The following is a 57671-nucleotide window of genomic DNA, read 5'->3' as shown; positions in this document are numbered from 1 at the left end:
CGCCTTTGGCGATTTCCGTCAGACCTTCAGGCAGGCCGACAATCGCGGCAACCTTGATGTGGTCGAGCTTGCGCTCGCGCAAGACGGTAAGAACGCCGAAGGCCATGTCGTCGGCTGCAGCAAAGACCCCTTTGATGTCCGGATGCGCAGCAAGAATGGAAATCGTCGCATTGCGAGCAAGCTGGCGATCCCAGTTGGCTCTGATGCCGGAAACGATCTCGATTCCAGGATGCTCCGCTGCAGCCTTCATCAGACCAACATGCCGATAGGTGTCAGTCGCGGCAACGACGCCGGCGATGTGGGCGATCTTGCCTTCACCGCCGATGCTGTTGATCAGGATCTTCGCGACTTCGTAGGATTCTTGGATCGAATTGGGTGTCAGGAACGAAACATAGTGATCGCCAATATCCGGCGGCGTGAACCATGAGGGCGAATCCCAGCAAGCCGTGTAGAAGATCTCATTCTGTTCACACATCTTCGTCAGCGTCGGAAGCGCGCCGTCCGGGCAGATCAAGCCGATCAGCATCTTGGTCGAACTGGCGTTCAGGCTTCGAACCTGGGAAAGACCCCGCGCCGTGTCGCACTCATGGGAGAAATCTACGGCTTCCAGCCCGAGATCGGCAGTAACCTTGGCAAAGGCCCGCGCCCAAATAGACCAGAAATCAATCGCCGGGCTGATGCCGATACTGGCCATTTTGCCGCGAATGACCTCTGCGGCACCTGCGACCCTCGAGACCGCCGGGGTCATTGCCAGCGAAATGCCGGCAGCTCCAGCAAGCTTCATCAAGGTTCGTCGGCTCATCCCTTCATCCATGGAATGAATAGCCGTAATAATCCTGAGTTCCTTGTCGTCCACCATGTTCTCCTCCCAGAAAATCTTTGACGATCGCTTGTTGTTATCCCTGCTTGCAGGAGCGAGCAAGGATCGAGGGCCAGAGGGTATAACTAAATCAATACCCCCGTGCGTCTCAGTCGGCGACCGTCAACATTTCGCTTGAATTTCATCGGAGGTGCGGTCTGCTTGTTTCAGGATCGAGGGTCCGAATGGTAAGGGAGGCAGCTTCAGTGGGACGCGATGGCGAGGCTGGCTTGGGAGGAGAGCGAGCACCTGCTTGCTGGAAACGTTTGTTTGTCGAGTGCGTGTCCGATTTTGTCGCAAGCTTTCTGGTTGGCGCAAGCAGCAACGGAACGATCGCCACGCCTTGGCGGCAGTTCGCACCCTGCCCAACGCTTCAAAAAGCGAGCTGACACCTCCATCCGCACAGGGCTGAGCGGTCAAAGCCGCGTCCTTCAGCACCATTGGCAGGCGCACGGAGGCGAAAATTTGCTCGGCGGGCATTTGGCAACCTCGCGCATTGTCACAAGCAGTGCCCGAAACCGGACGGAAGTTGAGCGCCATCCCTAAATACCATGTGCATTCGGTGAACCGGCGCGGTAAGCATAAAACTGGAGGAGATTATCTGACATGTTTGACAGAGATGAAGCGGGCCATTCGGGTCGCTCGGTGTACCGAAGAACGATGAAACAAGCGTCTTTCAGGCGGTCTGACGGATCTGCGAGTGCGTCGTGCCCGGCCAGGTCCATTTGCATGCACGGCCTGGCCCCGAATTACGCAGAAGCGAAGTCCAAACGGTCAGATGCGTTACGGATGATTGAAGCAGGCGGTTAGGGAGGAGCCCATGCACTCGAACCATTTGAACATCGATCCTAAAAAGCTTCTCTACCTTGCTTCCATCATCGAGAACGGCAGCTTTAAAAGCGCCGCCAAAGTGCTGGAGGTGTCTCAGCCGGCACTATCCACGTCGATGAGCAGGCTGGAGGCGGAATTGGGCATGCGGGTCTTGGAGCGAAGTCCCACCGGTGTGGTACCGACGACAATCGGCGAGGTCCTCTACTGTCACGCGCGCTTGATCCGCGATGAAATCGGATTGGCAGAACGCGCCTTGTTGAATTTGCACGGGGGCCACCCGCCATCCATTCGCGTTGGTAGCCTGCCGAGCCTGGCCAGCACTATTATGCCAATGGCCCTTAGTCGGTGGCGTGAGTCTCATGTTGACCGTGACCTTCAGGTTGTCGAAAGTCCTCAAATCGATCTTTTGATCGGCCTGCTGCGACGCGAGTTTGATTTTGTGATCGGCTTCACTGAATGCTATGATCTGGAAGAAGGCTTGCGGCAACGCGTGCTGTTCCGCGACCAACTTCTCGTTATTGCCAGGGCGGAGCATCCGCTGAGTACCGCCCGGGATCTGAATTGGGAAACTCTCGTTAGTTATCCTTGGGTATGCCCGACTGCTCGACGCTCCCATTCAATTCTGGATGCGGCCCTAAGGGTAGCGAAGTTGGCCCCGCCAGATCAAATGACCGTGTGCGGTTCGGTCACCCTGCTGAAATCGCTTGTCATTGACAGCGACCATCTTGCCGTCCTTCCGGCACATGCCGTCCGCCAGGAATTGGCCGACGGACGAATATGCAGCCTGGACATCAGTGACCCGGTGCTGCACCGGAATATCGCGGTCTTCTTCCGTGATGGCTATCACCTGGACGAGCCGAGCCGTGACCTGATAGGCCTGGTTGAAGCCGTAGGACAGGAGCTCTGCCGACGTCCAGACACCCGTACCCGCGGTCATGCCGTTCTTGATGAAGCAATAGAGACCGACACGAACCTCACTCCAAATGCGGCGTGATGCTCGTCGGCAACAAAAGGCTCAGGCAGACAGCCTCCAGCCCGAACGCATCGAATGAAAATGTGTTCGGCTCTGAAGCTTAGACATGCCCCGAAGTTAAAAATCCGGCCTCGCTCGCCGAGGGGCTTCGGCTCTATTGATCGGCGTCGGGACAGACACAGGCTGGCTGGCAAAAAATGGGGCCCGATGAGCGGCCCCATTGGTTATCTCAGCCAAACGAGTTGGCGAGGGTGCCGATACCCCCAATAGAAATCTCAACCCGATCCCCCGCCTTCAAGAAACGCGGCGGATTGAATCCGATCCCGACGCCTGCAGGTGTACCGGTTGCGATGACGTCACCGGCCTGCAAAGTCAGTCCAGCGGAAATCGCAGCGACGAGCTGCGGAATTTTGAAGATCAGGTCACCGGTGTTGGCCTTCTGGCGAAGCTCGCCGTTGACGTGGCATTCGATGTCCAGGTTGGTTGCATCGACTTCGTCGGCGGTCACAATCCACGGCCCCATTGGGCAGAAGGTATCAAGCCCCTTTCCAGCCAGCCATTGCTTATGATTGCGCTGACGATCCCGGGCCGTAACGTCGTTTATGATCGTATATCCCCAGATGTGCTTCAGCGCATCTTCTTCTGAGATATTACGACCGGGGGTTCCGATCACCAAGGCAAGCTCAGCCTCGTAATCGACGGCTGACGTGGCTTGCGGATGCATCTCGACCATATCGTCCGGGCCTACGACCGTGCTCGGCGGCTTGCTGAAGATCGCTGGGAATTCATCAATCTCCTGGCCCTTGACGGCACCAGCTTCGAAACCGCTTCCGGAGAATTCCTTGGCATGCGCGTAGTAATTCTTGCCGACGCAAAAGATGTTGCGTTCTGGAATTATCGGCGCAAGCAGCCGAACAGTGTCCAAGGGAATGCCTGCATTGTCAGGTCTGCCATACGAAAACCCGGCGGCCGTAACCCTGATCAAATCGATGACGCTGCTCAGTTTCTCATCCAGGGGATAGATGCGGGCGGCTTCGGCATCCACGATACCGACCCTCGATTGGCCGGCGCCTACAAATCTAGCTACTTTCATGATGTCACATACACAAAGAGGAAGGGGTGCGGAATTGGCGCGCTGCCGCGCCAGGTCCGAAGTTTAGAATTTGGGTAGTGTCACATCGAAGAAAATCGCTTCTTCTTCAGCGACGATATCAACCGGCTCATCGGTGGGGAGCAGCTCGATTGCTGTTCGTTCGTTGTAGGTTTTGCCGTTTACGGCAACCCGACCAGAGCTCAGGAAGAGCACTTCGATCGCAGAGCGTGAACCGGTGTTGAATGTGGATCCGGCATTGATTTTGATGAATCCGATTCGGGTTCCACGCTCGGTAAACGTGCCGAGCAGTTTCGTGGCGACGCCGGGGCTGCCAGCTTCAACCCAAGCATAGGCGCTCGGCTCCATCATCACGACGTCGTCATAGCGCGGCTCGGCAAACACAAGTTTTTGTCCGGTTGCTTCTTCGAAGCACGCGGCAGAGCCGTCCTTGTTATGGCGCTGTCCCTTCTCATCAACATAGGTGAAGACGCCGTTCTTGAACTCACCTTTCTGCTTCAGAGCTTCGTTGGCGGCTTCCCGGCGCGCTACGCTGAGAAAGCCGGCACCGCTTGCTCCACCGAACTGCATCACCATCATCTCCAAGCCTTCCGGGCGATCCTGAGGGCCGTAGTGGACGCTCTCCGGAAAATAGGCAACGGACCCTTCTTTCATGATCTTGTGAGGGGCGACCGGATAACTTCCCTTCAGCACAAACCGGATCTGATCGAAGTTATGACGGTGGCGGGGCGTGCCCCAGCCACCCGATCCGGTTCGCCCGACGTTCAGCAGATAGTTGTTCGGAGAATCGTCGTCCTCTCCGTTCAGCAGAAACTTCTGCTCGAGAACACCTTCTCTCATGCTTCCGACCCGGCCACCTTCTGCCGCAGCTGCCTCTGAAATACGCATCGTAACCTCCTTCTCAGCGAATGCTTCCAATCTGGGGTTAGTTTTAGGAGAAGTTTTAAAGTTCGGATATCCGCAATTTTCTCCCGGTATAATGCGTTGTTATCCCCCTGATCGCGGGCGTTGTGCTTGCAGTTGATTCCGCAAGGGGCTCGCCGCATGTTCAATTCAGATCAGATCCAGGGCGATCGTGCCCTGGAATATTGTCCAACTCGAATTGAGATTTCGGCCGCAAAGCTGGCGGAGCCGCCCGCTGTTGGCCCCCGGAGGAGAAGCCCTTGCCCGTTCCCAACACTACGCCACGCAACGTCCTGAAAGAGAAAATGACGGAGGGAAAGTTGACGGTCGGCATGATCGCGCGGCTTGTGCGGGGCGCCGAAATCGCCGCCATCGCTCATACCGCAGGCTTCGACTGCCTTTTCATCGATCTGGAACACAATAGCTTTTCCTTGGAGAGCGTCAGTCAGATCTGTTTGGCCTGCAATGCCTTGGAGGTAACCCCTCTGGTGCGGGTACTCGACCGCAACCCCGCCGATATAGGCCGGGCACTCGAATGCGGAGCGATGGGCGTGATCGTGCCCGACGTCGAAACAGCGCAAGATGCCGCGGCTGTTGTGGCCGCCGCGAAGTTTCCACCGCTCGGCAATCGCTCGATTGCACCGCATCTGCCACATCTGTTTTTCCGGGCCGCGCCCGCAAAAGAAGTCATGCCGGCGTTGAACGAGGCGACACTGGTCATCACGATGATGGAGTCGCTTGCCGCGCTCGAGGCCGTCGAAGAGATTGCCGCCGTCGAAGGCTTGGACATGGTGTTGGTGGGTGCGAACGACCTATGCAACGCGCTCGGCTTGCCGGGCCAACACGATCATCCAAAGGTTCGCGCCGCCTTCGAGCGCGTCGCAGCAGCGTGTCACAAGACGGGCACTTTTTTCGGGGTTGGCGGATTGGGCTCGCGCCCAGAACTTGCCAAAGAGATGATCGCGCTCGGCGCGCGGTACGCAACGGCGGGTGCTGACGTGACGTTCCTTGTCAATGCTGCGACGGCGAATGCGAAATCTTTTCAGTGATGTGCGGCGCGGAATTGAAGTGCCCGCCTGCGATTCCGTCGCGATCAGCAAACCGATTTTTCGCGGCCTGCCATTCGCCGCTCGTCTATTTTTGTTACCTTGAGAGGACATCAAGTGACCGAACATATTAACGTTCAAGCCCCTCAGGATTCTGGGGTTCCCAGCTGGGCTCGCGATTTCAGCGTCACGGACCGCGTGGTCCTGATAACGGGTGGCGGCCAAGGGATCGGGCGGGAACTCGCCCGCCAATTCGCAGCAGCAGGGGCGCTGCCAATCATCGCCGATCTCAATCTGGACAATGCAGAACGCGTCGAGGCCGAGATCGTTGCGAAGGGCGGTCGCGCAACTGCGGCCCGTGTCGATATCGCTGACGTGACTTCGGTCAACGCGCTTGTGAAGTCGATCGTCGATGAACACGGTCGCCTCGATGTTCTGATTAACAACGCCGCGATATTCGCGACGCTCGAAAAGCGTAAGTTCGAGCATATTCCGCTCGAAGAATGGGACCGTGTCATGCGGGTGAATGTCACGGGACCATTCCTGTGCGCCCGCGCAGTTGCGCCAGTGATGCGAGCGGCCAAGTGGGGACGGATCATCAACATATCCTCAGACGCCGTGACAAAGGGCGTGATGAACTACATGCATTACGTCGCCTCGAAGTCGGCGATGATTGGCATGACAAACGCGATGGCCCGCGAACTGGGTGAAGACGGGATCAACGTCAATTGCATCCGTCCCGGTGCTGTCTCGACCGAAGTCGAGCGGACGGCCAACCCGACATTGGAATTAAGGCAAACACAGCTATCGCAGCAATGCATTAAGCGAAGCATGCTGCCCACTGATCTCGTGGGCCTTATGATGTTTCTGGCGACGCCCGCTTCGAACTTCATCACCGGCCAGACCATCGCATGCGATGGCGGCTACACCCACAGCAGCTGAACCGGCTGAAGCGCGAAGCGGAGACTGCGATGAAACATTACGGCAACCTCTACATTGACGGCGCCTGGTTGGAGCCCAGTGCGCCCGGCCAACGTGACCTTATCGACCCGACCAGCGAAAAGGCCTTCGCAAGCGTTGTCACCGGGGGCGGCATCGAAGACGTAAATAAGGCAGTCGCTGCCGCTCGCCGCGCCTTTGCTACCTTTTCCCGCACCTCGACAGAACAGCGGATCGCATTGATCGAGCGGATCATCTCCGCCTATAAAGAACGCGTCGACGAATTGGCCGAGGTTCTTGCCATGGAAGTTGGCATTCCCAAGAACACGCGCGCCCAGGTGACCGGTCCGATCGGCCATTTTGAGGTCGCACGTGATCTGCTTCGGACCTTCCACTTCGAATCGCGGATCGATGATACGATCGTCCGACACGAGCCAATCGGCGTCTGCGGTCTCATTTCGCCGTGGAATTGGCCGGTCCAGACGCCTGCCATCAAGGTGATTTACGGGCTGGCCGCCGGATGCACACTTGTTCTCAAACCTAGCGACGCCTCTCCCATTAGCGCCATCATACTGACAGAGGTCCTAGAGAAGGCGGGCGTGCCCAAGGGAGTATTCAATCTGGTGATTGGTAAAGGCCGGATCGTCGGAGAAGCGATGTCAGGCCACCCGGACATCGACATGATCTCGTTTACAGGATCGACCCAAGCCGGCATCAAGGTGGGCGAGGCGGGCGCACGCACGGTCAAGCGCTTATCCCTAGAGCTCGGAGGCAAGTCGGCGAACGTGGTTCTGAAGGATGCGGATATTGAAGCCGCTGCGCGCTGGAACATTCAGCGTTGCTTCTTCAACACTGGCCAGTCGTGCCATGCGCCTGCTCGTATGCTTGTTCATGAGAGTCAGATGGAGTCTGCGATCCCCTATTTGATCGATGAGGTTGCAAAATTCCGTTTGGGTGATCCACGCAATTGCGAAACAACGATGGGTCCGGTGGTCAACCATGCTCAATTTGAGAGCATCCAGCGATACATTCAGATCGGCATCGAGGAAGGCGCACGCGTCATTTGCGGCGGTGTCGGCCGTCCGGAAGGGCTCGAGCAGGGGCTCTTCGTCAAGCCGACGGTGTTCGTAGACGTCAAGCCAGAGATGACGATCGCACAGGAAGAGATCTTCGGGCCTGTGCTGGCTGTAATCCCCTACAGCAGCGAAGAAGAGGCGTTGGAAATCGCCAATGATTCACCCTATGGGCTAGGGGGCTACGTATTTAGTGGCAACCGCCAGAAGGGCTATGAATTTGCTAGCGGGTTGCGAGCAGGGCGGGTTTGCTTCAACGGAGCACCAACCAATTCGGTGTCGCCTATGGGCGGATATCGCCTTTCGGGCAACGGACGTTCGATGGGCGTCTTCGGGCTCGAGGAGTATCTGGAAGTCAAATCCGTTTACGGCTTCAAGGACGAAGCTCAGCAGCTGCCGGAAATAGCTTTCTGATCTCTGGTGAACGATCGGCGGCGAACCGTGGCCAGGTGCACTTTTGAATGGGCAGGTCCTGGGCATTCTCTGCTTGGAGAATGGAGCCTGGGGCTATCGGCGATCTCAAAAACTGTCTCTGCTCCAAGCGACAAGAACCATTTGCCGAATGCGGGCTGCTTTGACTATCCTTCATTGGAGCCACGTTGCGGCAGATGACAGCAACTGCCCGCAACAAAGGTAAATTCCCCGTCTGACGTCTGGGTAACCTTGCCTATCGACGGCACCGAAAAGTGCGTTCCCGCCAGGAATGCGCCGGGCTCCGATGCTCTGCCAAGCAACTCCTTTCGGCTCCTCGCTGCCTGAAGCGGATCGAAATCTACGTTTGCGGACCAGTCTGTTCGGGCGATCTGACAGGGGTGATGAATTGCATCGCCAGATATATAGAGGTGCCCAGAACGAAGCTTGATCCGCACGCTCACATGGCCGACTGTATGGCCGGGCGTAGGGACGAGTGAAATACCGTCGCCAAGTTCGGCGTCGTGATCGACAAAGACAGCCAGACCAGCCTCGACCACGGGCTTGACGGAGTCGGCGAATGCCGCCAGTCGATCGCTCCTTGGGCCCGATGGCCTGCTCTGCATATAGTTATATTCCGACCGCCCGAAATAATATCTGGCGTTTTTGAAGGTGGGGTGCCAGACGCCATTCCTCAGTGTGGTATTCCAGCCGATGTGATCGGCATGCAAATGCGTGCAGATAACATCGGTGACATCATCCGGCGAAAGTCCAATTTCGGTGAAACCAGACATGAAATTGGTCTGTAACTTCCCCCATTGAGGCAGATCGAACCGCTCTTTATCATTACCGATGCATGTGTCTATGACAACGACCCGTTTGCTTGTCAGAAGGACAAAGCTTTGTGAAATGGCGTTCATTGTCCCGTCAGAAGTCACATAGGTTGGAAAGAGCCACGGGGTCTTCGACAACTCCTCCAAGGTTGGATTGTCAAAGATGGCCTGAACCTCAGGCCCTATCTCAAGCTCGATGAGCTGGAAAACATCCACGCCGTCTATATGGGTCTTGACGATTTTCATTCTACCGCACCGACGGCTCTTGCGCATTCACTGTGACCTGACGACGTCACGATCGGGTCTTCCATGTCACTCCTCCCAGAGCTCCGTTCGCCTACATCCCTGAAATAACGAACGCAATATTCTATCGAGCATCTACCGTCGGGGCATCGCCCGGCCCACTTGCGCGCGGCGATGTCAAGCCGTGTCTCTTTCCGGCCGGTCGCCGGCGACGTCGGTCGGGATCATGACACTGCGATGGTCTGAAATCTGGTGTTTTAGATGGACTCGGCGAACCGTGATCCAGACCAGAATAACGGCAAAAGGGACAAAAAATCCCGTAAGCACGCCTGCGTCGACAGGCAAGATATCATGACCGATGGATTTCGCGAGATAGCCGAACAGGCCGACGATGTAGTAGGAAATCGCCGCAACCGACAAACCTTCAACCGTCTGCTGCAGACGGAGTTGCAATTCAGCGCGGCGGTTCATGGCCGCAAGCAACGCGCCGTTCTGGCGCTGCAGGTCCACGTCGATCCAGCTACGGACGAGGCTGTTGGCCCGCGTGAGCTTGCGGGAAAGGTTCGCCTGCCGTTCCTCGATCGACTGGCATGTGCGCATCGCGGGCGCAAGTCTCCGCTCCAGGAATGTGCCGACTGTTTCAAAGCCGGGAATCGGCGTTTCGGCAAGCGTTTTGATGCGCTCTTGGACAATGCCGTAGTAGGCCCGCGAGGCGCCAAAGCGATAAAGGGAGAGCACGGCGTTTGCTTCGAGGTCGGCAGACAAGCGTGTCACATCGGCAAGCAAGTCGTCGGCATCTTCGAGAGGGTTGGTTTTCATGCGCTGTGTGATTGCGGTAAGCCCGTCTTCGATGCGTCGAATTTCCGGGGACAGCACTTGCGCCAGCGGCAGCCCGAGCATTGCAAGGGTCCGGTAGGTCTCAACATCGAGCAGGCGCTGCACCAGTGGACCGATTGCGGAAGGCGCCAGACCGCGATCAACGATCAAAAAAGGCGTCAGGCCGTCACCATCTTGCCGGAAGTCCGTAAAGATCAACGCCTGCCGGCCGTTGACCTCACTGTGGCAGAGGCTCGCAGCGTCAAAGTTAGAAATGGCCGCGTCGATTTCGGGTCCCTCAGGACGTATCTCGAGCCTGGCACCGGAAATGAGCGAGCCCGGAGGACTAAATCCATCCCCAAACGGCGTCGCCGCGACCTCACCGCCGAACTGGGCAGGCAGTGGTCCATCCCAGAACCAGGTCGAAAACTCGGTATGCTGCTCCCATCTCAGCGTGCCGGATCCCCAGGCCATCGCGTGGTGCCTGGCGTCACCGCCAGGCGGGGAGAGCCCACGTCTGCGCGACAAATCCGCCATGATGGCATGATCCACGCCTGGGCCGCCGTCGAGTATGAACGCGAACTGGACGATGACACGGGGAGAACTGACGAGCGCGTATGGGCGAGAATGAATCTCGCCCAGTGCACGTGCGCGGTCTTGCGCTTCCGGGAATGAAAACAGCCCACCGCCCATGGCATCTCCCAGCACGTTGTCGCTCTCGCAGGGAGTAGCACGTTTCGGACCAATCAACCAACCGTGTCACGACGCCCGCTATTCCTGCAGGGCCTCATCCTTCTTGCGGCGGATAGACGGCAGCAGCATCATGGCCAGCGCAGCAAACCCAATCGCAAGCAGTACGGCACTGACGGGCCGCTCGATGAAGACGGCGGGATTGCCGCGGGAAAGCACCATGGTGCGTCTTAGATATTCTTCGAGCATGGGGCCCAAGACAAAGCCGATCAACAACGGTGCCGGTTCGCAGCGGAGTTTTACGAGCGCATAGCCCACCAGCCCAAATAAGGCGGTCAGATAGACGTCGAAAACAGAGTTGTTGACGGAATACACGCCGATTCCACAGAAGACCAGGATTGTTGGGTAAAGGTAACGGTAAGGCACCTTGAGAAGAGCAACCCATACGCCGATCAAGGGCAGATTGATCACGAGGAGCATGAGGTTTCCGATCCACATGCTGGCGATGAGACCCCAGAACAGTTGTGGCTGCGTCTCGACCATGCGTGGCCCAGGCTGGATCCCTTGAATCATCAGCGCTCCGACCATCAGCGCCATGACCGCGTTGGCTGGAATGCCGAGCGTCAGCATGGGAATGAACGAGGTCTGAGACGCCGCGTTATTGGCGCTTTCGGGTCCTGCCACGCCCTCGATAGCCCCAGAACCGAATTCAGATCTATACTTTGAAACCTTCCGTTCCAGCATGTAGGAGGCAAATGTCGAAAGAGCCAGGCCGCCGCCGGGTAGGATCCCCAGGACGGAGCCCAGGACCGTTCCGCGCAGCACGGAGGGCACTGCCCGGCGCACTTCATCTTTCGTCAGCCAAAGGCTGCCGATTTGCGCAACTGTACCCCCTCGACTTTCGGGATTTTCGAGGTTGCGGATGATTTCGGCGATGCCGAAAAGGCCCATCGCGACAGGCACGAAGCCGACGCCTTCGAAAAGCTCGGGAAAGCCCATGGCAAACCGCACTTGGCCGCTTTGAATATCCGTCCCGACTAGTCCAAGCGCCACGCCGAGAACGATCATCGCGATTGATTTAAAGATATTTCCTTCGGCCAACACCGTTGCGACAATCAATCCGAGCAGGATCAACGAAAAATATTCCGCCGGTCCAAAAGAGAGCGCAACAGAGGTCAGCAACGGCCCGGAGGCGGCGACGACCAGAGTGGCGACAGTACCAGCGAAAAACGAACCGATTGCAGCAACGGCAAGGGCAGCGCCGGCGCGCCCGGCTCGTGCCATCTTGTGCCCTTCCAGCGTCGTCACGACTGCCGTGACCTCGCCTGGCAGATTCAAAAGAATGGCCGATGTCGATCCTCCGTACTGCGCCCCGTAGTATATGCCCGCGAGCATGATCATTGACGTTACGGGATCGAGGCCAAAGGTCATCGGGAGCAAAAGGGCAATGGTTGCCACGGGGCCAATCCCCGGCAAAACCCCGATTGCCGTCCCGATGAGGCACCCGAGAAAAGCGAACGCCAAGTTCTGGAAGGTGAAGGCGACGGAGAGGCCCAGCAGCAGATTATCCAACATTGCAACCTCCTATACGGAACCGAGGGCCGGGGGCAGGAACGGCACGTTCAGACTGAGACCCCAGGAGAATATCAGCCAGCACGCCACCACGAGAAAGCAAATGAGACCTAACGTGCCCTTCAAGCTTTGCGACCGGTCGGCAAGAGCTCCAATTGACACCAGGGCGACCACCGATAGCGCCATGCCGATGTGCTCCAGAAAGGTGCCGAAGAGAACGAGCGCAAGCAGGATCAGACAGAGCTCACGCCACGCCCAGCGTTCGAGTTTGTCGGGACCGGTCGTTATGCTGATGACGGCGATTGCCAGTCCTAAGAAAGCGAGGAGCAGCAAAACGGCCATGGGCATATAGCCGGGGCCCATGTGATTTGCTGCGCCAACCTCGTAGTCCCGATTCATGTAAAGACCGATTGCCGACACCACGATCAGCAGTATTCCGGTGGTCATATCTCTGGCGTTGATGTTCCTGTTCATTGAAGTACCAATCCTGTGCGCCGAAAAGAAAAAGCCGGGCCGGCTCGTTATGCTGAGAGAAGCTCAGTGAAACGAACGGCCGCCGTCAACCGCGAGCGCTGCGCCCGTGACGTAAGACGATTCCGCGCTGGTCAAAAACAGAATTGCCTCCGCGATTTCGTCAGGACTTGCGATCCTTTTGAGGGCGTAGTTGCCCACATTGGCGCGATGACCATCCGCCATTGGCGTGTCGACCATGCCGGGGCAAACGGTGTTGACCCTGATGGAGGGAGCAAGTTCGGCGGCGAGCGCGCGCGACAGATTGACGACGCCGCCCTTGGAAGCCGCGTACGCCGTGTGGGCCGGGCTGTTCGGGAGAAGGCCCTGTGCGGATGCGATATTCACAACCGTCGCATTTGTCGCGCGCTGCAAGCTGTCCAGGCAGCTTCTCGTTACGATATAGCTTCCCGTCAGATTGACCTCGATCACCTTGCGCCATACTGCCGCAGGTGTGTCTTTAACGAGACCGGTCGTCATAATCCCGGCAGCATTGACGACCCCGTCAATTCCACCCATCGCGGCTTCCGCGGCGCTAATCACCGAAGCAACCGCAGCCTCATCCGTGATGTCGACTGCAAAAAAATGTGCGTTCAGACTTTTTGCTGCATCCTCCACGACCGCCGCGTTGTGATCGAGCAGTGCAACAGCGGCACCGTGGGCCGCAAAAAGCCTTGCCGTGGCACGTCCAATCCCAGATGCTCCACCGGTAATAACAATACGTCGCCCTCTAAGCCTTTGCTGAGATGAGGCGAGATTGTTTCCTCGTGCCGAATTGTGATCGCTCTCACCAGTGGATTCACTCATCCAACATCCTCCCAAATCAATTTACTCTTTCCCGCTGCGCGGGTTCGTTACAACCACGCCACTGATCAGCAACCAAGGTGTTCCACCTGGCGCGTTGGCTGATGAGTTTCCGCCGGCGCGATGAACGGCCGGCGGCTCTTGCGCTTCACGATCTTCAGTCGGTGAAGCGAATGTTGTTTTCCTGGATGACTTGCTTCCACTTCGCCGCCTCAGCAGACATGAATGTCCGCAATTCCTCGCCGGTCTGAATCTTCTTCTGGAAGGACAGCGGTCCAAAACGCTGAGTGAACGCCTCGCTCTCGACCCCCTTTGAGATCGCTTGCGCCAGGAGTGCGACAACAGCGTCGGGAGTTCCCTTTGGAGCCATGTAGCCGTACCAGAGTGCAGGATTGATCTCGGGATAGCCGAGCTCACGCATCGTGGGAACGTCCGGCATGTTTGCTGTTCTTTCTTCGGACGTGACAGCCAGGACTTTGAGGAGACCGTCACCGCGCAAGGTCGCAGCTTCGCGCGCCGATGGGAACATCATTTGCGTGAAGCCGCCTGCAAGGGCTTGCAACCCTTCGGGATTGTTTTTGTACGAGACATGGATCCCCTCAACACCAATGCGCTTCAAGAAGCGGACAGCATTCAGATGCGCAAGCGTCCCCGCACCCGCGCTTGCGAAGGTGATGCCATCGGATGACTTGGCAACTTCGATAAGCTGTTCGATATTGTTGATACCCGCTGACGCAGAGACGACCAGCGCCATTGGATAGCCGCCGATGCCCACAATGGGAGTAAAGTCATCCAGGCCATATTGAAGATTGTCTCTGAGAACTGTCTGGACGATTCCGGACGTCGTCAAACACAGGAGTGTGTAGCCGTCAGCTGCAGACAACGCCACGGCGGTACCGCCAACCGTGGTCGCTCCGCCGCCACGGTTTTCGACGATAACCGTGCCGTTCAGCTCGGTTCTCATTGAATCTGCCAGGAACCGGCTCAAAGTGTCGTCGTCTCCACCAGGAGCATTCCCGATGATTATCTTGACCGGTTTTTCCGGAAATTTTGTCTGGGCACGTGCGCCTTCAATCAAGCTTGCTGAGATCGCCAGCATTGCAGGCGCGCCAAATAGAACCGTCCTTCGGCTAATCATTTCGAACTCCTCCCTAAACATCGATAAAGTCATCGCCGAAGCTACTAATAGAGCCGAGGGTTGGTTTTCTCTAGCGGCGATCTTCAATCAACGCATTGCCGTATAACATTGGTTTATACCCTTCGACGGCGTCGCGTGGCTCGCCAATGCTTTAGAGACCTTGCGCTATCCTGCGTTTTGTCAGCTGACATTGTCGCCGTGCGCTGCGTGGCGAGAACCGGCGCCTCAGAGCGAGAAAGCGTTCCCCGCGGATATCACCAGAACGCCGCCGCGTCGAAAAGCTGAGGCGAGAATGATTGCATCCGCTGTGACTGCGGCGATGTCCATCTCAAACTGCCATGCTCGATGACAGCCGGCATCGATGCGGCCGCACCGCGATCTTTCTCCGGAGGGTCCCATCACGTCTGGTCAAATAGATCAAACCCGGGCCCGACGTTCAGCAATGGTTTTGGCGACCGTATAGCTTTGATACATTTCCGGACCACCCTCGCGGCCAATGCCGCTCTCGCGAACGCCACCGAACGGCGCATCTGCTCCGGGACTTGTGAAGACGTTGACTGCCACAGAGCCCACCTGCAGCTCCCGCGACAGATAGTCGGCCCGCTCGATGGAGTTGGTGAACACAAACGCTGCCAGTCCCATGGTCAGGCTGTTGCTGATCGCCAGCGCTTCATCCATCGAATCTACCGGTGCGCAGGGTGCGATCGGGCCGAACGGCTCTTCGTTCATAATTTTGGCATCGAGCGATACTTCGGCCAGAACAGTCGGCGCGTAGAACCATCCTCGATTGCCAACACGCTTTGCGCCGGTTGCAATACGCGCGCCATGCGCCACGTGGCGTTCACGGCGATTTTCGGTCATTCACGATTTCCCCAGAAAGGCCAGCACTTCGTCCTCGGCAATCTTGGAGCCACGCGCTCGCTGCTGCCAGGTTTGACCGCCGATGTGCGGTGTCAGGACTACATTGGGCAATGCTGCCAACCTTTCGGGAACGAAGGGTTCGGTATCGAGCACGTCCAGCGCCGCACCGGCAATCGTCCGATTTTCGAGTGCGGCGATCAACGCGTCCGTGTCCACGAGGCTGCCGCGCCCAACATTCACGAGCCGGCCCTTCGGGCCCAAAGCGGCGAGTTCCTCCGCTCCAATGATATGCTTGAGGTCAGGCGTTCCCGGTACGGCGAGCACGAGCACGTCGCTTGCCTCGGCCAGAGCGAGCCAACCTTCATGAAGAGATGCGCTCAAGCCGGCATTTGACGGACGATTGAGCCCGGCGATCTTCATTCGTGACGCCGTCGCCCGTGTCGCTATCGCCTGACCGATGCGCCCGCTCAGCCCGCCGATGCCCATCGTCATACCGACGACGCTGTCCCCAACCTCAAACCGCGCTGCTTGCCATTCTCCGCTGCGCGCGAAGCCATCCGCACGGACAAGGCTGCGACATAACATGAGCGTAAGAGCGATTGCCAGGTCAGCGACGTCGTCGGTTAGAGCTTCGCCGACGCAGCGGACCCGGATGCCCCGCCGATCCAGGCCGTCCAGATCGATTTGCTGGCTTCCGGCTCCCTGCGATATGACGAAACGCAGGTTCGGGAGCGCATCAGCGACCTCTGCGGTGCATCCGCGCGTCGCGTTGGTCATCAGGACGCGTATCGCAGCTCTGTCGCCCTCCGCAACAGCAAAGACACTTTCGAGGCCAGGCACGATGCGGACCAGCCCTAGTGCATCGAGTTTGGGATATGTCATGCCCGCAAGTGCGGGGAACGCGAGTATCGGTTGCATATCGTCACACCTGCCCTTTAACAAGAAGGGCGAACGCTATCGGGACGCCACCGCGCCGGCAACGTCGGGAAGGGTGTCTGTGAATCCGAGTTATAATTTTCATTTATAAGCTCAGATCCGCGCCAGCGTGCCAGAGCAATGACGAGTCAGGCGCTGGCACGAATTCCATGTTGCATCCAGGTCGACGGGCAGCAGATCGTTTGCGAAAGAGGCGTCTTACTGTTGGACCAGCGTTCGGCTTTTCCTTCATACTAGGCGGCAGCCTGGGTTATGACTTTCAATGCACAGCCGCCCTCGGTGTTTCGACCACAGGCCTCTGACACGCCGGTCAGCCTGTCATCGCGCTGCGCGCTTTGCCACGAGCATCATGCGTGGTGATTTCTTCATTGTTGAAACTCCTCCTCTTATCTCCTAGCCGACGAAGCCAAGAGTTTGTTGGCCACTCCTGCGGCACTATTCCCCCCGAGACCTCACATCTGGAGCCGCATGAGCGCTGTCGACGTTCAATGTCTCGCAAATGGAAACCTAGCGACAAGGCGGACCCGCCGATACGGGCAATCCGGCAAAAGAATTTTGCGGGCTGCGCAAAGATCAGCCTCGGGGAAGCGTCCGCAATATGAGTGGCGCGACGCTTAAGATCTGGCTAGACCAGCTTTATATTCCGCAAGGTCATAAGGCGTTCCCCCAACAGATGACGTTTTGAGCGCCGATCGCAAAAATGGCTGATCTATTATTCGCGGCTTGGCATGTGAAACCGGCTTGTTCAAGATGTCCAAACGGGAGCCGGCTCTCAAGCCATGAGCGGTATCAGACCATCTAGCGACTTCTTCGCATCGCCATAAAACATCCGCGTGTTCTTCCTGTAGAAAAGCGGATTTTCAATCCCCGAATAGCCCGTTCCCTGACCGCGCTTGGAGACGAACACATGCTTTGCCTTCCACACTTCCAGGACCGGCATGCCAGCGATTGGCTACCCCAAGCTCGCAGCACTGGTCACGACCGACGACGTGGCAATCGGGCAGAGAGCTGGAGATTTGGCCGCAACTCTTCTTCCTCAGGACAGGGTTTCGACAATCGCAATCGTCGAGGGAGCACCAGGCTACGCTTCAGTCGCGCAACGGACGGAGGGTTTCAGCACTGCGCTCGACGCAGCCGGCGTCAAATACGAAATTGTTTCATCTCAGCCTACGGATTGGACGCCGGAAACCGGAGAAACCACCTGCAAGAGCATGATCTCGTCACATCCGGATCTCGACGTCATTTTCAGCCATGCGGATCCGATGGCCCTTGGTTGCGCACGAGCCCTCGACGCGTCAGGTTCAAAGATCAAGTTGGTTGCAACGGGAGGCGGTTCGCGTAAAGGAAACGAGGCCGTCGCCAGCGCGGCAATCGACGGCTCGGTTTGCACCCGGCCCGAACTGCTCGGTCGGCTGATGTTGAAAGTTCTTTACGAGGCGGCGACGAACCCCAACGCGCAGAAAGGGCAATTCATCACCTATGACAGTGCTGTCATTACGAAACAAACCTTGGGAAATTGTCCGCCTGAATGGTGAAGTCATCGAGCCCGCGATAAGATCCTATCCGGAGGTGGCCGGCCGAAGCGCCTATGGTCCTGGCGGCCGGTCATCATCGGGAACGGCTGTCTTCTGGCAACCACATGAATGCGACGCCTACGTCTAAGATTGGCATTGACCGACACGGCCTGCCACCGCCTGTGTCCCGTAACGGATGTCGCGACCGCTCCCGGCGCTTTGGCATGACGCGGGGAGCACATTTGCGTGCAACAACTGCTTCAGTTGGCTGTTGCCGGAAGTCCCAGCCTGCGCCGCAGTTCGGGCGCCGACACATGCGCCCGCCAGCCCGGTCCGCCTTGCTCGAAAGCCCTCGCCGAGGCTAGGTTGCCGACAATCACCGGATCGCACCCAGCGTCGATGACAAGGCCTGCTCCGACCTGCATGGCTTCCTGGTCATCGCTCGCGATGGGCATGCCGACCCTGCCGCCGCTGCGCGTCCCCGATCTTTCGATTACACTCGCGTCGACACAGCTGAACGCTCGAACGAGACGAGCGCCGGCGAGGTACTTCGCCATCGTCTCGGCGACGCCGATCGCCCTGGCCTCCTCAACGATTTCACCCGTCCCACCCGAGAGCGGGGGATTGCAGGCATCGACGACGATCTTTCCATTGATCGACTGGCGAAGGTCGCGCCCAAGCTGCGGAACGGCCGCGAAGGGGACAGCAAACAGCAGGACGGTCCCGAACTCGGCGGCTGCCGGAGGCAAGCCGACGGATGCCCGTGGACCGAGTTCCTGGGCCATCGGCTCCAGTTCCTCTGGGTGGCGCGACGAGAACATGACCTCGTGGCCGGCCTTGACCCAAAGCTGTCCAACCGTCCCTCCCAACGATCCGGCGCCAATCACGCCGATGCGCATCGGCGGGAGCGCTCGCGCGCGGTTTGGAAGCAAGACGGGCAAGGCGGCGAGCATGCCGAGGGCACCGAGGGTCGTTCGACGTGAGACAGGCATATTTCACTCCTTTCGATGGGCGAACATGATGGTCCATGAATGGACTTTTACGGGGGCGGCGATCGCGGAAAGGCAAGGGTGCTTTTCGGCCAGAAGCGCCTCCTTCCGCTCGTGTGTCCGCGCCAGCCAAATGCTCAGGGCCAGCCAGATCAGCGACAAGGGCACGGCGATCACCGATACTTGAGCAAGGCTGATGCCGAGGCCCATCAGCCCCGCATAGCTCCAGCTCGCAACCTGATCACCGCCACGGTAGACCACCGTGTCGATGAAATTTTTCGCCTTGTAGCGGTCTTCCCGGACGCTGGAGGTGAACAGTACTTCCCGCGTCGGACGGGCGAGTGCAAAGTTGCTCACCCTCCTGGCGACCTGGGTGGCGACGAAGACCCCCACTGTGGGATAGGCGGCGAGCGCGCTGAAACCGACCAAGCTGACCAGCGGAAGCGCGCAAAGCGTCGCCACCACGCCAAGCCAACCCATGAGACGGCCGGTGAAAACGACCTGCAAGATCAGGGTGATGGCGTTCACATAGAGATCAATGTTGGCGAAGAACGCGGCCCGCGCGGACCCGTCGGGGAAGTTTTCGGCGGCGATGCTCGCCTGCTGGAAGTAAAGGAACGTCGAGGTGACGGAATAGATCAGGATGAAGAGCGACAGGCCGAGCAGATAGGGTGAACGGAAGGTGTGAACCACACCGGCCAATATGCCGCCACCAAGAGGCTTGTGCAAATCCTTCGCCTTGACGGGCTTTTCGAACGTCTCGCTAACGCGAGACAAGCGGGCCGCGGCGAGGACCGCGACCTCGATCAGCAGAATGGACATCGCGAGCAGCCACGTTCGGCCAACTTGCTCGATCAGGCCCGACGTGAGAGCGGAGCCGATCAGGCCGCCAAGCGTCGCGCCGGCCGCAACAATGCCGAACAGTCTCTTGCCCTGCTCTCCGTTAAAGATGTCGACGATAAAAGACCAGAAGATCGACACCACGAAGAGGTTGAACACTGAAACCCAAATGAAGAAAGCCCGGCCGATCCAGACCTGCTGATTGGGTGGCGCAACGGCAAGCAGCACCGTGAACGCGAGGAGGTTCGCGCTGAAGAACCGGTACGAGATGGCAATGAAGCGCTCCCTTGGAAACCTGCGCACCACACAGGCGAACAGGGGGCTGGCCGCGAGCATGGTCAGCAGCGTCCCCGTGAAAAGCCAGGGCAGATTCTCGACCCCGCCGGAGACGCCGAGTTCATCCCGGATGGGGCGCAACACATAGTAAGCAAGGAAAATTGCGATAACGTAGAGAAGAGACCATGCAAGCGCCGGGATTTCCTCCGGCCGTGCGCCGGTAAAGCGTTGTATAAAGGTCAACACCGACCCTCCGATTACTTCGACTGATTATTGTCCGGCAGGCACCACTCGGTTTGAAAGGGCAGCATTTACTCACCAAATAGGGACGTCATCACCGCGTTGGATCCTGTCAAACACACGGCCAACATGCGTGCAGAAACAACTGTCGATCCAAGACGCTCGGTCGGTCGGCATTCAAGCCGGGAACTCGCGGTCAAGCTCCGCAAGGTCTTGCTCGCTGAGCACAAGGCTGAGCGCCTTAGCATTCTCGCGGATATGAACGGCGGAGCCCGACTCCGGAATGGCAATCGTCTGTCCGTTGCGCATCGTCCAGGCGATGGCTGCGGCCGCGGGGGAAACGCTGTGTCTCGCCGCGACCTGCGCGAGGACGGGATTGCGAAGCAGACCGCTATCACCCGTGCCGAGCGGCGAATAAGCCATCAGGGGAACGCCATTGCGCATGCTCCACGGCAAGAGGTCCGCCTCGATGCTGCGATCGGTCAGATTGTAAAGCACCTGGTTAGTGGCGCAGCCACGGCCGCCCTCGACACGGAACAACTCGTCCATGTCGCTCACGCCGAAATTGGAGACGCCCCACCGACGGATCTTCCCTTCGGCCCGCAAGGCCTCGAAGGTGTCGACAACGACGCCAAGCTGCCGCACTCCGCCGCGCCAATGCAGCAGGTAGAGATCCAGGTAATCGGTATTCAGACGCGTCAGGCTTGCCGCACAGGCCCGACGGATGTCGTCAGCACGTGTGGCGTTGGACGGCAAGACTTTGGAGACGAGGAAGACTTTCTCCCTTTTCCCGGAGATGACGCGACCGATCATTTCCTCCGAGTTTCCACTGCCATACATCTCGGCGGTGTCGATCAAGGTCATGCCGAGGGCGAGGCCGGTCCTTAGAGCGTTCTCTTCCTGAGCTGCCGGACGGCGCCCTTGCGCCAGTCGCCAGGACCCCATGCCCAACGCCGGCGCGCTTCCTTCCTGCGAAAGTCGAACCGGCGAAAATTGCTGTGCCCGTGCCATTCCGCTGGCGATTACTCCTGCCGCACACACCATTCCGAACTGCCTGCGTGTCATTGCTTTCAAGGTGCTCGCTCCTTCTTCACTCCAATCCTACCTGTATGCTTCATGTGGTCCGGACCGCACCGCTCGCTGCGCCCTGCCAGAACCGTCAGCAGAGCAGCAATGAGCAACAGGGCCGCGCTGATGCCGAAGGTCGCCTGATACCCGCTCGTATCGAACAGAAGACCGCCGACGATCGCACCGAAAGTGATCGCGAGCTGAACAACCGCCACCATCAGCCCGCCCCCGGCCTCGGCGTCATCCGGCAATGTCCTCGCCACCCACGTCCACCAGCCGACCGGCGCGGAGGTCGAAAACAGCCCCCAAAAGCCGAGCAGCACTGCTGTGACGGCGACACCACCGCCAAGCAGAGTAAGCGCCGACGCGATGAGCGCCATAAGCACCGGGATCGCGATCAGCGTCCGGTAGAGGCCCTCCTCCACGAACCCGCCGATGAGAGAGGTGCCGATGAAACCCGTCACGCCCATCATCAGCAGCATGAGCGACAGCGTCGAAACGCCGACATGTTCCACCGTTTCGAGAAACGGCCGAAGATAGGTGAACAGCGCGAACTGACCCATGAAAAACAGACTCACGGCCGCCATTCCCAAGGCAACGACAGGCCGGTTCAGCACCTTGAAAACGGCTGTAGCACTCGTTCGGACCTCAGTCTTCATGGAGGGCAGGCCGATCAACTGCCAGGCGAAAACGATGACTGCGATCGGAACGACGAAAAAGAAAGCCCCGCGCCAGCCGATGAGGCCACCGAGAAAACTTCCCAGCGGTGCGGCGATCACCGTCGCCAGCGCATTTCCGCCGTTCAGGATCGCCAAAGCACGCGGCACCTGTTGGTCCGGCACGAGCCGCATTGCTGTGGCGGCTGACATCGACCAGAAACCACCGATGGCGACGCCGATGAATGCGCGGCCGACCATGAAGATCTCATAGTTCGGCGCGATCGCCACGATTGTTCCCGAGACGATCATCAGCCCGGTCAACGTCAGCAAAAGCAGCTTGCGGTCGAGTTGGCCGGCCACCGCCGAAATGAAGAGACTGGTCAGGACAGCGAAGGCACCCGATACCGAGATCGCCTGGCCGGCCTGACCCTCGGTGATCTGGAGGTCGGACGCGATCGGCGTCAGCAGGCTGACCGGCATGAATTCGGACGCGATCAAGGCGAACGCGCCCAGTGACAGCGCAAAGACCCCACCCCAGGCTGGAGAACGGTCTGCATCGGCGCCTTGTGTTGAGGAGACGTCTAAAAGCATCAGAATTTTGCCTCGTGGCTTCTTATGGCACGCTCACTGCCATCGCCGACCGCATCTCTGCACATCGACGGGATTGAAAATGCTGCGTGGAATGTGCTTCCAGCTCGGGACCATGTTGACCGGCGGCGAAACCTTTAGAGGCCGCAAATTCGCCAACTGGACGACGTTTTGATCCGCCGACGGCAGATATAGGCGCAGCGCCGACCAGCAACTAGACGCCTAAACCTGCATGCGATTATAAGTTTCACTCATCAATCTCGATCCGTTATCGGCTGTCCAGACATCGGGGCCGGTTAGAAATGCGGCGCCCGATCGGGCGCGGGTCTGGAAGGGTTTCGTTAGCGGATGGATCGGCTAGCTTGGTTTTGCTTGAAGGAAGATCGTGCTGAGCAGGCATTGGGCGGGGCAACATCTTGTCGCTGGCCAGTCAAAGGCGCTAAGGTGGCTACAGTCGCTATAACGCTATAACTGAGGACGGCGCCATGGCCACGGTGGAGGCCGGGAAAAAGCGCAAGCGGAGAAGGATACCGATTTTTGCGGAGCCGGATTGTCTCGATCGAGGTGATCGTCACGCACCTGCAACCCCGCCTAGAAGGGTAAGCTGAGGGCCGAAGTCGAATACCGCGTCGCTGTTGGCATGGCCACCTCGGCGGATTGATGCCGTCGGGAGCGACATGGCCGATCAGCCGCCAGGGAGCGGCCCAGGTGTGAACACTTCTATCGGTGCTCCGAGATTGCGAATGGGAACGACGCCGAGACTGGTCAGCGTCGATCCATCATTTCGCGACTTCTTTGCCGTCACCCCGCAAACGAGACAGTTCGTCCCCATCTCCTTATTGAGTTCCTGAAGTCTCTGGGCGAGATTTACTGCATCGCCATACACGGTGTAAGTCTGACGGTCGCCAGCTCCAACCGTCCCGGCGGCAATGAGCCCCGTGGCAACCCCTATTCGCAGACGGATGGGTATGCCATCGAACCGTCGACTTGCTGCCATGGCGAGAATATCGCGAGATGCGCTAAGAGCCCGATCAGCGTGGTTTTCAATGGGAAGCGGTGCGTTGAACGATACCAACAAGGCATCACCAATGTAGTTGATGACAACGCCACCATGTTGGTCGACGATGTCGGTAACCGCGGTGAAGAACTCATTCAACAGATGCACGAGCCTTGTCGGATGCATGCCTTCGGAGAGGCGTGTGAACCCCTCTATATCGGCAAACAGGAGTGTCGCGAGCCGCGTCTGTGGGGCTAGATGCCCTTCATCGAGAAGCTCGCGAAGAACGGGAGCAGGGACGTAGCGCCCGAAGAGATTTTGCACCCGGCGTTGACCGGCTTCGGCATGGGCGTGATCCCCGACTACTCGTCTTGCCCGATGAACGGCTAGAGCCGCAATGGCGGTAACCAGAGCAATAATCAGAGCCTCTTGAACTCTCGACGCAATTCCCAGAAAGTTTGGATTGAGGACTGTCTCAATGTAGACGTCGCGTGTTGGGGAGATCGGTAGGTTACTGTAGCTTAAGACTTCTTCCATCCCGGATACGATCCACCACGTGGCAAACAGGAGGCCGCCAGCAGCCCATGCACCGGTCCAAAGAACGAGTGGGGGCGAGAGGGTGAGGACCGCTGCAGCGACGATCAAATAGTAGTGCTGCACAGAGCTGGTGAAGAATACCAGATTTTGCGGAACATTGCCGCCACTGCTCAGCGGCACAAAAGCGAGCAATATAGTCACCGCTGTTGCATCGAAAGCGAAAAGCGCAAATCTAGCGTGCTTTTCATAACGCGTGCCAATCGCGGCCAAAGACGTTACGCCGACTAGCGCGATTGTTGCCGTAGTTCCGAAAATTGCAATATTTATCGGAAAGTAGTAACTCAGCAGGTAAGTCAACGCGATGAGCATCACCGCTGCAGTGCGGCCGATAACAGCGATCTTGAAGCCTTTTCTTTCTGCTCTGCTCAAGGCAGACGCAGTCGTGTCAGGCGGGTTAACCAAAACGTGCTTTTTGGCCAATACAGCTCCTCAGCTATTGCTTATTTGGCATCCAAAGAGTGAAAACACTCTCACCTTTCGGTAGTAGTGATGACCGGCTGTCGGCGGCACAAAGTCCTGTGGGCCGTGACGGCACAAGGGCGATCTTGGTCCCCTATAGACCCAGAACCGCAGCCACCTTTCCAATATATCAAACGTCGAAAAGGTTGATTAGCTCGCAAAATCCGCATGCGGTCATGAAGCATACTCATAAATGGCGTAGGCAGCTCATTTCTAGTCGAGCGGCGGGCGAGCTTCCCCGTCTGCTTAGCAGACCGCGCGAGGACCTTGCATAAAGCTCTTGCCGGTCAACAGACTTTTTGCCGGCGCCACTGCGACCCGACAATCTGCGGTTATAGCTTCGTCGACGGGTCCGGGAAAATGCTTTCGGCGTAAGTGCGAGGTTTGGTATGAGTTTCAATACAAACCCGACGGACAAGAACCATGAGACATGACAAATCTATCGCGCAACGGCTTCGATCTTTGGGTCTGAGGCCGACGGAACAGCGTATTGCACTTGCCAATCTCTTATTTGCCGACGGCGACAGGCATGTAACCGCCGAGGAGTTGCATGCGGAAGCGGTTTCACGCGGGTTCTCACTGTCCGTTGCTACCGTATACAATACACTGCATCAATTCACCGATGCCGGTCTCATCCGTGTCCTCGCGATCGAAGGCTTGAAAACCTGGTTTGACACAAACATCTCCGATCACCATCATTTCTTTGTCGAGGGTAGGGGCGAGATCCTGGATTTCGAAGGAAGTCAAATCGAAATCTTAAATTTGCCGGATCCCCCGGACGGCTTGGAAATCGGACACGTCGACATCGTCATCCGACTACGTCCTCTAGGGTGAAGTTAGCGTACGGAAGTCATCTACTGCGATGCCCACAATATAGCCGGTCTCAATTGCCTTGTGGCCGCTCGACTGCGCCGCAGAGTTGCTCGGCTTGATTGGCAAAATCCGGAGTTCGGCAGCGGAAAACTCAGCCGGTTGCCAACTTGGAGTGGATCACTCCGATGACAACATATCGCTCAGCGGCACCAAAGTGAGTTCCGCTCGGCAATCGCTTTTATGAATTCTTCTCATAAGTTCATGCAGCTTTCAGGAACTAATCAGAGGTCGGTTCGCCAACTATTTTCGAGCCGAGTGCCGCAAACGCCGCGACGCATCCCGGCCGCGTGGCACCCGACCAGCGTAATATCCTGCCATCGGGCACGAGCGTCAAAACCGAACCCACTCATTCAGACCAGCAAAAGATTTACTATGAACGTTAACGTCAACAAGCTACGCGTCGACAACCAGTTCTTCGAAGGCGAGCGCGCCCTGTTTGCAAGAAAGCATCTCCATCTCGAGAGCGTGAAATTTTATCCCGGTGAATCTGCGCTCAAGCACTGTACCGATGTCGAAGCGCGCGATTGCGAGTTCATGGGAAAATATCCGTTCTGGCACAACGATCAGACAACGATCGATCGCTGCCTGTTTACCGTCTATGCTCGCGCTGCATTATGGTACTCGCAAAACCTTCGAATGACTAACTGCCTTGTCGAAGCTCCTAAAATGTTTCGCGAGGTGCGCCGCCTCCAGATCGAGAACACCCAATTTCCCAATGCTGCCGAGTGTTGCTGGAACTGCCATGACATTAGCATGCGCGACGTCGAGATGCGCGGTGCGGACTACGTATTCATGTACGGCTCGGACATCCGGATCGATGGCTTCAAGTTACAGGGCAACTATTCCTTCCAGGATGCCAAGAACGTCGTCATCCGAAACGCTCAGCTCGATTCCAAGGACGCCTTCTGGAACTCCGAGAACGTCACCGTCTACGATTCCGTCCTCGATGGCGAATTCCTCGGATGGCATTCCAAGAACCTGAAACTCGTGAATTGCGAGATCCGCGGTGCGCAACCACTCTGCTACGCGACCAATCTGGTTATGGAAAATTGTGTCATGATTGATACAAACTTGTGCTTTGAGTACAGCACGCTGACAGCGGATGTCAGAAGCCACATCTTGAGCGTAAAAAACCCAAAGGGCGGACACATCAGGGCCAGGAGCATCGGTGAGGTCATCATCGACGAAAATTGCCTTAACCCCGGTGCCTGCCAAGTTGAAGCCGATACGACCGTGGCGGCCTAAGTATGCAATCTCAATTTGACTTGATCGTTTCCCGTAGAAACAGCGGTTCTTACAAATGGGACTTCACGACTGATCCCGACATGCTGCCGATGTGGATAGCGGACATGGACTTTCGCACCGCGCCCTCCATAATCGCGGCGTTGGAGAAGCGGGTCCAACACGGGATTTTCGGGTACACGAAGGTTCCGACCGCATATTTCGACGCCATCACTAACTGGTTCTCGCGCCGCCACGGCTTCGACTTCTCAAGGGAATGGCTACTCTTTACCAGCGGGGTTGTACCTGCTTTGTCGGCAATCATCCGGGCGTTAACGCAGCAGGGAGACAAGGTGATCGTACAATCACCTGTCTACAATTGCTTCTTCTCGTCGATTCGCAACCAAGGCTGCGAAACCGTTTATAACGATCTCATCTATAACGATGGCCGATATTCGATCGACTTTGATGATCTTGAGCGGAAGGCAAGCGACCCGCGCGCTCGATTGTTTTTGTTGTGCAACCCTCACAATCCCGTTGGAAGAGTGTGGGCGCAGGAGGAGTTGACCCGAATCGGTGAAATCTGTCTCAAGCACAACGTCCTCGTTATTTCGGATGAAATCCACTGCGATCTCGTTTTCGCCGGGCATCAGCACGTTCCGTTTGCGTCGATCAATCCCCGGTTCTTGCTCGGCTCGGTGACATGCACCTCGCCCAGCAAGGCATTCAATCTTGCAGGTTTGCAGGTCGCCAACATTCTGGCTGCTGATGCCGATATCCGCGCCAAGATAGACAAGACTCTCAATGTACACGAGGTTTGCGAGATCAATCCCTTTGGGGTCGAGGCTCTGATCGCGGCCTACGATGCTGGGGAAACGTGGCTGAATGAGCTGAAAGCCTATCTCTTCGAAAACTACCAATACCTTCGCGGATTTTTCGAAGAGCACCTCCCGCAGCTTTCAGTTTTGCCGTTAGAGGCGACCTATCTGGTATGGATCGATTGTTCTGCCCTGAATATGTCATCGGTCGCGATCGCGGCGCAACTGAAACATGAGGGCAAGCTATGGCTCAACGAAGGGGAGTTGTATGGCCCGAGCGGCCAGAGTTTCGTCAGGATCAATATTGCATGCCCCAGGCAATCCCTTGAGCAGGGATTGGACAGGATCAGGAAGGTCTTTGGAAGTGTCCGCCCCTGAGCCGTTTAGGCCCAAGCATCTGGCTGCTGACATATAACAGACGCGTGCACATTTCACGAGTATTACGTGGCGCGGTCGGCCGCAAACTGACTGGTCGCCGGCGTGCCAAGTGACCCGATCGTGCCGTCTCGATGTCTGCAGGGCGCCGAAGTTCCGGCGCGGTCGTCTCATCGTACTCTTTGTTTCCGGCATCTAAGCCAACCTTAGAGCAGAGATTCCGCTTATACGTGTGGTTCTCCGGAGGCAACTCCGAGCGATCGGGCAGGCGGCACGCGGCACCGGTGCCCAATCAAGCCGACCAACTCGTCCGCGGCACAGCCGAGCGGGCTGAGGCAATTTGGACCGGGCTATATAGAGCGCGCCAACGGTGCCGGCGCGCACCGGTTCGCACTTCATGGAAAGCCACTTGCCCAACGCACAAGCGGCTGCCTCTTCGAAAGGGTGCTGTCTGAATCGGTCATTTGTGGAGCGTCCTTTCGGCGGCATCCGCAAACGAGTTGTCGTAAGATCCCTCGATCAACGAAGGATCGACTTTTGAGCCGGTGAACTCTTCGGAATGGCCCACGATGAATTGCATCATCTCTTGGGTAACTATTCCGCTCTTCGGTGCGCTTCTGATTTCATTAGGCCAGACAGCGTCAAACACAGCTTTGTTAATTGCCGGGAAGAATTTCTCATGCACCCGGTCTCTAACTTTCAAGTTCTCATCGGGATCCGCGAGCGCGTCGAGCGTCATTTGCATCGCCAAGGCTACTTTCTCAGCCGCCCTGGGATACTTGTCGAGCCAGCTCCTATTAGCGGCAGCCCCGATGTAAAAATAGCCGTCGAGATTTTTGACTGCCCCACCCGAATTATTGAACAACATTACGCCACCAAGATCGGAAATAACAATCTGACTCGTCGGTGCCGAAATCGACGCAGCATCAACCCTGTTATTACGCAACGCGGCAAGGTAGGTACTTGCATCGCTGCCAAGACCAACAATGTTCAAGTCCCGGTCGGGGTTGAGGCCGCCGAGCTTGGCAAGGTAGCGAACGATCTGATCACTGCCGCTCCCCACTCCGGTAACGCCGATGGTGATGCCGTTCAAAGCTGCAAGCCGCTCCTCGAGCGTGCTGTTGTCTGTGATGTTGTGTTTTTCCGCCCAGCTCTTGGTCACGACAAGGTTCGAGTTCACCTGTGTAATGAGGGCGCTGAAAAGGACCAACTGGGCGTTTTGCCCGCGCGCCTGAAGCACCGAGATTGGCGAGCCGAGAACTACATCAGCGTCCCCAGAAACGGCAGCAGCCATCGCCTTAGCACCAGAGCCGGTCTTGAGGACCTCGGCGTCCAAGCCAGCTTTATCGAAGTATCCCATCGCCTCTGCCACAAGTAAGGGAAGGAACGCGAAATTTACGGTGGAGTGTGTAAGAACTACCTTATCTCGCTCCTGGGCATATGTGGTACCGTGGAACATCGCTCCCATGGCAAGCACCAGCATTGCCAATTTTGGTGTTGTTCGTTTGTGCTTCATCGTCTTCTCCTCCATAAGATTTTGACTTGGGCGCGCGCTTTCGTGATGGCACTGAAGCCGTGCTTGGCGTACGTTTCCTCGCGCACACCGGCCCTTAGATTTGCTCTTTTGGTCCAAAGCCCGACCTAAAAACCACGGGTTGTGTTTGTCTTGCGGACGGGTCCTCTACTGTTCGAGGACGTGGCCCCCGCAAAACAGTACTGATGAACCTCGCAATGCCCGTGCCAAGCAGCAGAGCGCACGGTCTACGAGCCTCGGTCGGGCTCGTTCCAAGTAGAGGTAGCTTGCGAACGGCCGTGGGATGGACGTGCGGAACCCCGGCCTAAAGTGGATCCAATGGAGACACAATGTTGCCGCCACGATCAAACTGCCGCGTCTGCCTGCGTCCTCACTCGATTAACCACGCTGTATCGATCTCACGTCTCACCAGCCAACACGTTGGCTTCGTTTTTGCGAAGGAACGCCATAGGGCGAGATCAAACTGCTCGCCATCTGAATAACGTCACGATCAAGGAGGAAGCCCTTATGGGTACAGGTATTGAGCCGGAGCGCGTCTACAAGGCGGTGCCGCAGCTAGGTCGAATTCGAGAGAGCGTTTTGGTTGGCGACGTCTGGAAGCAACCGGAATTGTCCTATCGCGACCGGATCCTTGTTACCTGCTCGATCCTGGCCGCTCTCAACAAGCCGGAGGAGCTTAGAGTATGGCTAGGGCGAGGAGTAGAATGCGGCCTCACCCTCGATGAGATCCGCGGACTGATTATGCAAGTTACCTTCTATGCAGGTTGGCCCACGGGGCTAGGTGCAGGAAAAGCAGCCTTGGACCTGTTGGAAACAGATAACGACTAACGGGAGGTGACGGGGCCTCGGTTCGCTCGGCGGCGCAGTGGCGCGTCGTCTCCTTCTGAATCCTCAAGGATATCGCCGCCTACAAGCTTGGAGGAACCTCCAATCTCGATGACATTTCTCACCTGTACGAGCAAATGTTTGAGATCAGTTTCGCCTCGACTTGAAGACGCAAGGCGGTCTTGCGGGGTTTGCGCCCCAGCCCATCCCCAGCGCAAAATGCCGAGGAGATCTCCTGGAATGTGTGTTTCGGAAAAACCGGGTGAATGCAGGCTGCGGCCTGCGGATGTGCGGTCAGGCTCCAGCCACTCGCGGGTTGTGTGCGTCAAGTTCTGCAAAATTGGCGGTCATGAAGCTGGTCATGCGGCTGCTTTGAGCATGATCTTCTTGTGTTCTTTCAGGTCCTCCATGTTGATGTAGCGGTTGGCTTCGAGCCAGTTCTCGTGCGTTTCGACGGCAAGCGCCCGTACCAGACGCAGGCAACTGGCCGCATTGGGAAAGATACGCACGACATAGGTTCGGCGCCTGATCTCCTCATTGAAGCGTTCCAGCATATTGGTCGACTTCATGTGCTTGTGGTGCCGGCGAGGCAGCCGATAGAAGGTCAGTGTCTCCTCGATGGTTTCCTCAACCCAATCGGTAAGCCTGGGATACTTGCCCTGCCATTTTCCCAGCCACTGGGCGAGATCGGCACGTGCCTCGGCGAGATCCCGGCGGTCGTAGATCCAGCGTAGTTCCTGCAGGCAGTCGCCGTCGGCCTTGCGCGGCAGATGATCGAGCGCATTCCTGAGGAAATGCACGTAGCAGCGCTGATGGGCAGCTGCGTTGAGCACTTCGCGAATGGCGGCGCGCAAGCCGGCATGATCGTCGGCGACAACAAACTCAACGCCGTGAAGGCCTCGCGTCGTCAGGCCAAGCAGGAAGTCCTTCCATGACGAGCTGCTCTCGCGATTGGCCATCTCGACAGCCAGGACCTGACGGCGGCCGTCCCAGTCGATCCCGATCGCAATCAGCACCGCTTGGCTCCTGACCACGCCAGCTTCGCGCACCTTCTCATAGCGGGCATCGAGGATGAGGTAAGGGAAAGGCTCGGGAAGCAGTCGCTTGGCAAAAGCCTTGAGGCTTTCGTCCAGCCGCTTGTTGATCGCCGAAATCGCCGAAGCGGAGAAGGCATGCCCACACAGTTCTTCCGTGATCGCCTTCACCTTCCGTGTCGAGACACCCTGGACGTACATCTCCGCCAAGGTCGAAACGAGGGCCTGTTCAGAACGCTGATAGCGCTCGAACAGCTCGGTGGAAAAGCGGCCCGAACGATCCTGCGGCACGCGCAGTTCCAGCTTGCCGACGCGGGTGATCAGCGTGCGGCCATAGTACCCCGAACGGTAGCCCAGCCGCTCCGAGGTGCGTTCGCTCTTCGAAGCGCCCAAAGCCTGCTCCATCTCGGCTTCCAGCCCTTCCTGCATCATTACGCGGATGATTTCCCGCAGGCCATCGGGATTGGAAACAAGAATGTCTTTGACTGCGGCGCTGACTGTCTTACTTTCCGTCTTGGTCATGGCGACGTTCCTCATCAGGGAATCAGGTGGCTTGAACATCACCAGCTTGCCATGACCGCCCCCATTTCGGAATTTGCAGAACCTTCAGCACACTACCCTCGCGGCTAAGAGCCTGACCATGTGCGAGCGCCGCAACCGCTGGGTCTCACTTCCTTTCAGCGGTTAGACAGCCACCTCCCGCCGGCTTTCAATTTTCTGCCAAGGCATGGCGATCTTCGCGAGGAGGGTGACGCCAAGATTCAAAAGACCCGACAAGGCGATAATTGCGATCAGCGCAGCAAACAGCCCTGGCGTGTCGAACTGGCTTGAAGAGTAGGTGAGCAGATAGCCGAGCCCGCGATTGGCTGCGATCATCTCTCCGACGATTGCGCCGATGACGGCATAGGGTACGGAAAGGCGCAGACCTGCAAAGACCCACACAATGGCCGCAGGTACGACGACCTTTCGCAGAACATGGCTTTCGTTGGCACCCATCAGCCGCAGGATCGCAACCAGTTCCGGGCTGACGCCGCGGACGCCAGTATAGGTGTTCAGGAAGACCAGGAAGAACACGACAGTTGCGGTCAAGACGATCTTCATGTCCATCCCGATCCCGAACCAGATGATGAACAGCGGGGCGAGCGCAATCTTCGGCAAGCTGTAAAATGCCACGATAAATGGATTGAGCAGATCAGCCAAGCCCGTGGCGCGGCCGAGCAAAACGCCGAGCATCATGCCGACGCCGGCGCCGATCAGGAATCCGACGAAGGCCTCGGTCGCTGTGATGGTGGTGTGAAACAGAAGGCTGCCATCGACGACCCAGGACCAGAAGACTTGAGCGATCTGGCTCGGAGAACTGACAAACAAGGGGTCGATCAGCGGCCCGGAGGCGAACTGCCAAGCAACCAGGAAGGCCAACAGAAGCGCCAGGCGAGAGAGTGCGAGCGTCATGTTCATTGCAGCTCCTTGTCGATGTCGGGCGCCATTTCGTCCCAGAGGCGCGCAGTGATTTCGATGTAATTCGGATCATGCCTGAGGCGTAAAAGGTCGCGCTCTTTGGGCAGCGGGACATCGAGGATCTCCCGGATTGTGCCGGGTCTTCCCGAAAAGATCGCACAGCGGTCCGCGAGTGCCACCGCCTCGTCGAGGTCGTGCGTTACGAAGAGGATTGACTTGCCGAGCCGCTGCGCGATGCGCCGCATCTCCACTTGCATTCTCAGGCGCAGCTGAGCGTCGAGCGCAGCGAAGGGTTCATCGAACAGCAGTGTTTCGGGATCATAAGCCAGAAGCCTGGCGAGCGCCGCGCGCTTTCGCATGCCGCCGGAAAGTTGCGACGGGTAGCTGCCTCCGAACCCTTTCAAGCCGACAAGCTCAAGGAGCTCGTCAATCCTGTCCTTCATCTCCTTTCGAGGCATGCGGTTAATCTCGAGCGGAACGGCGATGTTGCCGGCGACATCCCTCCAGGGCAGCAGATGGTCGCTTTGCGTCATGTAGCCAACCCTGCGGTTGAGCCCCTTGACTTCCTCCCCGCGGTAGACGACTAACCCGGCCGTACAGCGAAAGAGGCCGGCGACCATGTTGAGAAGGGTGGACTTTCCGCATCCGGATGGCCCCACCAGCGTGATGAATTCGCCTTCGCTGACGGCCAGATTGACGTCTCTTACCGCCTGCATTTCATTCCCGTCCACCACAAAGGTTTTGGAAACGCTTGCGAACGAAATTATCGGTTTCGCACCCGCAGGCGACGCCGATCCGTTCCCCTGTCGGTTGGGGACAGCGTGAAGCTCTCTTGCGCCTTTGTTCATTTTTCCTCCCTTAGCCAACTACTGTCGGTGACCTCGTGACGCCGTCCCGCGGACATTCGATCTCGCGCGGGGGACAAAGCATCGGCGCGATTGTTTTCAGAGGGTCGCAATGCGTGTGCCAACCCACCCTGGTGAGCTCTCATTTCGACGAATGATCGACTTGGGAGGCAATTCGTTCGGCATTTCGGGCGAAACCCATTGCGACGGGAACGATCGCCAGTGGGGAACCGTCGATTGCCGTACGTTTCCACTGTTCCGTGTGAGGGTTCTGACGAAAGGCCTTTGTTCTGGCACCGAGTTTGCGACGGAGGGACCGATCTGAACGACGCCGGCGGCAGCCTGTGCCTTGCGGCATGCGATATTAACGTCGAGATGCTTGGAGTAAAACCGATGCCCCGGACTGTCACAGCATACGCAGCTGCATCGCGTACCGCCACGTTCGAAGCAATAGAAATCGAACGCCGGCCGACCGGGTCGAAGGATGTCGAAATCGAGATCGCGTATTGTGGCGTCTGCCATACTGATCTGCATCAGGTCCGCGATTGGCAGAATACCAAGTTTCCTTGCGTTCCCGGGCACGAAATCGTCGGCCGCATCATCGCGATCGGGGATGCCGTCGAGCTGTATGGAGTCGGTGACGTCGTCGGCGTGGGGTGTATCGTTGCCAGTTGCAGGCATTGCGATGCCTGCCTCGAAGGTCTTGAGCAATTCTGCGGTCACGGCTTCACAAATACCTATAACTCACCAACCATCGATCCGCCCGGCTATACGATGGGCGGCTACTCCCAGCGCATTGTTGTCGATGAGCGTTATGTGCTGCGCGTGCGTCATCCCGAAGCTCAGATTGCGGCCGTTGCGCCGCTGCTTTGCGCCGGAATCACCACGTATTCTGCTTTGCGCCGTTGGAATGTCCGGTCAGGCATGGCCGTGGGAATCGTCGGTATCGGGGGCCTCGGTCACGTCGGCATCAAGATTGCCCGTGCGATGGGCGCCAACGTCGTCGCGTTCACGACAAGCGAAGCGAAGCGCGAGGATGCGCTCATGCTGGGCGCGAACGAAGTAGTCGTCTCAACAAACAAGCCGGAGATGGAAAACTACGCTGAACGACTGGATTTTATTCTGAATACGGTCTCGGCAAGTCATGACCTCAACGAATACCTCGTCCTGTTGAAGCGTGATTGCAGCATGGTGATGGTCGGCGTGCCGAACACACCTCACCAGTCTCCGGATATGCGGGTCCTTTTCCGGCGACGTCGATCCCTCACGGGGTCGCTGATCGGAGGGATCCCAGAGACGCAGGAAATGCTGAATTTCTGCGCCGAGCATAACATCGTCGCCGACATTGAACTGATACAGGGCGACCAAATCGATGTTGCCTACGATCGGATGATCAAGAACGACGTCAAGTATCGGTTCGTAATCGCTGTTGGTACAGCAGCAACGCCTTAGCCTGATTGCTCTTGTAAGGAATGTTGCCTGCTTAACAAGCAACGAAGGTAAGACGCGGCAAGTTGCAATTGAGAGAGTTTGCTCCAGACTGCCGGGGCCTTGCAAATTAGATCTAACACGTCTCCGCGCACGGGTTCGCGGTCAACGACGAGAGCATTTTTCAACCTGCAAAGTTGGCCGAACAGTCAAAATTCCCGTTCGGCCAATTGGCAAGTTTAGGGCTGCTCGGAAGGTGTGTCGATCCGTACCTGCTGCTGCTTCTTGCCGTCTATGATGATGCCCATGCCGACTGGAATCGCAAGCTGCTGGTTGACGCCATATTCAGCTTTGCCTCGCCAGCCGAGTTTGCCGAGATATCGCGATTCAGGCGTCATGCGGCGGAGCGCCGTGGCAATCTTTTCGCCGTCCTGGTCGGTGCCGGCAATCGAGATTGCCTTCAGGATGTTTTCGGCTGCGATCTGCGCGTTGTAGAAGAGCGAATTGTCAGGGACCTTGCCCTTCATCAGGCGCTCGTAATCGGCGTTCAGCTTCAGGATGCCCGGATCTTCGGTCGGGACGGATTCCACCCAATAGAAACCTTTCTGGGCCTCCGCACCGCCTGAGCCTGCCAGAATCGCATCCGTTCCGGTGCCCGATCGGCCGAACACACCTTCATATCCTTCTTCAAGCATCTGCTTGACCAGGATCGCCGCTTCGCCGGGAGGCATCGGACCGAGCTCGACGGTATCGGGATCTATGGTCATCAGGCGCGTTACGATCGGAGCGAAGTTCGTCGTGCCGCGCTGGTACCATTCGGTCGACGCCTCGACGCCAAGCTTTGAATAGTTCTTTGCGAGCGCATTGCCGGAGTCAGTTCCGCCTTGGTCGTTCGGACCCATCACGACAGCCGTCTTGAACCCGAAACGCTCCTGCGCGGCCTTGAGCAAGCTCGAACCCCATACGTTTGCGTTGGGGACTTTCTGGAAAGCCAACGGGAAATCCGGCGCGATCGCGTCGACCGCAAACGAGGTTGCAAAGTCGACCTGACCATTGCGCTTTGCCACAGGTTTGAAGCCGGCAAGTTCCGGCGAAACGATCGGACCGACCGTTGCGTGCACACCCTCGCTCGCGAGGTAGTTGGATGCTGCTGCCCCGCCGGCTGCGGTCGACTGCGCATCGAAGCTGACGACCCTTACCTTGCATTTGCTGTCGCCGACCTGAAGCCCGCCTTGCTCGTTGACGTAGGCGGCCTCAAATTCCGTTCCGGCCTTTTCGGCAAGACCCCATGAGGCCGCGCCGCCAGTAAACCCTCCGACCGAGCCGATCTTTATCTGGCATTCCTGTGCAAATGCATGTGCACCCGACAGACATACGCCAGATAGCAATGCCCCCCAAAGAGCCCCACGTTTCATCGCTGAACGAATAGTCATTGTTGTACCTCCTCCACTTGTCTTGCGCGATTTGGCACAACCAACGGTGCGGCCAAAGGCGACCTCCCAATACTGCGGCAGAAATTCCCGATTGGGTCCGTTGTCCTGCCCAGCATTCAGTCACGTAGCAATCGCGATGCCAAAATGCGGATCAGAGATATTCTTCCGCCAGGGCTGCTTCACGGATTTCGCTCACCGTGCCGTGGCGGCGGACCTCTCCGCCGCGAATGACGTAGACCCGGTCGACCAGCTTCAAGGCAGGTCTTGCCATCTGCTCGGTCATCAGGATGGTCGTGCCGTTGCGCTGCAGCTCCCGGATTGCCTCGCTGATGCGTCCGATCCACACCGGCGCAAGCCCGAGAAACGGCTCATCGAGCAGCAGCAATTTCGGCATCCTGCTAACCGCTCGCGCGATAGCCACGATCTGCTGCTGGCCACCGCTCAATTGATTGGCCGGTTGATCTCCACGTTCTTCGAGCAACGGGAATGTCTTTCGGATCCACTCGAGGTTTGTCTTGGCCTTCGAGAGCGGGAAACCAAGCGTGCTCGACATGACATTCTCGGTGACCGTCAAGGAATTGAAGACGCGTCGGCCTTCGGGCGAATAGCCGATCCCAAGGCGGGCGCGCGCCGCGCAGGGGATGGAAGAGATGTCTTTCCCATCGAACGTGATCTCTCCGGAAACGATCGGAACAAGTCCTATGATCGCATTGATCAAGCTGGACTTGCCCGCGCCGTTTGATCCGATCAGCAAAACAGACTCGCCTTGCTTGACCTCAACGGAAATGTTCTGCAGCGCGGTAATGCCCCCATAGCGCACCCCGAGATTGTCGATCTTAAGCATTGTCATCGTCGGTCGCTCCAAGATAGGCATCAATCACGTCTTGTCGGGAAAGGACCTCTTCCGGCGGTCCTTCGGCCAGCAGGCGACCTGCTTCAAGGACCACGACGCGCGGGCAGAGCCTGCGAACGAGATCCATGTCATGTTCGACTATGAGAATTCCGCATCCCGTCAAGCGTCTCGCATGCTCGACGAAACGGTCGATCTGGGTTCGCTCGCGCCGCTCCAAGCCGGCTGCGGGTTCATCAAGAAGCATGAACCTTGGCCTGACCGCGAGAACCATGAGAAGCCCCAGCATCTTCTGCAGGCCATAGGGAAGCTTGTCGCTGCGCTCATGAAGATGACGCGTCAGCCCGAATTCGTGGAGAAGCTGGTTAATCCCGAGATCTTGCGCGCTTTGTCCGCTGAAGCGTAAAGCTCGGTATAGGTTTTCCTCGACACTGCCGGAACGGAATGTGTTTGTTTGCTGGAAACTGCGAACGACACCGAGCCGGCTGACGGCGTGAAACGGCTTTCCCGAGATGTCCTGGTTGCCAAGCGTCACCCGACCGGATGACAACCGAAGCATTCCGCAAATCACGTTGATGAGCGTCGTCTTGCCGGCGCCGTTCGGACCAATGACGCCCACCACTTCGTTTGCCGAAAGGGTGAAGGACAAGGTCTGGAAGACCTTCAGGCCGCCGAACTGTTTCGAGACCGATTCGATGCGCAATGCGTCGTCTTGGCCCATCGGCGAGACCGTCGCAGGCGAAACGTCAAGCATGTTCATCGGCAATCCTTTCCGCCTTCTTGTTCGCTTTTCTGGATTTGGAGTTGTCGAAAAGTTTCACGATCGTCCCCACGAGTCCTCCCGGTGCCAGCGTCAGGACAACGACGAGTAGAAGGCCAAACATCCCGGGGGCGAGATGGGCGTAGCTGCTGAAGACGTTGGTCATGATGATCAGAAGGGCGCTTCCTACCACGCCGCCCAGCATCGTGCCGCGTCCCCCGACGAAGACGTAGGCAACGTAGTTGTTGACCGACCATGATGCGAACGAGCTCGGATGAGCCGTTGACAGGAGATTGACGAGGGCGAAGCCGGCCAGCCCGGATACCCCAGCTGACACGACAAAGCCGACAAGACGATATTTCCACACAGCAACGCCAAGACTTTCCGCCAGGGTCTCGTTTTCCTCGATCGACGTGAATTCCGGACGAAACCGCTGAGTGGCCACAAGCGAGATCACCATCGCGGCTATGCATATCAGGACCGTCACGAAGACAAGCGAGGCAGTGCTGTCAAAGCTGTAGCCGAACAGCGTCGCCGATGGTACGCCAGCAATGCCGTTGGCGCCGCCGGTCAGCCCCGGAGCCTCGAAGAGCACGATCTGGAGAATTTCATTCGTGACGAAGGTGATGAAGATGAAGTAGACGCCGCGGAGCCGAAGCACGAGGCCGCCGAGTGGCACTGCTACAAGTGCCGGGACGATAAAGCTTATGGCCATCAAGAGCAGGAGGTCCGAGCCGCCTGAAGTGGCGACAATAGCCGCCGCATAACCGCCGATCGCCATGAAGGCTGGAACGGTAAATGACAGAAGCCCCATGCGCAGCATGATGTAGACGCCCATTGCCGCGACCACGCCAATCGCCACCTGGTTGGTGAGCGAGTAATACAGGGGATTGCTGGAGACGAACGGTACAGCAAGCAGCGGAACGAGTATGAGAACGCTTGCGAAATCGAGAATAAAGTCCCGGCGGCGATCTGGGGTCATTGCTCAAGCCTTTCGAGTAACAGTGCCGAGAAGGCCCTGGGGCCTGATGAGCAACATGACCATGACAACGACGAAGAGGACGAGCGCGCCTCTCGAGCCGCCGAGGTAGACGCTCGAAAACGCTTCGATGAGCCCCACCAAAAAAGCTGCGATCGTTGCGCCGGAGATGCTGCCGAGGCCGCCCAGAATAACGACAATGAAGGCTTTGCCGAGAACGGCGTCACCGGTGTGCGGCTCCAGAGACAGGATCGGCGTCACCAGAGCCCCTGTAAGACCCGCCAGGGCGGTTGCAATTCCAAACGCCAAGGGGAACATATGGGAAGGAGGTATACCTTGCGCGGTGGCGACCGATGCGTTGTCAGCCATGGCTCGCAGCGCAATGCCGTACCGGGTTTTGAACACCAGATAGTACATCGACGCGATCGCCAAGCTGCATACGGAAATGATCACCATGTTGGAATATGTTAAACGGAAGCCTGCCCACCGAAACGAACCGGAGATCGGGAAACTGAACGGAACGGGTTCCGCACCGTAGACGGCGGTAAGTCCCGTCGTCATCATCAGGTATATTCCAAGCGTCACGAGCATGGTGGCCAGGTGGTCTTCAACGAGTCTATGGACGATAAAGATCTCGACCAGATAGCCGATGATCCCGGTCGCGATAGCCGCGACGACTGCCGCCACAAAGAACGGCACTCCGAGGTCATGGAATAGCGAGAAGGCGATGTACCCGCCCAACACATAGAATCCGCCATGGGCGAAATTGATTACGCCCATGATCCCGAAGATTAGTGTGAAGCCGATAGCGATAAGTGCGTACTGTGTGCCAAGGCTGAGGCCGCTGACGCTGATCGCTGCAATAGTATGCAAGTCCACTGTATTCCTCCCAAAGACCTTCGCCGGGCCGACGCGCGGTGCCCAGGGCTCTTCCCGCCCTAATTGCCGTTTTTAAAGGTGAGCAAGCCTACCATAGAGGCGACCAGGCCCCTTCAATCCCACGCTTGCTGTCCCTTTGCCCACTCGATCGACCTCAATCAGGCTTCGCCGAGCAATTGGCGAACTGGCTGGAGTCACCGCATTGGCCACGGCTCGTGATTTGAAGCGCAATCTCTGTGCCAGTGTGCGAGAGGCGGGGGAGTTGGTATCAGGCGCCATTATAGTCGGCGCGGCAGAGGCTTCTGCCTAGCAGGATCCCGCATGAGCACGAGCGCTTTCGCACCTGACGACGAAGGACCGGCAAGGGACCAAGGAGGTCTGTCGCGGCCGCAGACAGGCTGTCGTCTAAAAGAACACTTCCGTTTTGGGACCAGTCCGCCCTGACCTCATCGCGCGAATTAACTGGCATCAGATTTGCGAGGTCGATCGCTATATGCATTGAAAAAGGGATCGATGGTATGAGCGAAACTGAAGACATCAGGCCGTTAGATTGGATGCGAAATTCGACAATCGACGGACTTGCCGCGCTGGTGGTCGGTGCGGGAAGCGGCATGGGCGCGGCTTGTGCGCGTGCTTTTGCTGCAAATGGCGGCCTCGTAGGCGTGGCGGATCGTAATTTCGAAAGCGCTTGCCGCGTGGTCGACGAGATCGTCAAACGCGGCGATCGCGCAATCGCCATCGAGCTCGAGGTGGGCAACAGTCAGCATATCGACGCCGCGGTCGAAAGTATAATGAAAGAATTCGGCCGCCTTGACGTGCTGATAAATGTTGCGGTGGCGGTGACGCCGGCATTTCTTGAGGAAGCCAACCTCGATGCGTGGGATGCAGCGTTCAATATCAACGTGCGAGGCGCACTTGTCCTGGCTCGGGCATGCCTGCCTTATTTGCGTGAAAGCCCGTCACCGGCGGTTGTGCACGCCGCATCGCTGGCCGGTACGCATGGATATGCCCGCTCGGGCTCGTATGGCCCAAGCAAAGCCGCTTTGATCGCGCTTAGCCGTCAGATGGCATTGGAATGGGCAGTGGATAACATCCGGGTAAACGTCGTCATCCCGGGCACCATCATGACGCCGGCTTTAACCCGGGATCTGAGTGCAGAGGCAATCGCGACCCGCAAGAAACAAATCCCTCTCGGCCGCCTCTCCTTCCCGAGCGAACAGGCTGATATGGCAGTATTTCTTGCCTCTCCAGTCGCCTCGTTCATCACGGGACAAGTCTTTGTCGTCGATGGTGGGTTTTCCCAAAATCTCTACCCGCAGCCCATGGGAATGCATGTGACGTTGCGCGAGTGGACATATAGCAATCGGAGCGACATGAATTGACGATTCACTTCCGTAGGCTTTGCGCTGCGGAGTGTTCGCATATTTGATCGCGGCCGGGCCGCCAGGCGGACATGATGGGGGCAACCTGCCGGACGTTGACTTCACATATTGGGATAGACCGGCCCCTCGCCGCCCTGGGGCGGGACCCAGTTGATGTTCTGGTTGGGATCCTTGATGTCGCAGGTCTTGCAGTGAACGCAGTTCTGGGCGTTGATGACGAAGGTGTCCTTGCCGTCCTTCTCCACCCATTCGTAGACGGCGGCCGGACAATAGCGCGCCGACGGTCCGGCATAGATGTCATGCTCCGAGCGCTTCTGCAGGTCCATGTCCTTGACCTGCAGGTGCACCGGCTGGTCTTCCTCGTGATTGGTATTCGACAAGAACACCGAGGAGAGACGATCGAAGGTCAAGACGCCATCCGGCTTCGGATAGTCGATCTTTGTGTGCTGGGCGGCCGGTTCCAGCGACTGGGCATCGGTCTTGCCGTGGCCGAGCGTGCCGAAGAAGGAGAAGCCGAACAGCGTGTTGGTCCACATGTCGAGGCCGCCGAGCGCCACGCCGAGCGCCGTGCCGAACTTCGACCAGAGCGGCTTGACGTTGCGGACCTTCTTCAAGTCCTTGCCGATATCACTCTTGCGCCAGTCGTTTTCGATCTCGACGACTTCATCGTTGGCGCGGCCCGAAGCGATTGCCGCGGCGATCTTGTCGGCCGCCAGCATGCCCGACAGCACGGCATTGTGGCTGCCCTTGATGCGCGGCACGTTGACGAAGCCCGCCGAACAGCCAATCAGCGCGCCGCCGGGGAAGGAAAGCTTCGGCACCGACTGGTAGCCGCCCTCGGTGATGGCGCGGGCACCGTAGGAGAGCCGCTTGCCCCCCTCGAAGGTGCCGCGGATCGCCGGGTGCGTCTTGAAGCGCTGGAACTCCTCGAACGGATGGAGATAGGGGTTCTTGTAGTTCAGGTGGACGACGAAGCCGACGGCGACGAGGTTGTCCTCCAGATGATAGAGAAACGAGCCGCCGCCGGTCTTGAAGCCGAGCGGCCAGCCGAAGGAATGCTGCACCAGGCCAGGCTTGTGGTGCTCCGGCTTGACCTGCCAGAGCTCCTTGAGGCCGATGCCGAACTTCTGCGGCTCGCGGCCCTTCGAAAGGTCGAACTTGGCGATCAGCTGCTTGGCGAGCGAGCCGCGCACGCCTTCGCCGATCAGCGTGTACTTGCCGATGAGCGCCATGCCGCGGGTATAGTTCGGCCCTGGCTCGCCGCTCTTGTCGATGCCCATGTCGCCGGTGGCGACACCGATGACCGCACCGTCGTCGTTGTAGAGCACCTCGGTTGCCGCAAAGCCCGGATAGATCTCGACGCCGAGTGCCTCCGCCTTGGTGGCGAGCCAGCGACAGACGTTTCCAAGCGAGACGATGTAGTTGCCGTGGTTGTTCATCAAGGGCGGCATGGCGACATTCGGCAGGCGGACGGAACCGGCCGGACCGAGCACCAGGAAATGATCGGCGGTCACCTCGGTCTTGAACGGATGATCGCTTTGGCTGCGCCAATCCGGCAGCAGCCGGTCGATGCCGATCGGATCGACGACGGCGCCGGAGAGGATATGCGCGCCGACTTCCGCCCCCTTTTCGAGCACGACGACGGAAAGCTCCGGATTGACCTGCTTCAGCCGGATGGCTGCCGAAAGACCCGCAGGTCCGGCACCGACGATCACAACGTCGAATTCCATGCTCTCGCGTTCGGGTATTACGTCTTGTGCCATGGCTTACTTCTAGAATTACGCATTGAGGCTTTGGTTTCTCCGCAGACGCAAATCATCGGCCAAAGTCGGAGCGCCGCGTCACTTTCAGCGATTCAATTCAAAATTTCTTACTCGCGATAGAGCCAACGGCCTCACCGATCCTTTTCAGCTCTATCCTTTAAACTGGCACGGCGATTGCGGCCGTGAGCATGCTGAACTCGAGTATTTTTTGATTGTATCCTCGTCGAAGAGGACGGGGAAAAATTAGCGACGGAGGTTATCGACGACGCCGAATTGAAGCGAGTTCCGATTCGACAGCGCGGCACGGGTGAGGACAAAAAATCCTAGAGACCAGCCTTGAACGCAGAAACGACACCAAGGATGTATCGGAAATGAAAGCAGCAGAGCAGGAAGTCACAGAGGTCACTGGCTACCCTCGTATCGGACTTTTGATCGATGGACGTTGGATCTACGATCGCGCGCCCTCGGCCGAGGTTTTGAACCCAAGCGATGATTCCGTCATAGGGGTCATTCCACGGGCGACGCCTACTGACCTTGAAGCCGCGCTGCAGGCTGCATTGCGCGGGTTCGGCGTATGGAAGACGACGCCTGCTTCGCGCCGGGCGACCTTGCTGCATCGTACCGCTGAACTCGTGCGCCAGCGAGCGGATCAGATCGCTCGTGTGATCACCTTGGAGCAGGGCAAGCCTATCGTCGACGCCCGGGCCGAAGTGGCGCGCGCCAGCACATTCCTGGACTGGGACGCCGAACAGGGACTTCGCACCTATGGAAGGATTCTTCCGGTCGATGGCGAAATGCATCAGTTCGTTACTCGCGAGCCGATAGGTCCGGTCGCAGCGTTCACGCCGTGGAACGTTCCACTGAGCTCGCCCGCGCGCAAGATCAGCGGCGCACTCGCGGCGGGATGCTCCATCATCATCAAGCCCGCGCAGGAAACCCCGGCAACAGTGTGTCTCTTTGCCCAGTGTTTCATCGATGCCGGATTGCCCGAGGGCGTTCTCAATGTGGTTTTCGGCAAATCCTCCGAAATCTCGGAAACCCTCATCGCCTCGCCGGTCGTGCGGATGATCACCCTCACCGGGTCGGTGGCGGTCGGAAAGCATCTGAGCCGTCTGGCCGCCGACGCAATGAAGCCTGTGCTGATGGAACTTGGAGGACATGCGCCCGTGCTCATCGGGGCGGACGTCAATCCGGAAAGTGTCGCCCAAATGGCCACTGCCGCCAAATTCCGTATGGCTGGACAGCTTTGCGTTTCGCCGACGCGCTTCTTGATCCATAGGGATGTCTATGAGCTCTTCGTGTCAGAGTTCGGTCGGCTGGCGGCAGAACTTCGGTTGGGCGACGGCTTTGCCGCTGACGTCCAGATGGGACCGGTGGTCAACCAGGGCGCTGTCGCACAGTTGACCGAACTCGTGGAAGACGCCGTCGGGCGAGGTGCACGGATAAGGGCAGGGGGGCATCGGGTCGGCAACAGCGGGAGCTATTTCGCACCCACTGTTCTTTCGGATGTACCACTGGATGCGGCTGCAATGACGGAGGAGCCGTTCGGCCCCTTGGCGCTCTGCCTACCCGTTGACGACATGGGCGAGGCATTGCGGGTTGCAAATGGCCTTCCGGTCGGCCTTGCGGCTTATGCTTTCAGCAACTCTTCGTCTGAAGTTGCGACGTTTGTCAACGAGCTCGAGGCGGGATCAGTCGCAATCAACAACTTCGGCAGTCCGGGGGCGGAGGCACCGTTCGGCGGTTTGAAGGAAAGCGGGATTGGCAAGGAAGGCGGGAGTGAATCGCTGGAGTCCTACATGACGAGCCGAACGATCCTCCATCGGCTGGCTATGGTATAAATCACATTTTGGGAGAATAAGATGTCAGGCTTACTTGAAGGAAAGGTCGTTCTCGTTACGGGTGCAGCTGGGGGGATCGGGCGGGCGACGTGCCTGCTGGCAGCCAGCGAAGGCGCTCGTGTCGCTGCCGCCGACATTTCGGAAGACGGGGCCGTCGCGACGGTCGAGGCGGTGAGAGCCGCAGGTGCAGAAGGTCTCCCGATCGTCGTCGACCTTTTAAACGGCGCCACGGTCGATGCGATGATCTCCAAGGTCGTGTCCACTTGGGGGCGGCTCGACGGTGCTTTCAACAACGCGGGCATCACCGGCGGCCAAATCGGACAAGGCGGCAAGTCGGTTGCCGATTGGGAGGAGGACGCCTTCGATCATGTCATTGGGGTGAACCTGAAGGGAACCTGGCTTTGTATGCGGGCTGAATTGAAGCAGATGGTGTCCCAGGGGGGAGGTGCGATCGTTAACACGGCATCCCTGGCCGGACTGACCGGTTTTCGTACGACAGCGGGTTACGCTGCTAGCAAGCATGGCGTGGTCGGTCTGTCCAAAACGGCCGCCCTTGAATATGCCCCAACCGTGCGTGTGAACCTTGTATGCCCTGGGTACACCGACACAGGTATGCTGAAGGACACCATGTCGCGCAGAGGGCCGGAAATTCTCTCGCGCATCCCCTTCGGCTCCTTGGCAGCGCCCAAGGACATCGCCGAAATGGCGTGCTGGCTCCTTTCCGACCGCTCCAGATACGCCAGTGGAGGCACGTTCGTCGTCGACGGCGCCTACATGGCCGGCTGAGAGGAGATCGATCTATGAAACGTCTTGATGGACGTAACGAACCCATTCTCGACCCCGATCTGCCGATTATCGATTCTCACCATCACCTCTTCGACAAGCCCGCTTTGCGGTACATGCTGGAGGATTATTTGGAGGACGCTCGTGCCGGTCACCGCATCGTCGCGAGCGTTTACGTGGAGGCTTCGGCCTTTCACAAAAAATCCGGCCCCGAGATGATGCGCCCGCTCGGTGAGATCGAATTCGCCAACGGCGTGGGCGCCATGTGCGACAGCGGAACTTACGGTGATGTTCGGGTCTGTGCCGCAATTGTCGGCTATGTGGATCTGCGGTTCGGAAATGCTCTGGGGGAGTTCTTCGATCGCGCGATTGCGACCGCTCCTGACCGGCTGCGCGGGTTTCGGCAGATCACGATGGAGCATCCAAGCGATGCTCCATTTCGCTTCTTTTTTACCGGACGGCCGCCGGCGGGGGTCTTTCGGCATCCAAACTTTCGCGATGGCTTCCGTCAATTGGCCGAGCGCAATCTTAGCTTCGACGCCACCGGCTTTCATCTCCAGCTTCCTGACATAGGCAGTCTTGCCGATGACTTTCCCGACACCGCGATCATCGTCAACCATATGACAGTAGCGATGGGTCTCGAGCACACTGACGCTGAGCGCAAGGCCCTCTTCCAGGAATGGAGCAGCAATCTGCGCGAGGTCGCCCGACGGCCAAACGTTTTCTGCAAGATCGGCGGGCTTGGCATGCCGATCTGGGGATTTGGCTTCCATGAACACATTGAACCGGTTGGTTACCGCGAACTCGCCGACACTTGGCGCCCCTTTGTCGAAACGGCGATCGAGGCCTTCGGCCCGAACCGGTGCATGATGGAAAGCAATTATCCGCCAGACGCCCGTTCCTGCGGCTTCGTGCCGATCTTCAATGCGCTCAAACACATTGTCTCTGGCGCGTCGGCCAGCGAAAAGGCTGATCTGTTTCACGGCACCGCCGCCAAGGCGTACGAGCTTGATCTAAAGAGCCTGATCTAGTCCGATGCAGAGTATTGGCGGCACGCCGGAGCCCTCGACCTTGTTCAACCTTCTCAGTCTTTTCGCATCGGCGGCACCGCGCGCGGCAGCATCATTCAAGATGCAATTCTTCCATTCGCTTGTAGAGGTATGAACGTGAGATCGTGAGATGCTCGGCGGCCTTTTTCTTGTTGCCTTTGAAGCGAATGAGGGCGTCGGTGATCAGTTGTGCCTCAAGCACATCAATCGCTTCCTTAAGAGAGCCGCCACCTTTTGCGCTGGTGGTTGTAGGTGAGGACTTTGGAACGGCTGCGGTCGCAGCTGCTGCCCGATCTTGACGGAAGTCGCCTACCGTCAGCCGGTTGTTTTCGGCAAAGACAAATGCGCGCTCAATGAAGTGGCGCAGCTGCCGGACATTGCCAGGCCATTGTTGCTCCATGAGGAAATCATGGACGTTCAGCTCAATCTCCGGTTCGGGCCGCCCGTATTGTTTGGCAAGCTCTCGTGCGAAGTGCGTGACAAGTAGGGGGATATCCTCGAGACGATCACGAAGCGGTGGAAGATCTATGCGCACCGGACTGATGCGATAAAACAGGTCGAGACGGAATTTGCCCTGTTCAACGAACTGCTCGAGATCCCGATTGGTGGCGCTGCAGAGGCGAAAATCCACGCGCTTAGGCTTCTCGCCGCCGATGCGTTCGACCATACGATCCTGCAGTACGCGCAAGAGTTTGGTCTGAACCTCCAGTGGCATATCGCCGATTTCGTCGAGAAAGATCGTGCCGCGGTCGGCTTGCTCGAACTTGCCCGCTTTACCCTTTCGATCGGCACCGGTAAATGACCCAGGTTCGTAGCCAAAAAGTTCGCTTTCTACGAGGGACTCCGGCAGAGCGGCGGCGTTGACACTGACCAGACGTGCGTCCTGACGCGGGCTGAGCATGTGCAGCGCCTGGGCGACCAGCTCCTTACCAGTACCGCTTTCACCCTGGATCAGAACCGGAATGTCGATCGGCGCAATCTTCCTGATCTGCTGACGCACCGACTGCACGGGCAAACTTTGACCGATAATCGCCTCGAGAAATTTGTCAGCTTTGGCGAGCTCGGCGCTCTCGCTCTGGTATTGTGCAACCTTTTCTTCAAGCTCGTTGATGCGCCGTGCCAGAGCCTCCACCTGCTGCGGGCCCTTGAACATGATGCGACCGATCGCGCCGACGACCTTGCCATTGTGGCGGATTGGATGGCGCGAGACGATACGCTCTTGACCGCGCATATGATGGATCTGGCCGACCTCAGCGATTCCTGTTCGCACGACGTGAGGAAGGCGCGTATTCTCAATGACGTCCTTGACGGGCTTGCCGATCGCCTGGCCAGGTCGCAATCCGAAGAACTTCTCATGGACTGGAGAAATGAACGCCAAACGCGCCTTGGCGTCGACGATCGCCATGGCATCATAGGGGTCGGTGAGCACATGGTTGATAATGTCGTAGGCAAAATCGACGTTGAGAAAAAAGCTCAAGACGGTGTCGGATGGAGAATCCGACAGCAAGATCAAATATCCTTCTCCGATTTCCGTAACCAGCGCAAGGATTTGCCTGTCGGTCAATAGAACCGGAACGATGCGTCGATCGCATGCGTCGCGCATCCACTCTTCGGCGGTAACGACCGCCTTCACTCGGGGGTCTAAACCGGAGCCGAATGCTGCGGTGGCGTGCCTTTTCTCGTCGAGTAAGATCAGCCCGCTGAGACCTGTCTCTGTTTCAGGCATTTGCGATTTCCTCCCATTCCAAAGACAAAACAAGGCACACTTTGTAGCCGTTGGCAACACTTTCCCGCAACAATGCGCCGGGATCCCGGTCGAGGCGGCCAAACTGAAAGGTCTTCGAGCTTGGCACACCACTTGCGTTGCCAATGCGAGCGTTTTTTCTCCCACCGGATCCCGCCGTTGCAGGGATCCGGCGGGGCAGGGAAACCGCCAAGGGAGGAATGATCATGCATATCAAAGCGCAACGCGCACAGCGACAGTCCGTCTTAGTGACGGCCCAAACCGTACAGTCCATCCAACTGCTTCAATACAGCTATGAGGAGCTTGAGACGTTTCTCATCGAACAAGCCGAACGAAATCCATTCCTTGAATTTGCCGGCGCGAAACTGTCGATGCCCGCAACTCCCGTGAGTTCGCGGGAGGCCTTCGGTGGCGCGGGCAGTCTTTCTCGGCGCTCGGGAGTATCCGTTGACGCGGGCGATCGCGGTAACATCGAAGACTATTGTGCAGTGCGCATGACGTTGCGTGATCATCTGCACGGCCAACTCGCGATGCTGCATCACGATGAACCGACCAGAGACATTGCGGCACAAATTGTCGAATCCATCGATCCTGACGGTTATTTCCGCCGGAACGTCCGGGAAATGGCCGAGACTCTGAGTGTCGAGGAGGCCTCTGTCGAGGCCGCTCTGCGCGACATTCACATGCTTGACCCGGTCGGTGTCGGCGCAAGAGATCTGGCGGAGTGCCTTCGCCTACAGCTGGCCGACCGCGGATGGCTGTCGCCAGCCATGAACCGCCTGCTTGAACATCTCGACCTGCTTGCGAAATTCGACATCTCCCAGTTGACGCGTCATTGCGGCGTTCCGCGCGAGGACGTGTTGGCGATGGTGCAGCAAATCCGCAAACTGGATCCGCGCCCCGGCAGCAGCTTCGACCCCGATCCAGTGGTGGTGGCGGTTCCTGATTTCTTCGTCCGGCGACAACCGAACGGAAGCTTCGCCATCGAGCTCAACAGCTCGCTCATGCCGCGCGTGCTGGTCAATCGACGCTATTACGCCGAGTTGCGCACCGGGCTCGGTGGACACGATAAGACCTTCGTGACTGACTGCATGCACCAGGCGAGCTGGATCGCGAGGCAAATCGACCAGCGTGCGAACACCATGCTGAGGGTTGCCACTGAGATCGTATCGCAGCAGAGCGCTTTCTTCCGCCTCGGGCCGGAGCACCTTCGTCCGTTGAATCTCCGGGATGTCGCTGCGGCAATCGGCGTTCACCCATCTACCGTCTGCAGGGCGGTCGCCAACAAGTTCATGCTCACGGATCGCGGAACGTTCGAGCTCCGGTATTTCTTCGCGAATGCAATTGCCGCCGCCGACGGCGGCGAGGAACACTCGTCTCAGGCAATCCGGTTCCGGATCAGGGAGATGATCGAAGACGAGAAGACTGGTCGTATTCTGTCAGATGACGCAATCGTCGATGGCCTGCGCACGGAAGGCGTCGATATCGCGCGCCGGACTGTTGCGAAGTATCGCGAAATGCTGCGGATTCCGTCGTCGAGCGTCCGCAGGCGTCTGAAGCTTGCCTCTGGGGATACCGGCCGGCACCCGGCAATGGCTGGATAATCGCGTGGCATACGGGTTGCGGAAAAATTCGGAATCCAGGCACCAAACAGGATGAACTGATCAAATGAAGAGTCCCCTCAATCTGGAAAATGGTGACACCCAGCCCTATTGGGCGGGTGTCAATCATGGCCGCCTCCTTTTGCAAAAATGCGCCCAATGCGGACACATCCAATTTCCGCCCCGGCATCAGTGTACTGCCTGCTGGGAGGCAGATCTGGCCTGGATAGAATGCTCGTGTCTTGGCACGGTTGAAAGCTTTACGATCGTGCGCCGCGCACCATTGCCCGATTTCCGCGACCAAGTGCCATACGCGATTGCCGCTGTTCGACTTGCCGAAGGCCCGCGGATGATTGCCAATGTTGTGGGCGAGGCCGCTCTCGATGTCGCCATTGGAGACAGTATTGTCGTTGAAATAGACACTCATGAGGAGCGCCCCCTGCCTCGACTGCGCCGGGATGGCGCCCTGTCGCGCAAGGCACGTTCCGGGAAAGGATGAGGGAGGATGTTTTATCTCGACGCCGACGGCTTGTCTGAAACCTATCGTGGCACCGTCGCGCGCTGGGAGTTGGATGAGAACGATCACTGGAACGCAAAATTCTATCTTCGCGAATTTCAACAAGCCTCGGAGCAAATCGTCGCGGCGGTTACTGGCGAAAGCCCCGGGTCGGCATCAGCGCGCGTTCGTCACATTCGTTACTTCAAAGAACTGCGCGGCGGCGAAGCGTTTCACATAAATTCGGCGAGGCTCCCGGGATCCGCAGCTGGCTATGAGATCGTTCATCTCATGAGCAGCACCGCGACCGGTGAGCTCTGTGCCGCCGCAATGGACACCTGCAGCTACGATACGTCCGATTTGCCCGCTGCCCCCGATGGCGCCATGGAAAAGCTCGGCCCTCGTGGACTTGCCCCAGGCGCGCATGAGCCAGTTCGTCTTGAACAGATGTTGTTGGGCGGCAAGGCGTTCCTGACCGGCCAATTCACAGTGCGACCTGCAGAAGTCGACCACCTCGGAGATCTTCTCCCTCATCACCTGCACCGAAGAATCGGCGCAGCGGCCGCACATCTCTGGCTAAAGATCGGCGCCCCTCTTGAAAAACTGGATGCGTGCGGATTGGGACGAGCGCTGGTCGAGGCCAAGACGACCCGCTACGCTCCCATCCTGACCGGCGACACGATTCGGGTGGTGTCGTGGTTCGAAGGCGTCGGCGAGAAGACATTTTGCATGCGCCACCAAGTCGAAAGCGCTCGCACAAACGCGCCGCTCGCCAGTGTCAGCGCGCTCGCGCTCGTCCTCGATCGGAAGGAGAGGAAGTCGGTGGCGGTGCCCGAGGAAGTGCGCAAGGCGTTCCGGGCCGTTTACACCTGAATCAAGCGCCGGATGGGTACTCTGCATTCGGCGACCCTTATTCAGAAGCCGAGGATTGCCTTGACTTCGAGGTATTCCTCCATTCCAAACACTCCCATTTCCCGGCCATTGCCGGACTTCTTGTAACCGCCCATCGGAGCTTCGGTGCTGGCGGGCGCACCATTATAGAAGACCCGTCCAGCGGCGAGGCGCCGGCAAACATCGAGTGCTTGATTCCGGTTCTGACCAAACACGTAGGCGCCCAGGCCATACTCGGTGGCATTGGCGATCGTGATCGCCTCTTCAACATCGCGGTATGTCATGACCGCTGTGACAGGCCCAAAGATCTCCTCCTTGGCGATGGTCATTTCCGGCGTAACGCCGGCAAAGATTGTCGGGCGGACGAAGAAGCCGCGAGTGAGCCCATCGGGGCGGCCGGGGCCACCACATACAAGGCGAGCGCCTTCATCGCGGCCGGTCCGGATATAGTGCTGAATGCGCTCGAATTGTGCGCGATTGACCACGGGACCGTGGGTGGTTTCCGGGTCGTTCGGATCGCCCACACGCAGCGATGCGACGGTGTTCTGCAGGTGGGTAAGTAGCTCTTCCAGCTGATCGTCGTGCACCAGGATGCGCGTCGGGGAATGGCAGGATTGTCCGCTGTTGGAAAAGCCACGTGTCACGTTGTAGTGGGCGGCGGAGGCAAGGTCAGCATCGGGCAGAATGATGTTGGCGGACTTTCCGCCCAGCTCCTGGGCGACACGTTTGACCGACTTTGCCGCGGCTTCGGCAACCAGAACGCCGGCCCGTGTCGATCCCGTAAAAGAGACGATGTCGATTCCCTCATGGGCGCTGATTGCATTGCCTACGACCGGTCCATCACCAACGATGAGGTTGAAGACGCCGGCTGGTACACCTGCTTCCTGGAGGATCTCCGCAAGCACAAACGCGCTCGTCGGCGTGAACTCGGAAGGCTTAAGCACGACGGGGCATCCCGCGGCGAAGGCAGACGACAACTTGTTGCAGATCAGTTGGTTTGGCCAGTTCCAAGGAGTGATGAGGCCAGCCACCCCAATTGCCTCTCGTCGGACAATGCTCGAGCCCAGCCTCGTCTCGAACTCGTAACTGCTTAAAGTTTCGAGCGCCTGGCGCAACGCTGCAAGGCCCGAGCCGGTGTGCGCCTTTAGACCCGTTGGTGCGCCCATTTCCTCCGTCAACGCTATCATGAGATCACCTTCGCGGCGCTGATAGACGGAAATGATTTCCTCCAGAAGGCCAGCACGCTCTGCCTTCGGCATCCCAGCAAATCCGGGAAGTGCGCGCCTAGCTGCCGCCACGGCGCGGTCAACATCGTCCGCGCTTCCCAATTCGACCGTGGCAAAGACCTCCTCAGTCGCAGGATTGACCAGTTCGAACGATCTGGAGTCGATCGGATCGACCCACGCGCCGTCGATGAAGAGTTTTGTGTAGTGTCTCATGGCCAAGACCCTCTCAATCTGATGCTTCAAGAATGACGGCCACGCCTTGGCCAACGCCCACACACATGGTGCAAAGCGCATAGCGCCCTCCCATGCGGCGGAGTTGCCGGGCAGCGGTAAGTGCAATCCTTGCGCCTGACATGCCCAAGGGATGGCCGATCGCGATCGCGCCGCCGTTCGGATTAACATGGGTTGCGTCGTCCGGCAGACCGAGGGCGCGCAGGGTGGCTAGTGCCTGGCTGGCAAACGCCTCGTTCAATTCGAACAAATCGATATCGCCGATCGAAAGTCCCGTGCGTTCCAAAACTTTCTGGGTGGCCGGCACAGGACCGATACCCATCACTCTCGGTTCCACGCCTGCCGAAGCCATCGCGACGACGCGCGCTATAGGTTTCAGATCGTTTGCCTCGGCAGCAGCGCGGCTCGCGAGCAGCAAGGCTGCTGCCCCGTCATTGACGCCAGACGAATTGCCAGCCGTCACCGTCCAATCCGGACCGTTGACTGTCTTGAGCTTGGCAAGGGTGGCCTCGTCAGTGTCCGGGCGTGGATGTTCATCGGTATCGATGACCTTGGGCTCCCCCTTTCTCTGGGGAACCGACACTGGCACGATCTCGTCTGCGAAAATTCCCCGTTCCTGCGCAGCTGACCATCTGGATTGGGAGCGGGCAGCAAAGGCGTCCTGGTCGGCCCGCGATATGCCGTAGTCCTCCGCGACATTGTCTGCGGTTTGCGGCATGGAATCGGTTCCGTATGCCTGTTTCATCTTTGGATTGACGAAACGCCATCCGATCGTCGTGTCGTGAATGGCGGCGTCGCGGCCAAATGCAGTCTCTGCCTTCGGCAGCACGAAGGGCGCGCGGCTCATGCTCTCGACACCGCCCGCAATGACAAGATCGTAGTCGCCACTTCGGATTCCGCGCGCGGCGTAACCGACGGCGTCGAGTCCGGAGGCGCACAGGCGGTTGACCGTGGTGCCGGCGACCGTTACGGGAAGACCGGCCAGCAGCGTAGCCATACGGGCGACATTTCGATTGTCCTCGCCCGCCTGATTTGCGGATCCAAGGATCACTTCGTCCAGTCGGGTCCAGTCCAGCTGAGGATGGCGCGCCATAAGCGCGCTGATGGGGAGAGCGGCAAGATCGTCGGTCCTGATTGACGATAACGCGCCGCCATAGCGGCCAACTGGTGTCCGCAACCCATCGCAGATGAAGGCGTCCATGTTTTCTTACCTTTCAAACCAATTTGACGAGCTCGGGCAATGTCTCGAAGATATCGGCAACGAGACCGTAGTCCGCGACCTGGAAAATCGGCGCTTCCGGGTCCTTATTGATGGCGACAATGACCTTGGAATCCTTCATGCCGGCCAAATGCTGGATGGCGCCGGAAATGCCGCAGGCAATGTAGAGCTCGGGTGCGACGACCTTGCCGGTTTGTCCGACCTGCCAGTCGTTCGGAGCGTATCCGGCGTCGACGGCAGCGCGCGACGCGCCGACAGCAGCTCCGAGCTTGTCAGCCAACGGAAAGATGATTCCTTCAAAGCCTTTTGCCGAACCGAGGGCGCGCCCGCCGGATACGATGATCCGGGCCGACGTCAATTCCGGCCTCTCGTCGTCCGAGAGCCGTGCAGCCACAAAGGTGGAAAGCGCAGGCATAGAAGCGACCGAGATCCGTTCGATCGCGACCGTCGAAGTCCCGACCGCCGCTGAGGGAAATGATGCCGTTCTGATGGTCAGCACTTTAACGGCTTCAGAGGATTGAACCACTTGTATGGCATTTCCAGCGTAGATCGGCCGCTTAAATGTATCCGCAGACAACACCTCGGAGACGTCGGAAACCTGCATCACGTCGAGAAGCGCGGCAACGCGCGGCATAAAGTTCTTGCCGTTCGATGTCGCGGCGGCCACGATCGCGTCATAGCCTTCGGCCAAGGAAACGACGAGGCCCGCAACGGCCTCCGGCAACTGCGCGGCGAGGCTCGGATCGTCGGCCTGCAGCACCTTCTTGACGCCATCAAGCTTGGCTGCCGCTTCCGCGGTCGCCTGTGTGCTGTCGCCGGCGACCAGAACGTGAACATCTGCGCCGAGCGCAAGCTCGGCGGTCAGTGCTTTGGCCGTCTGATCGGAGAGGCTTGCATTGTCGTGCTCCGCGATAAGAAGTGTCGTCATAGTCTCCTCCTTCAGAGCACCGCTGCTTCCGATTTCAAACGAGCGACCAATTCACTGGCGCTCTTCACGATCACACCTGCCTTGCGGCCCTGCGGCTCCTCGGTCCGCAAGATCCTCAGCCGAGGCGTCAGATTGACGTTGAGGGCGGACGCCTGCTGGATGTCGACAGGTTTCTTCTTCGCCTTCATGATGTTGGGAAGAGATGCATAGCGCGGCTCATTCAGGCGCAGGTCAACTGTGACGATACCGGGGAGTGCGAAGGAGACGTCCTGAAGCCCACCATCGATTTCCCGCTTGACCAGCGCTTTGCCGCCGGCGACGGTCAGTTCTGATGCGAAGGTGGCCTGAGCCCAGCCGAGCATCGCGGCGAGCATTTGCCCCGTCTGATTGCAGTCGTCATCAATTGCCTGCTTACCAAGAATGACGAGATCTGGCTGTTCAGCCTTCACGACGGCCGTCAGAAGTTTAGCAATCGCCAACGGTTCGAGGTGGGCGCCGGCCTCGATCAGGATCGCTCGGTCTGCACCCATTGCAAGGCCCGTTCGCAGCACGTCTTGAGCCTTGTCGGAACCGATAGAAACCAGGACGACCTCGTCGGCCTTGCCCTTCTCCTTCAGGCGAACCGCCTCCTCGACGGCGATCTCGTCGAATGGGTTCATGCTCATCTTCACGTTGTCGAGGTCGACGCCTGAGCCATCCGCGCGGACCTTGACCTTGATGTTGTAGTCGATCACCCTTTTCACGGGCACGATGAGTTTCATGCAAATGCTCCGGATTGTTTGTCGTTGCGACGTCGTTGTCGCAATTGCCGTTCCACTGACAGACGCTATTTGCCGCAAAAGCGCGGGTCGCGCTTATCCTTGAAAGCGGCGAGTGCTTCCTTGTGATCGTCGCTCGTTCGCAAAAGCGCTATGTGAGAGGAAAGCGTGTCGAGATGCGTTTCGAGATCGACGTCCAGGCCCTGGTAGACTAATCGCTTGATGGTGCGGACGGCCAACGGGGCGGCATTGGCGATCTGTTCCGCGTAGGCACGCACATCGTCGCGGAAAGTGTCGTCGGCGTAGACATGGTTCACCAGCCCGATTGAAAGTGCCTCCTGCGCAGGCACCCAGCGGGCAGTCCAGAAAAGGTCGAGAGCGGCCGCCGTTCCGACGATGCGAGGCAGAAAATAAGCCCCGCCGACGCCCGGGACGAGGCCCATCTTGGCGTAGGTCTCCGCAAAGCGGGCCGATGCCGCCGCAAGGCGAACGTCGCACATCAGTGCGATATCCATGCCGCCGCCTACAGCAACACCGTTGACGGCCGCGATAATTGGCTTGTCGATTTCGGCGACCTTTCGGGCCAACGACTGGGTGGTGGTGGCAACGCGTTCCTTGGAGGCCAGGATCGACATTTCCGCTTTTCCTTGCATTCCCCCCATGTCGCCGCCCGATGAGAACGACGTTTCGGTTCCCGAGAAGACAATGACCCTCACGTCTTCACGCGTGCGGCATTCCTCAAGCCACACCACCCATTGGCGCACCATGCCGTCGGTGAAGGAGTTTCGCTTCTCGGGCCGGTTGATGGTAATCGTCGCAACCCCGTTCTCCACCGAGAATAGCAATTCGTCTGTCGTGCTCATCTTATTCTCCATCGGACCCAGGGCGCCTTTTGTACATGAAAGTCGCAGTCATGGACTGTACGACTTCGTCGCGTTGATTGACGAACTCGCGCAGAAAGGAAACGACGCCGCGGTCGGCCTTGGAGGTTTCCTTTTTTTCTTTCACCGTCGAACGCATGAAGACAGTGTCGCCGTGCTTGACCGGCTTCAGCATGCGCCATTCGTCGATTCCAAGAACCGCAAGCAGCGTGCCATCGTTGATTCCGCTGGCGTATTGTAGGCCTCCCATGACTGCGTAGATCAACGGGGCATGCGCAATGGGTTCGCCGAACGGTGTGGTCTTGCAATATTCCCAGTTGGTGTGCACGCCGTTGAAGTCTCCTGACAGGCACGCAAAATTGACGATATCCGTCGTTGTAATCGTTCTCTGCGGTGTTTCGATAACCTGACCAACCGTAAAGTCCTCGAAATACAGGCCTCTCGCTTGTTGTGACATGTCTTTTCTCCCGTGTGTGGTCAGCGTGCTTCCGAAGTCAGGATCGCCGTGCAGTGAGACGAGAGAATCCCGCCCTCGCCGTGGACGACGGCTGCCGCTGCCTCTCTCACCTGGCGGCCCGCTGCCTCTCCCCGAAGTTGCCGTACAGCTTCCACGATCGCCATCAGACCGCCGACGGCACCAGCATGCGCGTGGCTCAGCATTCCGCCATGCGTGTTGACCGGCAGATCGCCACCGATCGCCGCGCGTCCATCGGCAAAGAAGGCCCCACCCTGTCCACGAGGGACCAAGCCGAGTTCCTCTATCTCGATGATCGGAACGATGGTGAAGCAG

Annotated in this window: 51 protein-coding genes and 1 pseudogene (2 of these 52 cut by a window edge); 17 read left to right on the top strand and 35 right to left on the bottom strand. The window is 58.3% G+C overall.

What is annotated here, in order from left to right:
* Positions 1–859 carry the 5' portion of a sugar ABC transporter substrate-binding protein gene (locus tag ACZ9DP_RS12995; RefSeq protein WP_476202115.1) on the bottom strand. The gene continues 407 nt to the left of window position 1, outside the view, so 859 of the gene's 1266 nt are visible here — the first part of the coding sequence; it begins with the start codon at positions 857–859; its stop codon lies beyond the left edge, outside the window.
* An 820-nt stretch (positions 860–1679) separates the two neighbouring features.
* Between ACZ9DP_RS12995 and ACZ9DP_RS12990 the strand changes: the two genes are divergently transcribed.
* Positions 1680–2684: a LysR family transcriptional regulator gene (locus ACZ9DP_RS12990; protein WP_476202113.1), complete on the top strand. Its 1005-nt coding sequence runs from the start codon at positions 1680–1682 to the stop codon at positions 2682–2684.
* Positions 2685–2892: 208 nt separating this feature from the next.
* On the opposite strand, the gene ACZ9DP_RS12985 is transcribed toward ACZ9DP_RS12990, so the two are convergent.
* Both ACZ9DP_RS12985 and ACZ9DP_RS12980 read right to left on the bottom strand, forming a co-directional pair.
* Positions 2893–3756 carry a fumarylacetoacetate hydrolase family protein gene (locus tag ACZ9DP_RS12985; RefSeq protein ID WP_476202112.1) on the bottom strand — a complete coding sequence of 288 codons (864 nt, stop codon included), beginning with the start codon at positions 3754–3756 and terminating at the stop codon, positions 2893–2895.
* 63 nt (positions 3757–3819) lie between these two features.
* Positions 3820–4692 (bottom strand): hypothetical protein, encoded by an 873-nt coding sequence (locus ACZ9DP_RS12980; protein ID WP_476202110.1) that lies wholly within the window; start codon positions 4690–4692, stop codon positions 3820–3822.
* Positions 4693–4937: 245 nt separating this feature from the next.
* On the opposite strand from ACZ9DP_RS12980, the gene ACZ9DP_RS12975 reads away from it, so the two are divergent.
* From ACZ9DP_RS12975 to ACZ9DP_RS12965, 3 genes are all read left to right on the top strand, one after another.
* On the top strand, positions 4938–5726 hold the full coding sequence (locus tag ACZ9DP_RS12975) for an HpcH/HpaI aldolase family protein (protein ID WP_476202109.1): 789 nt from the start codon (positions 4938–4940) through the stop codon (positions 5724–5726).
* 114 nt (positions 5727–5840) lie between these two features.
* Positions 5841–6665 carry an SDR family NAD(P)-dependent oxidoreductase gene (locus ACZ9DP_RS12970; protein WP_476202108.1) on the top strand — a complete coding sequence of 275 codons (825 nt, stop codon included), beginning with the start codon at positions 5841–5843 and terminating at the stop codon, positions 6663–6665.
* On the top strand, positions 6635–8149 hold the full coding sequence (locus ACZ9DP_RS12965) for an aldehyde dehydrogenase family protein (protein WP_476202106.1): 1515 nt from the start codon (positions 6635–6637) through the stop codon (positions 8147–8149). The genes ACZ9DP_RS12970 and ACZ9DP_RS12965 overlap by 31 nt, the downstream gene beginning before the upstream one ends.
* A gap of 164 nt (positions 8150–8313) precedes the next feature.
* Here ACZ9DP_RS12965 and ACZ9DP_RS12960 read toward each other — a convergent pair whose 3' ends face one another.
* The 9 genes and pseudogenes from ACZ9DP_RS12960 to ACZ9DP_RS12920 form a co-directional block, all read right to left on the bottom strand.
* Positions 8314–9225 carry an MBL fold metallo-hydrolase gene (locus ACZ9DP_RS12960; protein ID WP_476202105.1) on the bottom strand — a complete coding sequence of 304 codons (912 nt, stop codon included), beginning with the start codon at positions 9223–9225 and terminating at the stop codon, positions 8314–8316.
* A gap of 174 nt (positions 9226–9399) precedes the next feature.
* Positions 9400–10731 (bottom strand): DUF3422 family protein, encoded by a 1332-nt coding sequence (locus tag ACZ9DP_RS12955; RefSeq protein ID WP_476202104.1) that lies wholly within the window; start codon positions 10729–10731, stop codon positions 9400–9402.
* 78 nt (positions 10732–10809) lie between these two features.
* Positions 10810–12303, bottom strand: a complete 1494-nt coding sequence (locus tag ACZ9DP_RS12950) for a tripartite tricarboxylate transporter permease (RefSeq protein ID WP_476202103.1) — start codon at positions 12301–12303, stop codon at positions 10810–10812.
* A gap of 9 nt (positions 12304–12312) precedes the next feature.
* A complete protein-coding gene (locus tag ACZ9DP_RS12945; protein ID WP_476202101.1) occupies positions 12313–12774 on the bottom strand; it encodes a tripartite tricarboxylate transporter TctB family protein in 462 nt (153 codons plus the stop codon).
* A 63-nt stretch (positions 12775–12837) separates the two neighbouring features.
* Entirely contained in the window at positions 12838–13617 is a 780-nt protein-coding gene (locus tag ACZ9DP_RS12940) for an SDR family NAD(P)-dependent oxidoreductase (protein ID WP_476202099.1), read from the bottom strand.
* Between the two features lie 154 nt (positions 13618–13771).
* Positions 13772–14839, bottom strand: coding sequence for a Bug family tripartite tricarboxylate transporter substrate binding protein (locus ACZ9DP_RS12935; RefSeq protein WP_476202098.1), 1068 nt, complete (start codon positions 14837–14839; stop codon positions 13772–13774).
* Positions 14840–15169: 330 nt separating this feature from the next.
* Positions 15170–15613, bottom strand: a complete 444-nt coding sequence (locus ACZ9DP_RS12930) for an aldehyde dehydrogenase family protein (protein WP_476202096.1) — start codon at positions 15611–15613, stop codon at positions 15170–15172.
* Complete coding sequence (locus ACZ9DP_RS12925) at positions 15614–16531, bottom strand: NAD(P)-dependent oxidoreductase (protein WP_476202095.1); 918 nt, start codon at positions 16529–16531, stop codon at positions 15614–15616.
* Positions 16532–17321: 790 nt separating this feature from the next.
* Positions 17322–17501, bottom strand: a pseudogene (locus ACZ9DP_RS12920) (NAD(P)(+) transhydrogenase (Re/Si-specific) subunit beta); the annotation flags it as partial.
* Between ACZ9DP_RS12920 and ACZ9DP_RS12915 the strand changes: the two are divergent.
* Positions 17488–18084, top strand: a complete 597-nt coding sequence (locus ACZ9DP_RS12915; protein WP_476202093.1) for a sugar ABC transporter substrate-binding protein — start codon at positions 17488–17490, stop codon at positions 18082–18084. The pseudogene ACZ9DP_RS12920 and the gene ACZ9DP_RS12915 sit on opposite strands and share 14 nt — an antisense overlap.
* Positions 18085–18323: 239 nt before the next feature.
* On the opposite strand, the gene ACZ9DP_RS12910 is transcribed toward ACZ9DP_RS12915, so the two are convergent.
* The 5 genes from ACZ9DP_RS12910 to ACZ9DP_RS12890 form a co-directional block, all read right to left on the bottom strand.
* Positions 18324–19055 (bottom strand): NADPH-dependent F420 reductase, encoded by a 732-nt coding sequence (locus ACZ9DP_RS12910; RefSeq protein ID WP_476202091.1) that lies wholly within the window; start codon positions 19053–19055, stop codon positions 18324–18326.
* Between the two features lie 3 nt (positions 19056–19058).
* Positions 19059–20414 (bottom strand): NTP/NDP exchange transporter, encoded by a 1356-nt coding sequence (locus ACZ9DP_RS12905; RefSeq protein WP_476202090.1) that lies wholly within the window; start codon positions 20412–20414, stop codon positions 19059–19061.
* Positions 20415–20585: 171 nt separating this feature from the next.
* The gene (locus ACZ9DP_RS12900) at positions 20586–21419 is read right to left on the bottom strand and encodes an aldo/keto reductase (protein WP_476202283.1); all 834 of its coding nucleotides are present in this window, start codon (positions 21417–21419) and stop codon (positions 20586–20588) included.
* A gap of 59 nt (positions 21420–21478) precedes the next feature.
* Positions 21479–22726 carry an MFS transporter gene (locus tag ACZ9DP_RS12895; protein ID WP_476202088.1) on the bottom strand — a complete coding sequence of 416 codons (1248 nt, stop codon included), beginning with the start codon at positions 22724–22726 and terminating at the stop codon, positions 21479–21481.
* A 682-nt stretch (positions 22727–23408) separates the two neighbouring features.
* Positions 23409–24737, bottom strand: a complete 1329-nt coding sequence (locus tag ACZ9DP_RS12890) for an adenylate/guanylate cyclase domain-containing protein (protein WP_476202086.1) — start codon at positions 24735–24737, stop codon at positions 23409–23411.
* Between the two features lie 462 nt (positions 24738–25199).
* On the opposite strand from ACZ9DP_RS12890, the gene irrA reads away from it, so the two are divergent.
* The 3 genes from irrA (at position 25200) to ACZ9DP_RS12875 (ending at position 28066) form a co-directional block, all read left to right on the top strand.
* A complete protein-coding gene (irrA, locus tag ACZ9DP_RS12885; protein ID WP_476202084.1) occupies positions 25200–25610 on the top strand; it encodes an iron response transcriptional regulator IrrA in 411 nt (136 codons plus the stop codon).
* 240 nt (positions 25611–25850) lie between these two features.
* Positions 25851–26894 (top strand): DUF3737 family protein, encoded by a 1044-nt coding sequence (locus ACZ9DP_RS12880; protein ID WP_476202082.1) that lies wholly within the window; start codon positions 25851–25853, stop codon positions 26892–26894.
* Between the two features lie 2 nt (positions 26895–26896).
* Positions 26897–28066, top strand: coding sequence for a MalY/PatB family protein (locus tag ACZ9DP_RS12875; RefSeq protein WP_476202080.1), 1170 nt, complete (start codon positions 26897–26899; stop codon positions 28064–28066).
* 457 nt (positions 28067–28523) lie between these two features.
* Here ACZ9DP_RS12875 and ACZ9DP_RS12870 read toward each other — a convergent pair whose 3' ends face one another.
* A complete protein-coding gene (locus tag ACZ9DP_RS12870; RefSeq protein WP_476202078.1) occupies positions 28524–29579 on the bottom strand; it encodes an ABC transporter substrate-binding protein in 1056 nt (351 codons plus the stop codon).
* A 525-nt stretch (positions 29580–30104) separates the two neighbouring features.
* Between ACZ9DP_RS12870 and ACZ9DP_RS12865 the strand changes: the two genes are divergently transcribed.
* The gene (locus tag ACZ9DP_RS12865) at positions 30105–30425 is read left to right on the top strand and encodes a carboxymuconolactone decarboxylase family protein (protein ID WP_476202076.1); all 321 of its coding nucleotides are present in this window, start codon (positions 30105–30107) and stop codon (positions 30423–30425) included.
* A 356-nt stretch (positions 30426–30781) separates the two neighbouring features.
* Here the strand turns inward: ACZ9DP_RS12865 and ACZ9DP_RS12860 are convergent, their stop codons facing one another.
* The 3 genes from ACZ9DP_RS12860 to ACZ9DP_RS12850 all read right to left on the bottom strand — a co-directional run bounded on the left by ACZ9DP_RS12860 (position 30782) and on the right by ACZ9DP_RS12850 (position 33630).
* On the bottom strand, positions 30782–31978 hold the full coding sequence (locus ACZ9DP_RS12860) for an IS256 family transposase (RefSeq protein ID WP_476202074.1): 1197 nt from the start codon (positions 31976–31978) through the stop codon (positions 30782–30784).
* 162 nt (positions 31979–32140) lie between these two features.
* Complete coding sequence (locus tag ACZ9DP_RS12855; protein ID WP_476202072.1) at positions 32141–32914, bottom strand: ABC transporter permease; 774 nt, start codon at positions 32912–32914, stop codon at positions 32141–32143.
* A complete protein-coding gene (locus ACZ9DP_RS12850; protein ID WP_476202071.1) occupies positions 32911–33630 on the bottom strand; it encodes an ABC transporter ATP-binding protein in 720 nt (239 codons plus the stop codon). Before ACZ9DP_RS12850 ends, ACZ9DP_RS12855 begins: the two co-directional genes overlap by 4 nt.
* Positions 33631–33981: 351 nt before the next feature.
* Between ACZ9DP_RS12850 and ACZ9DP_RS12845 the strand changes: the two genes are divergently transcribed.
* Entirely contained in the window at positions 33982–35211 is a 1230-nt protein-coding gene (locus tag ACZ9DP_RS12845) for an NAD(P)-dependent alcohol dehydrogenase (protein WP_476202070.1), read from the top strand.
* 215 nt (positions 35212–35426) lie between these two features.
* Here ACZ9DP_RS12845 and ACZ9DP_RS12840 read toward each other — a convergent pair whose 3' ends face one another.
* The 5 genes from ACZ9DP_RS12840 to ACZ9DP_RS12820 form a co-directional block, all read right to left on the bottom strand.
* Positions 35427–36620: an ABC transporter substrate-binding protein gene (locus tag ACZ9DP_RS12840; RefSeq protein ID WP_476202069.1), complete on the bottom strand. Its 1194-nt coding sequence runs from the start codon at positions 36618–36620 to the stop codon at positions 35427–35429.
* Between the two features lie 151 nt (positions 36621–36771).
* The gene (locus ACZ9DP_RS12835; protein WP_476202068.1) at positions 36772–37470 is read right to left on the bottom strand and encodes an ABC transporter ATP-binding protein; all 699 of its coding nucleotides are present in this window, start codon (positions 37468–37470) and stop codon (positions 36772–36774) included.
* Positions 37457–38230, bottom strand: coding sequence for an ABC transporter ATP-binding protein (locus tag ACZ9DP_RS12830; protein WP_476202067.1), 774 nt, complete (start codon positions 38228–38230; stop codon positions 37457–37459). Before ACZ9DP_RS12830 ends, ACZ9DP_RS12835 begins: the two co-directional genes overlap by 14 nt.
* Complete coding sequence (locus ACZ9DP_RS12825; protein ID WP_476202065.1) at positions 38217–39212, bottom strand: branched-chain amino acid ABC transporter permease; 996 nt, start codon at positions 39210–39212, stop codon at positions 38217–38219. Before ACZ9DP_RS12825 ends, ACZ9DP_RS12830 begins: the two co-directional genes overlap by 14 nt.
* Positions 39213–39215: 3 nt before the next feature.
* Positions 39216–40088 (bottom strand): branched-chain amino acid ABC transporter permease, encoded by an 873-nt coding sequence (locus tag ACZ9DP_RS12820; protein ID WP_476202064.1) that lies wholly within the window; start codon positions 40086–40088, stop codon positions 39216–39218.
* Positions 40089–40606: 518 nt separating this feature from the next.
* On the opposite strand from ACZ9DP_RS12820, the gene ACZ9DP_RS12815 reads away from it, so the two are divergent.
* Entirely contained in the window at positions 40607–41470 is an 864-nt protein-coding gene (locus ACZ9DP_RS12815) for an SDR family NAD(P)-dependent oxidoreductase (RefSeq protein WP_476202062.1), read from the top strand.
* A gap of 101 nt (positions 41471–41571) precedes the next feature.
* Here ACZ9DP_RS12815 and ACZ9DP_RS12810 read toward each other — a convergent pair whose 3' ends face one another.
* A complete protein-coding gene (locus ACZ9DP_RS12810) occupies positions 41572–43233 on the bottom strand; it encodes an electron transfer flavoprotein-ubiquinone oxidoreductase (RefSeq protein ID WP_476202061.1) in 1662 nt (553 codons plus the stop codon).
* Positions 43234–43604: 371 nt separating this feature from the next.
* Here ACZ9DP_RS12810 and ACZ9DP_RS12805 point away from each other — a divergent pair, with 371 nt between their 5' ends.
* The 3 genes from ACZ9DP_RS12805 to ACZ9DP_RS12795 are packed head-to-tail and all read left to right on the top strand — an operon-like array spanning position 43605 to position 46888.
* On the top strand, positions 43605–45074 hold the full coding sequence (locus ACZ9DP_RS12805; RefSeq protein WP_476202060.1) for an NAD-dependent succinate-semialdehyde dehydrogenase: 1470 nt from the start codon (positions 43605–43607) through the stop codon (positions 45072–45074).
* 21 nt (positions 45075–45095) lie between these two features.
* Positions 45096–45860, top strand: a complete 765-nt coding sequence (locus ACZ9DP_RS12800) for an SDR family NAD(P)-dependent oxidoreductase (protein ID WP_476202059.1) — start codon at positions 45096–45098, stop codon at positions 45858–45860.
* A 14-nt stretch (positions 45861–45874) separates the two neighbouring features.
* Positions 45875–46888 (top strand): amidohydrolase family protein, encoded by a 1014-nt coding sequence (locus ACZ9DP_RS12795; protein WP_476202057.1) that lies wholly within the window; start codon positions 45875–45877, stop codon positions 46886–46888.
* 91 nt (positions 46889–46979) lie between these two features.
* Here the strand turns inward: ACZ9DP_RS12795 and ACZ9DP_RS12790 are convergent, their stop codons facing one another.
* The gene (locus ACZ9DP_RS12790; protein ID WP_476202056.1) at positions 46980–48797 is read right to left on the bottom strand and encodes a sigma-54 interaction domain-containing protein; all 1818 of its coding nucleotides are present in this window, start codon (positions 48795–48797) and stop codon (positions 46980–46982) included.
* A 59-nt stretch (positions 48798–48856) separates the two neighbouring features.
* Here ACZ9DP_RS12790 and rpoN point away from each other — a divergent pair, with 59 nt between their 5' ends.
* From rpoN to ACZ9DP_RS12775, 3 genes are all read left to right on the top strand, one after another.
* Positions 48857–50254, top strand: coding sequence for an RNA polymerase factor sigma-54 (gene rpoN, locus ACZ9DP_RS12785; RefSeq protein ID WP_476202054.1), 1398 nt, complete (start codon positions 48857–48859; stop codon positions 50252–50254).
* A gap of 64 nt (positions 50255–50318) precedes the next feature.
* Positions 50319–50750, top strand: a complete 432-nt coding sequence (locus tag ACZ9DP_RS12780) for a Zn-ribbon domain-containing OB-fold protein (RefSeq protein WP_476202052.1) — start codon at positions 50319–50321, stop codon at positions 50748–50750.
* 6 nt (positions 50751–50756) lie between these two features.
* Positions 50757–51620, top strand: a complete 864-nt coding sequence (locus ACZ9DP_RS12775) for a thioesterase family protein (protein WP_476202050.1) — start codon at positions 50757–50759, stop codon at positions 51618–51620.
* A 41-nt stretch (positions 51621–51661) separates the two neighbouring features.
* Here ACZ9DP_RS12775 and ACZ9DP_RS12770 read toward each other — a convergent pair whose 3' ends face one another.
* The 7 genes from ACZ9DP_RS12770 to ACZ9DP_RS12740 form a co-directional block, all read right to left on the bottom strand.
* On the bottom strand, positions 51662–53077 hold the full coding sequence (locus ACZ9DP_RS12770; protein ID WP_476202049.1) for an aldehyde dehydrogenase family protein: 1416 nt from the start codon (positions 53075–53077) through the stop codon (positions 51662–51664).
* 13 nt (positions 53078–53090) lie between these two features.
* Positions 53091–54296 (bottom strand): 3-oxoadipyl-CoA thiolase, encoded by a 1206-nt coding sequence (gene pcaF, locus ACZ9DP_RS12765; RefSeq protein WP_476202048.1) that lies wholly within the window; start codon positions 54294–54296, stop codon positions 53091–53093.
* Between the two features lie 13 nt (positions 54297–54309).
* A complete protein-coding gene (locus ACZ9DP_RS12760; protein WP_476202046.1) occupies positions 54310–55242 on the bottom strand; it encodes an electron transfer flavoprotein subunit alpha/FixB family protein in 933 nt (310 codons plus the stop codon).
* Positions 55243–55253: 11 nt separating this feature from the next.
* A complete protein-coding gene (locus ACZ9DP_RS12755; protein WP_476202044.1) occupies positions 55254–56003 on the bottom strand; it encodes an electron transfer flavoprotein subunit beta/FixA family protein in 750 nt (249 codons plus the stop codon).
* 65 nt (positions 56004–56068) lie between these two features.
* A complete protein-coding gene (locus ACZ9DP_RS12750) occupies positions 56069–56863 on the bottom strand; it encodes an enoyl-CoA hydratase/isomerase family protein (protein WP_476202042.1) in 795 nt (264 codons plus the stop codon).
* 1 nt (position 56864) lies between these two features.
* A complete protein-coding gene (locus tag ACZ9DP_RS12745) occupies positions 56865–57338 on the bottom strand; it encodes a MaoC/PaaZ C-terminal domain-containing protein (RefSeq protein WP_476202040.1) in 474 nt (157 codons plus the stop codon).
* A 20-nt stretch (positions 57339–57358) separates the two neighbouring features.
* Positions 57359–57671: the 3' portion of a thiolase C-terminal domain-containing protein gene (locus ACZ9DP_RS12740; protein ID WP_476202039.1), read on the bottom strand. Its footprint extends 854 nt past the window's final position; 313 of the gene's 1167 nt are visible here — the last part of the coding sequence; its start codon lies off the right edge, out of view; the stop codon is at positions 57359–57361.

The sequence above is a fragment of the Rhizobium sp. USDA 4016 genome, assembly GCF_056279705.1.
Note: the sequence above shows the minus strand (reverse complement) of the source record. Positions and strands in the feature narration are given on the sequence as shown.

Coding starts and splice junctions, on each gene's coding strand:
- ACZ9DP_RS12990 (WP_476202113.1), top strand. CDS start 1,680: ATGCACTCGAACCATTTGAACATCGATCCTAAAAAGCTTCTCTACCTT.
- ACZ9DP_RS12985 (WP_476202112.1), bottom strand. CDS start 3,756: ATGAAAGTAGCTAGATTTGTAGGCGCCGGCCAATCGAGGGTCGGTATC.
- ACZ9DP_RS12965 (WP_476202106.1), top strand. CDS start 6,635: ATGCGATGGCGGCTACACCCACAGCAGCTGAACCGGCTGAAGCGCGAA.
- ACZ9DP_RS12960 (WP_476202105.1), bottom strand. CDS start 9,225: ATGAAAATCGTCAAGACCCATATAGACGGCGTGGATGTTTTCCAGCTC.
- ACZ9DP_RS12955 (WP_476202104.1), bottom strand. CDS start 10,731: ATGGGCGGTGGGCTGTTTTCATTCCCGGAAGCGCAAGACCGCGCACGT.
- ACZ9DP_RS12950 (WP_476202103.1), bottom strand. CDS start 12,303: ATGTTGGATAATCTGCTGCTGGGCCTCTCCGTCGCCTTCACCTTCCAG.
- ACZ9DP_RS12945 (WP_476202101.1), bottom strand. CDS start 12,774: ATGAACAGGAACATCAACGCCAGAGATATGACCACCGGAATACTGCTG.
- ACZ9DP_RS12940 (WP_476202099.1), bottom strand. CDS start 13,617: ATGAGTGAATCCACTGGTGAGAGCGATCACAATTCGGCACGAGGAAAC.
- ACZ9DP_RS12930 (WP_476202096.1), bottom strand. CDS start 15,613: ATGACCGAAAATCGCCGTGAACGCCACGTGGCGCATGGCGCGCGTATT.
- ACZ9DP_RS12925 (WP_476202095.1), bottom strand. CDS start 16,531: ATGCAACCGATACTCGCGTTCCCCGCACTTGCGGGCATGACATATCCC.
- ACZ9DP_RS12915 (WP_476202093.1), top strand. CDS start 17,488: ATGCCAGCGATTGGCTACCCCAAGCTCGCAGCACTGGTCACGACCGAC.
- ACZ9DP_RS12910 (WP_476202091.1), bottom strand. CDS start 19,055: ATGCCTGTCTCACGTCGAACGACCCTCGGTGCCCTCGGCATGCTCGCC.
- ACZ9DP_RS12900 (WP_476202283.1), bottom strand. CDS start 21,419: ATGGCACGGGCACAGCAATTTTCGCCGGTTCGACTTTCGCAGGAAGGA.
- ACZ9DP_RS12895 (WP_476202088.1), bottom strand. CDS start 22,726: ATGCTTTTAGACGTCTCCTCAACACAAGGCGCCGATGCAGACCGTTCT.
- irrA (WP_476202084.1), top strand. CDS start 25,200: ATGAGACATGACAAATCTATCGCGCAACGGCTTCGATCTTTGGGTCTG.
- ACZ9DP_RS12880 (WP_476202082.1), top strand. CDS start 25,851: ATGCAGCTTTCAGGAACTAATCAGAGGTCGGTTCGCCAACTATTTTCG.
- ACZ9DP_RS12875 (WP_476202080.1), top strand. CDS start 26,897: ATGCAATCTCAATTTGACTTGATCGTTTCCCGTAGAAACAGCGGTTCT.
- ACZ9DP_RS12870 (WP_476202078.1), bottom strand. CDS start 29,579: ATGAAGCACAAACGAACAACACCAAAATTGGCAATGCTGGTGCTTGCC.
- ACZ9DP_RS12865 (WP_476202076.1), top strand. CDS start 30,105: ATGGGTACAGGTATTGAGCCGGAGCGCGTCTACAAGGCGGTGCCGCAG.
- ACZ9DP_RS12860 (WP_476202074.1), bottom strand. CDS start 31,978: ATGACCAAGACGGAAAGTAAGACAGTCAGCGCCGCAGTCAAAGACATT.
- ACZ9DP_RS12855 (WP_476202072.1), bottom strand. CDS start 32,914: ATGAACATGACGCTCGCACTCTCTCGCCTGGCGCTTCTGTTGGCCTTC.
- ACZ9DP_RS12850 (WP_476202071.1), bottom strand. CDS start 33,630: ATGCAGGCGGTAAGAGACGTCAATCTGGCCGTCAGCGAAGGCGAATTC.
- ACZ9DP_RS12840 (WP_476202069.1), bottom strand. CDS start 36,620: ATGACTATTCGTTCAGCGATGAAACGTGGGGCTCTTTGGGGGGCATTG.
- ACZ9DP_RS12835 (WP_476202068.1), bottom strand. CDS start 37,470: ATGACAATGCTTAAGATCGACAATCTCGGGGTGCGCTATGGGGGCATT.
- ACZ9DP_RS12830 (WP_476202067.1), bottom strand. CDS start 38,230: ATGAACATGCTTGACGTTTCGCCTGCGACGGTCTCGCCGATGGGCCAA.
- ACZ9DP_RS12825 (WP_476202065.1), bottom strand. CDS start 39,212: ATGACCCCAGATCGCCGCCGGGACTTTATTCTCGATTTCGCAAGCGTT.
- ACZ9DP_RS12815 (WP_476202062.1), top strand. CDS start 40,607: ATGAGCGAAACTGAAGACATCAGGCCGTTAGATTGGATGCGAAATTCG.
- ACZ9DP_RS12810 (WP_476202061.1), bottom strand. CDS start 43,233: ATGGCACAAGACGTAATACCCGAACGCGAGAGCATGGAATTCGACGTT.
- ACZ9DP_RS12805 (WP_476202060.1), top strand. CDS start 43,605: ATGAAAGCAGCAGAGCAGGAAGTCACAGAGGTCACTGGCTACCCTCGT.
- ACZ9DP_RS12800 (WP_476202059.1), top strand. CDS start 45,096: ATGTCAGGCTTACTTGAAGGAAAGGTCGTTCTCGTTACGGGTGCAGCT.
- ACZ9DP_RS12795 (WP_476202057.1), top strand. CDS start 45,875: ATGAAACGTCTTGATGGACGTAACGAACCCATTCTCGACCCCGATCTG.
- rpoN (WP_476202054.1), top strand. CDS start 48,857: ATGCATATCAAAGCGCAACGCGCACAGCGACAGTCCGTCTTAGTGACG.
- ACZ9DP_RS12780 (WP_476202052.1), top strand. CDS start 50,319: ATGAAGAGTCCCCTCAATCTGGAAAATGGTGACACCCAGCCCTATTGG.
- ACZ9DP_RS12775 (WP_476202050.1), top strand. CDS start 50,757: ATGTTTTATCTCGACGCCGACGGCTTGTCTGAAACCTATCGTGGCACC.
- ACZ9DP_RS12770 (WP_476202049.1), bottom strand. CDS start 53,077: ATGAGACACTACACAAAACTCTTCATCGACGGCGCGTGGGTCGATCCG.
- pcaF (WP_476202048.1), bottom strand. CDS start 54,296: ATGGACGCCTTCATCTGCGATGGGTTGCGGACACCAGTTGGCCGCTAT.
- ACZ9DP_RS12760 (WP_476202046.1), bottom strand. CDS start 55,242: ATGACGACACTTCTTATCGCGGAGCACGACAATGCAAGCCTCTCCGAT.
- ACZ9DP_RS12755 (WP_476202044.1), bottom strand. CDS start 56,003: ATGAAACTCATCGTGCCCGTGAAAAGGGTGATCGACTACAACATCAAG.
- ACZ9DP_RS12750 (WP_476202042.1), bottom strand. CDS start 56,863: ATGAGCACGACAGACGAATTGCTATTCTCGGTGGAGAACGGGGTTGCG.
- ACZ9DP_RS12745 (WP_476202040.1), bottom strand. CDS start 57,338: ATGTCACAACAAGCGAGAGGCCTGTATTTCGAGGACTTTACGGTTGGT.